We start from the raw sequence: 57400 nt of genomic DNA, 5'->3' as shown, positions 1-57400 counted from the left end.
CTGCAGGAAATGCGTGGTGCCGGTGTCGCTGTAGTTGAACTCCGAATGCTGCACGCCGGTGCCGGCGCTCATGCGCTGCACGTCGCCGGGGACGATGCTGGAGCTGTTGCCCATCGAATCCTTGTGGCCCAGCGCGCCTTCCAGCACGTAGCTGATGATCTCCATGTCGCGATGGCCGTGTTCGCCGAACCCGCGGCCGGCGGCCACGCGGTCTTCGTTGATGACGCGCAGCGGCCCCCAATGGACGTGCTTGTCGTCGAAGTAGTTCGCGAAGGAGAAGCTGTGCCAGGAATCCAGCCAGCCGTGGTTGGCATGGCCGCGCTCGTGGGCAGGACGCAGGGTGATCATGGCGGAACTCCTTCAGTGGTGGACGTGGCGCACAGCATGAGTGACTACATAAATAGAATAAACGAGACAATTTCCAATTGATTGTTCTATTAATGAAATTATCCGCCGGGAAGCGGTACGGAGACGCCCCGCATCACCCTGCCCGTCGGATGCACGTGGCGTCGCGGATCCTGGTGCGCGCCGGGCGATCATCGAGGCCGCGTCATCGCGTCGCAGTGAAGGCGGACAACGACGCCGGAGGGGAAATCTCCCTCACCCCTGCTGGCCGCGTGCATTAAACTTGCGCGGTTTCCGTTCGAGCCCGTGTCTTCATGCCCTTCGTCGTCACCGAAAACTGCATCAAGTGCAAGTACACCGACTGCGTGGAAGTCTGCCCGGTGGACTGCTTCCACGAAGGCCCGAACTTCCTGGTGATCGACCCGGACGAATGCATCGACTGCACCCTGTGCGAGCCGGAGTGCCCGATCAACGCGATCTACCCGGAAGACGACGTGCCCGCCGGCCAGGAAGGGTATGTAGCGCTCAACGCCGAGCTCTCCAGGGCGTGGCCGGTCATCACCACGCGCAAGGACCCGCTGCCCGACGCGAAGGAATGGGAAGGCAAGCCGGACAAGCTGCCGCTGCTGGAGCGCTGAACATCCCCGATGCAATGAAAAAGGGCGCCGATGGCGCCCTTTTTCTTTCCAGCGATGTCCCTGACGGGATCAGCCGCCGAGCTTGACCTTCAGCGCGGCCAGCAACTTGACCGCCGGCGGACTGGTGGCCGGCAGGCCACGCGGATCCACCGCGGACACGTAGGCACCGGCATCCACCGCGCTCACGCGCACCAGGAAGTTGGCGCCTTCATAGCTGACGTCGTACGTGCCGAGCAGCTGCGCGCGGCTGGCGATCGTCGCGCCCTCGATACCGGCCAGCGCTTCGCCGACGCGGGTGAAGGCATCGTCGCGGCTGCCGGCCACGGTGAAGCCACCCGCCGCGTTCGTCGCGGCACCGGCAGACGAAGCGGCCGGACCGACGTTCGGCACCTGCATGGCGCCACTGGTGTTGGGCACGTTGAGATCCGGCGGCACTTCCAGCGGACGGGCTTCCGGCGCCAGCGCGTAGTCGCCCTTCGCGTCCTTCTTGAACCACGAGCAGCCGGCGACGGAGACGACCAGCAGCACCAGGGCAAGCGGACGCACGAGGGAAGACGAAAGACGCATGAAATTCTCCTGGGTTCAGGCCGCGATCGTTTCGCGGGTGGATTGTGCTTCCAGCGACTGGGCCAGCGTGGCCAGTCGGTCGGCAGTGGGGGTGTGGGTATCGGACAGCGACAGCAACGGCAGGCGCAGGCCTTGGCCGATGCCCTGGCGCTGCAGCAGCGCCTTCACCGGAATGGGGTTGGATTCGACGCCGAAGAAGGCGTAGTGCTCCTGCAGTTGCTGGTCCAGCGTGGCAACCGCGTCGGCATGCCCGCCGCGCGCCAGGTCGCAGAGGCGACGGAAGGTGCGCGGCAATGCATTGGAACCGACCGAGATCAGGCCATCGGCGCCCGCCAGCATCGCGCGTCCCGCGGTGGGGTCGTCGCCACTGAGGATGGCGAAGCCTTCGCTGCGCAATGCCAGCAGCGCGGCCATGCGCTCGGGCTCGGCGCGTGCTTCCTTGATGCCGATGATGTTCGGATGATCGACCAGCTGCGCCACGGTTTCCGGCAGCAGGTCGCAGCCGGTGCGGCCCGGCACGTTGTAGAGCACGACCGGCAGCCCGCCCTGATCGGCGACGGCACGGTAGTGCGCCACCAGGCCGGCCTGCGTCGGCCGCACGTACGGCGGCGTGACCACAAGCGCCGCGTGCGCGCCGCCCTCGGCGGCACGACGGGTGGCGGCGATGGTCTTGGCGGTGTTCATCTGGCCGGTACCGGCCAGCACCGGCAGCGTGCCGCCGAGCGTTTCCACGGCGATGCGCAGCAACGTGTCGTATTCCTCGTCGGACAGCGCAGCGGCTTCGCCCGTCGAACCGGCCACCACCACGCCCTGCGTGCCACCGTCCACCTGCTGTTTGAGCAGCGCACGCCAGGCTTGCAGGTCGAGTTCGCCCGACGCCAGGAAGGGCGTAGCCAATGCGGTGATACTGCCGGAAAGGTGCAAAGGAGGTTCTCGGTGGGAGGATCCGGGCGCCCGGCGGCGCAAGTAAGCGCGGTTATCCCGGCACGCCCGCAATGTCCGCCGCATGTTACTTGCGGGCTCAAAGGGCGGGCAAGTATGCTGCCAGCGTCGCCGGGCCCTGGCCCGGCTGCCATTCAGCCAGACCGCAATGCCGGAAGCTCCTTTGACCGATTCCACGCCCCGGCCTTCGCCGACCGAAAACCATCTCCTGATTACCGCCTATACGACGCATCCGGAGTCGCCGCTTCTGTCGGTGACGCGCCGGATCGCCGACAGCGGCTGCAATCTGGTGGACGCGCGCCTGGCGACGGTGGGCCGCGACGTTTCGGTGACGGCGCTGGCCACCGGTTCCTGGGACGCGGTGGCGAAGCTGGAAGCCATGCTGTCGCGCCTGGAGCGCGACGAGGGCCTGAAGCTGGTCTTCTACCGCACCGGCCCGAAGGTGGTGCAATCCAACCTGTTGCCGTACATCGTAGAAGTGGTCGCCGCGGACAAGCCCGGCATCCTGTTCCAGCTGGCCGACTTCTTCGACCGCCAGGGCATCACGATCGAGAACCTGCAGAGCACGCGCTACCGCGCGATGCAGACCGGCGCGGAGATGTTCTCGGCGCAGGTGACGATCGGCGTGCCCGCCAACATGCACATCGCCGCATTGCGCGACGATTTCCTTGAATTCTGCGACCACCTCAACCTGGACGCGATCATGGACCCGATGAAGTTCTGACGATGACGGCGAAAAGCGCGAACGCTCTGCCCAAGTCGACATTGAAACTGCCGCTGGCGTTGTCCGGCGGCGAACATTCCCCGTCTGCCGCGGGCGCTACCACCCTCGCCGACTACGCCGGCCAATGGCTGGTGTTGTACTTCTACCCGAAGGACAGCACGCCCGGCTGCACCACCGAGGGCCTGGACTTCAATGCGCTGCTGCCGAAGTTCAAGAAGCTCGACGCCACCGTACTGGGCGTCTCGCGCGACTCGGTGAAATCGCACGACAACTTCTGCGCCAAGCAGGGCTTCAAGTTCGCCCTGGTCAGCGATGCCGACGAAAAGCTCTGCCAGGCCTTCGACGTCATCCACGAAAAGAACATGTACGGCCGCAAGGTGCTGGGCGTGGTGCGCAGCACCTTCCTGATCTCGCCCGATGGCCGCATCGCGCAGGAATGGCGCGGCGTGAAGGTGCCCGGCCATGCCGAGGCCGTGCTGGAAGCCCTGAAGGCCCACCAAGCCCAGTGACCAAATCCTCTTCCACCCCGACCACCATCCCGCGCCGCGGCGGGTCATGGTGGCGCGCTGCTGTGCGCGTTTCCGCGGCGATCGTTGTTGCGTCATGTGTTCACACATCTTCCTCCATGAGGTTGCCTGAATGACCCGTAGCAAGCGTATCTATGTGTTGGACACCAACGTGCTGATGCACGACCCCACCGCGCTGTTCAAGTTCGAGGAGCACGATGTCTACCTGCCGATGCAGGTGATCGAGGAGCTGGACAACGGCAAGAAAGGCACGTCCGAAGCGAGCCGCAACGCGCGGCAGGTCAGCCGCTTCCTCAATGAACTCGTCGAGGCCTCCGGCCTGGACAATGTGGCTGCCGGCATCCCGCTGGTGCAGCCGAACAGCCTGCAATTGCGGGGCTCGCAGAGCGCAGGCCTGCTGCGGTTCCAGACCAGCCACTTCGAAGCCGGCAAGAGCTTCGGTGCGGTCATCCCGGACAACGCCATCCTGGGCGCCATCCTCGCGCTGAAGGAACAGGAGCCGGAGATCCCGGTGGTGTTCGTCTCCAAGGACATCAACCTGCGCATCAAGGCGGCGATCGCCGGCATCGTGTCGGAGGACTACGAGAACGATCGCGCGCTGGACGATTTCAGCCTGCTGTACACCGGCGCGGATCCGCTGCCCGAGGACTTCTGGCAGCGCTACGGCAAGGACCTGCGCTCGTGGACCGACAAGGGGCGCACCTACTACGAAGTGATGATGGAGAAGGACGCGGGCTGGTATCCCAACCAGTTCCTCTACCTGCCCGGCGACGACGAGTCCGAATTCCGCGTCAGCAAGGTGGAAGGCGACAAGGCGACGCTGCAGATCGTCGACGACTTCCGTCACAGCCAGCACGCGGTGTGGGGCATCAACGCGCGCAACCGCGAGCAGAACTTCGCGCTCAATGCGCTGATGGACCCGGAAGTCGACTTCGTCACCCTGCTCGGCACCGCCGGCACCGGCAAGACGCTGCTCGCACTGGCGGCCGGCCTGGCGCAGACGATGGACCAGCAACGCTACCGGGAAATCATCATGACCCGCGCCACCGTTAGCGTGGGCGAGGACATCGGCTTCCTGCCCGGCACGGAGGAGGAAAAGATGACGCCGTGGATGGGCGCGCTGACCGACAACCTGGAAGTGCTGACGCACAACCAGGAAGGCGGCGCATGGGGGCGTGCGGCGACCAACGACCTGCTGGCCAGCCGCATCAAGATCCGCTCGATGAACTTCATGCGCGGCCGCACGTTCCTGAGCCGCTACCTGATCCTCGATGAAGCGCAGAACCTCACGCCGAAGCAGATGAAGACGCTGATCACCCGCGCCGGCCCGGGCACCAAGATCGTCTGCCTGGGCAACGTGGAGCAGATCGACACGCCCTACCTGACGGAAACGACATCAGGCCTGACCTACGCGGTGGACCGCTTCAAGAACTGGGCGCACAGCGCGCACATCACGCTGCGGCGTGGCGAGCGCTCGCGCCTGGCGGACTACGCGTCGGAAGTGCTGTAGCCGGTCGGCGACGGCATGGGCCTCCACCTTCCCCGCTGGGTCTGGATCGGTGCGGTTGCGCTGGCCTGCGTGGCGGGGATGGTCAACGTCATCGGCTACCTGGGCTTCGAGCACCAGGCGGTCAGCCACCTGACCGGTACCACCAGCCTGCTCGGGGCAGCGCTCGCGCAGGGCAACCTGCGCGCGGTGGCGCACCTGTGGGGCATGCTGATCGCGTTCTGCCTGGGCGCCATGCTCAGCGGACTGATCATCCAGGAGCAGACGCTCAAGCTCGGGCGCCGCTACGGCGCGGCGCTCGCGCTGGAGGCACTGCTGCTATTGGTGGCGATTCCGTTGTTCAAGCAGGAGCAGATCTGGGGCGCATTGCTGGCCGCCGTCGCCTGCGGCCTGCAGAACGCGATGGTCACCACCTACAGCGGTGCGGCGGTGCGTACCACGCACCTCAGCGGGATGTTCACCGATCTCGGCATCGGCCTCGGCCACCTGCTGCGTGGCATGCCGCTGCAGGTGCGGCGGCTGACGCTCAGCGGACTGATCATCAGCGGCTTCCTTGGCGGCGGCGTGCTGGGTGCGCTGCTGTACCGGCAGTTCGGCTACGACGCCCTGCTGGCCCCCGCCCTGCTGACGGGCCTGACCGGCACGGGGTACGTGGCCTATCGGCAATGGCAACAGCGAGGATCGGTCGCCGGCACCTAGGCCAGGCACGGCAATGCGGTGGCACAATCCCCGCATGACGCTTCCCTCCGTGGTCTCCGCCCTCACCATCGCCGGTTCCGATTCCGGCGGCGGCGCCGGCATCCAGGCCGACCTGAAGACCTTCGCCGCGCACCGTGTGCACGGCCTTTCCGCGATCGCCGCACTCACCGCCCAGCACACGCGCGGCGTGACGGCGGTGAACGTGCCGCCGATGGACTTCCTGCGCGCGCAACTGGACGCGTGCTTCGACGACTTCGACATCCGCGCGGCGAAGCTGGGCATGCTCGCCACCGCGGACGTGATCGGGGTCGTCGCCGACGCCTTGCGCGACCATCGCCCCGCGACGATCGTGGTCGATCCCGTGATGGTCGCCACCAGCGGCGCCAAGCTGCTCGAAGACAGCGCGCTGCACGCACTGCGCACGCAACTGCTGCCGCTGGCGCATGTGGTGACACCCAACCTGCCCGAAGCCGAACTGCTGCTCGGCCAACCGATCCCGGACGCCGCGGCCATGCGGTCCGCCGCGCACGCGCTCCTCGCCCTGGGCGCCCATGCCGTGTTCCTGAAGGGTGGCCACCTGCCCGGAGACGGCGACGTGGTGGACCTGTACGTCGATGCCGCGGGCATGACCGAAACATCGCACCCCCGGTTGGCGGTGGAGGCGCATGGCACCGGCTGCACGCTGGCATCGGCCATCGCTGCGCGCTGCGCGCTGGGCATGCCGGTGAAGCAGGCCTGCCTGGCGGCCTCCGACTATGTGCATGCGGCGTTGCGCGGCGGCTATCGCCCCGGCCGCAGCGACATCCTCGTGCTCGACCACTTCGGAGCCGCGCCCGCCGCATGAACACGTTCGCCATCGACATCGCACCGCTGGAGATTCCGCTGCGGTCGCAGGACGGGCACGGCTATACCTTGCTCGCGCGCATTCCCGCCGCCGCCACGTCCGCGCTGCTGTGGATTCCCGCGCTGGGCGTGGCGGCGCGCCACTACCTGCCGTTCGCGGACATGCTGGCGGCACGCGGCATGGCGGTGTTCGTGCACGAATGGCGCGGCAACGGCAGCAGCACGCTGCGCGCGGGCCGCCGGCACGACTGGGGCTACCGCGAACTGCTCGGCACCGATCTGCCGCTGAGCCACGCCGACGTGCAACGGCGCCTGCCCGGCCTGCCGCACCTGATCGGCGGCCACAGCCTCGGTGGGCAACTGGCCGCCTGCCACCTCGGCGCCGAGCCGGCGGCCTTCGACCGGCTCTGGCTGGTCGGCAGCGGCACGCCGTACTGGCGTACGTTCCCCGGACTTCGCGGCCATGCGCTTCCGTTCTTCTACCAGTTCGCGCCGTGGCTGGCGCATGCGTGCGGCGCCCTGCCCGGCCGCCAACTGGGTTTCGGTGGCGACGAGGCGCGCGGGCTGATCCGCGACTGGGCCCGGGTCGGCCTCAGCGGACGTTACCGCGCGGCCGGCTGGCCACAGGATCTGGAGGACGGCATGCGCCAGGTCCGCGTTCCGGTGCACGGTGTGCTGTTCGACGACGACTGGCTGGCGCCGGAAAGCTCGCTGCGCGCCTTGATGGCGAAGATGCCGGAGGCTCCCTCACGCATCGAGGTGCTGCACCACGCCGCCCTCGGTACGCGCGCCGATCACTTCGCCTGGATGAAGCAGCCGCAGGCGGTGGTGGACGCGCTGCTCGCCTGAAGGCGCGCTCAGCAGCCCACGACGATGCAGTCGCGGCCCTGTGCCTTCGCACGATAGAGCGCACCGTCCGCGCTGTTGATCCAGTCCGACACCGATGCGATGCCCGGATGCGGCTCCGACAGGCCGATGCTGACCGTGCAGCGCAGGCCGCGCGCGGAAAAGGAGTACGCCGCCACCTGCCGGCGCAGGCGCTCCGCGGCCACGATCGCTTCTTCCCAGCGCGTGTTCGGCATGACGATGCCGAATTCGTCGCCGCCATACCGCCCCCCCGTGTCGGTATCGCGCAGGCACGCCTTCAGCAACCGCGCGAATTCCTCCACCACTTCGTCGCCGATGGTGTGCCCGTACCCGTCGTTGATGTCCTTGAAGCGGTCGATGTCGATCAGCACCAGCACGGCTGGACGCGTCAGCCGGTGGTAGCGCTGCAGCTCGCTGGTGGCCGCATGCAGCCACTGCTGGCGGTTCATCAGGCCGGTCGCGGCATCGAAGCGCGCCATCTTTTCCAGCAGGTCCTTCTGTTGCCGGGCCTTGCGCGACAACGAGTGGGTGGCCACGCTGATCGCCATCGGATAGATCGCCAGGAAAGGCAGGCACGCCAGCACGACCGGATAGCTGGTGTAGGGATCGAACGCGAATCCCCCTGCGGCGCTGGCCGCCAGGCATGTCAGCGCCATCGCACCCAGCGTGCGCTGGGCGAAGCGGCCCCCGCCGATGATGATCTTGTCCATCGTGAGCATCACCGCCAGCAGCATGCTGGGCAGCGCATCGAACTGCATGGCCGCGATCCAGAAACCGCCCATCGCCGCATCGAAGGTCAGGTTCTGGAATTCGGCCTGCAGCGGCTCGTCCCGGTGGGCATTCACCCGCAGGTAGGCGAAATGCGGCCAGAGGAACGCGTTGGCCGCCAGCAGCACCCACAGGGCCGGCGGGGCACCGTGCTCCCACAGCACGGCCGCAACGCAGAGCCCTCCCAGCCCCAACCCCAGCGCACGCATGCGGTACATGCGCAGGCCGTAGCGTGAGCGGTTCTGTTCCGCCATGTCGCGCGCGGCGTCGATGGGCAAGCGAATCCAAGGGTGACGGGGTGGCCGGATTTTCGGCCAATCACGCCCCCCGCACCAGCCTGCGACGCCAGGTCGCAGGCCGCGTTATGCCAACCCGATCACATCGTCGCGCTCAGGCGGCGGGATAGCCCTGCGGATTCAACGACTGCCAGCGCCACGCGTCCCGGCACATGGCCTCCACGCCCAGCTCGGCGCGCCAGCCCAGCATGCGGTGCGCGAGCGAGGGATCGGCGTACACCTCGGCGACATCGCCAGGGCGACGGGCGACCACCTGGTAGGGGATGTCGCGCGCGGCTGCGTCCGCGAACGCCTTCACGAGTTGCAGCACACTGATGCCGTGGCCGGTGCCCAGGTTGACGGTGAGGTTGCGCCGCTCGCGTGCGACGAAGTCCAGCGCGTCGGCATGCGCGCGGGCCAGGTCCATCACGTGGATGTAGTCGCGCACGCCGGTGCCGTCCAGCGTGGGCCAGTCGCCGCCGAACACGCTCAGGCGCTCGCGCCGGCCCACCGCCACCTGGCAGATGTAGGGCATCAGGTTGTTGGGCACGCCACCGGGGTCTTCGCCGATCAGTCCCGACGCATGCGCGCCCGCCGGATTGAAGTAGCGCAGGTTGACCGCATGGAAATCCGGATCGCTCAGGCAGAGGTCGCCGATGAGCTCCTCCATGACCAGCTTGGTGCGCCCGTACGGGTTGGTGACCTGCAGGCGCGCATCCTCGCGCACCGGCACGCTGGCGGGGTCGCCGTAGACGGTGGCGGAGGAGCTGAACACCAGGCGCCGCACGCCGGTCTGCTGCATACCGTGCAGGAGGTTGAGCGTGCCGCCGATGTTGTTGTGGAAGTAATCGAGGGGCCGCTCGCAGGATTCGCCCACCGACTTCAGCGCAGCGAAGTGCACCACGGCATCGAAGTGCTGGCGGCCGAAGAACCCGCTCACGGCCTCGCGGTCGCGCAGGTCCAGCGGCTGGAACGGCACAGGTTGTCCGGTGATCTGCTGCAGGCGGCCGAGCACGCCCGGCGAGCTGTTGCTGAAGTTGTCGGCCACGATCACCTCGTGGCCGCGCTCGACGAGCACCACGTAGGCATGCGCGCCGATGTAGCCTGCGCCACCGCACAACAGGATCCGCATCTCGACTCCCCCGGTCGTGTCGCCGTCCCTTCCCGTGGACGATCACTGGAGGGTTACGCAAGTGGCGGCGCAATCAGGCCAACGAGCGGCCGCATGTCCTGCGTTCGACGGTTTGGACGTTGATGGGCAAGACACGGGGCACGGACCCGGAACGTCTGCGACGTGCCACCGTATAGACTCTTCGACTAGCGACACCTACAGGGGATCTCCACATCGATGAACGCTCCACTGCCCACCCTGGATCAGACCAGGATCGCCGTGATTGGATTGGGGTATGTCGGCCTGCCGCTGGCAGTGGCCTTCGGCCGCAAGTACCCCACGCTGGGGTTCGACATCAACGGCAAGCGCGTGGAAGAGCTGCGCGGGCACCACGACCATACGCTGGAAGTCTCGGCCGACGAGTTGCGCGACACGCCGCAGCTTGAGTTCAGCGACGATCCGGCGGCCTTGGCCGCGTGCAATGTCTTCATCGTCACCGTGCCCACGCCGATCGACGACTACAAGCGCCCGGACCTGCGCCCGCTGGAGTCCGCGAGCCGCGCCGTAGGCCGCGCCATCGGCAAGGGCGGCGTGGCGATCTTCGAATCGACGGTGTACCCGGGCGCGACCGAAGAAGCCTGCGTGCCGATCATCGAGCGCGAATCCGGCTTTACGTTCAACCAGGACTTCTATGCCGGCTACAGCCCGGAACGGATCAACCCGGGCGACAAGCAGCATCGCCTGGAGACCATCATGAAAGTCACCTCCGGCTCCACGCCGCAGGTCGCCGACTTCGTGGACGCGCTGTACGGCAGCATCATCACCGCCGGCACGCACAAGGCCAGCAGCATCCGCGTGGCGGAAGCGGCGAAGGTCATCGAGAACACCCAGCGCGACGTCAACATCGCGCTCATCAACGAGCTGGCGCTGATCTTCCACCGCCTCGGCATCGATACGCACGAGGTGCTTGAGGCTGCGGGCACCAAGTGGAACTTCCTGCCGTTCCGTCCCGGCCTGGTCGGCGGCCACTGCATCGGCGTGGACCCGTACTACCTGACCCACAAGGCGCAGCAGATCGGCTACCACCCCGACGTGATCCTGGCCGGCCGCCGCATCAATGACGGCATGGGCAGCCACGTGGCGCGCCGGGTGGCCAAGCTGATGGCCCGCCGCAACCTGCCCACGGCCGGCGCGAAGGTGCTGGTGCTGGGCCTGGCGTTCAAGGAGAACTGCCCGGACGTGCGCAACACGCGCGTGGTGGACATCGTGGCCGAACTGCGCAGCTACAACGCGCAGGTCGACGTGCACGACCCGTGGGTCAACGCCGAAGAAGCGAAGCACGAGTACGGGCTCGACCTGGTGGCGGAGCCGCAGGCCGGCCAGTACGATGCGGTGATCCTGGCCGTCGCGCACCGGCAGTTCGGCGAGCGTGGCGCCGAGGGCATCCGCGCATTCGGCAAGCCCGGCGCGGTGGTCTTCGACGTGAAGCGCGCGCTGCCCCGCCACGCGGTCGACGACTGCCTGTAACCCCTTCCTCCCCCAGGAGTACCTGATGCGCGTACTGGTCACCGGCGCCGCCGGCTTCATCGGCTCCCACCTCAGCGAGCGCCTGCTCGCCCGCGGCGATGAAGTGCTGGGCTACGACAACCTCAACGCGTATTACGACCCCACCCTGAAGGAGGCGCGGCTCGCCAAGCTGACGCCGAAGGAGGGCTTCAGCTTCGTGCGCGCCTCGCTGGAGGACCGCGCGGCGCTGGAGGCCGCGTTCGACGACTTCAAGCCGCAGCGCGTCGTCAACCTGGCCGCGCAGGCGGGCGTCCGGTACTCGCTGGAGAATCCGCACGCTTACATCGACAGCAATATCGTCGGCTTCCTGAACATCCTCGAGGCCTGCCGCCACCGCGGCATCGAGCACCTCGTCTACGCCTCGTCCAGCTCGGTCTACGGCGCGAACCGCAAGCTGCCGTTCGCGGTCGAGGACAGCGTCGACCACCCGGTCAGCCTGTACGCCGCCAGCAAGAAGGCGAACGAGCTGATGGCGCATACCTACAGCCACCTGTTCAACCTGCCCACCACCGGCCTGCGCTTCTTCACGGTGTACGGGCCGTGGGGCCGGCCGGACATGGCGCTGTTCCTGTTCACGAAGAAGATCCTCGCGGGCGAGCCGATCGACGTCTTCAACCATGGGCACCACACCCGCGACTTCACCTACATCGACGACATCGTCGAGGGCGTGATCCGCACCCTGGACCGCGTCCCCGGTGCCGACCCCAGCTACGATCCCATGGCGCCGACCCCGGCCAGTTCGCTCGCGCCCTACCGCGTCTACAACATCGGCAACCACCAACCGGTGGCGTTGCTGCGCTACATCGAAGTGCTCGAGGAGTGCCTGGGCCGCAAGGCGGAAAAGCGGCTGCTGCCGCTGCAACCAGGCGACGTTCCCGACACCTACGCGGACGTGGAGGCACTGAGCCGCGATACCGGCTACTCACCCTCCACGCCGATCGAGACGGGCGTACGCCGTTTCGCCGATTGGTACCGCGCGTTCTACCAGGCCTGACGCCCGCGCTCCGGGCGCCCGCAGAGCGCCCTCCATTGGCCGGATTCCCCCGTTGCCCCCGTTGTAGAGGGCATCAGCAGATACAGGGGATCTTCGATGAATCGCTTCTTCACCGGCCTCGGCGCCGTCCTCCTGACCGTGTTCCTGGCGTCCTGTGCGACGTCGTCCGGCAGCGAGACCGCACCGCCCACCGCCAGCACGCTCTCCACCGACGCGTACCTGATCGGCGTGGACGACATCGTCCAGGTCTCGGTGTGGCGCAATCCGGAGCTGGGCATCACGGTGCCGGTGCGGCCTGACGGCAAGATCTCCGTGCCGTTGGTCGGCGACGTCGCGGCGGGTGGGCGCACGCCCGCGGACGTGGCCAAGGACATCCAGGAGCGCCTCGCCACGTATGTGCGCGACCCGCAGGTGGCCGTGATCCTCACGGACCTGCGCAGCCACGAGTACCTGTCGCGCGTGCGCGTCACGGGCGCCGTCCGCCAGCCCGTTTCCCTGCCCTACCGTCCCGGCATGACCGTGCTGGACGCCGTGCTGGCCGCTGGCGGCGTCACCGAGTTCGCTGCCGCCGACCGTTCCGACCTGCACCGCAAGACGCCCGAGGAAACCCGCACCTACGCCGTGCGCCTGGACCGCATCCTCAATCGTGGCGACCTGAGCACCAACTACACCGTGTCGCCCGGCGACGTCATCACGGTCCCCGAGCGTACCTTCTGATGAGCCAGAGCAACCTTCCCGCACGGCGTGGTTATTCCGCGCCGGCTGCGCCGACCACTGCGCTGTCGCCGAACGACCTGGTTCCCATCCTGCTCCGCGAGGCGCGTCGCCACCGGGTGGCCCTGGTCGGCATCTTCGCTGCCGTGGCCCTTCTCACCCTGGTGGTGGGCCTGCTGCTGCTTCCCAAGAACTACACCGCGTCCACCACGATCCTGGCGCAGGAGAGCGACATCATCCAGCCCCTGCTGGAAGGACGCGCCGTGGCCACCGAGGTCGTCGACCGCGCCGGCATCGCCCGCCAGGTGATCTACGGCCGCAAGGTGCTGGAGGATGCCTTGAAGACCGGTGGCTGGCTGGAAGACGAGCCCAGCGCCATCGAGCAGGACCGCCTGATGGAACAGATCAAGGGCCGCATCGCGATCACCAGTCCGCGCCCCAACCTGATCCAGATCACCTACCGCGACAGCGACGCCAAGCGCACCTACGACGTCACCGAACGCCTGGGCGACATGTTCATCAAGGAGAGCCTGGCCACGAAGGAGCGCGAAAGCCGCGAAGCCTACGAGTTCATCGACAAGCAGGTCCAGGACTACCACGCGAAGCTGCTGGAAGCCGAAGAACGGCTGCGCGAATACCGCTCCGCCAACACGGACGCCCAGCCCGGCAGCGCCACGGACGCCAATACCCGCATCAGTTCGTTGCGGACGACGGTCGAGCAGACCCGCATGTCGTTGCTCGAGCAGCGCTCGCGTGAAGGCGCGATCGCCTCTCAACTGTCCGGCGAATCGGCGGTCACGGCCGTACAGACGCGCGAAAGTCTTTACCGCGCGCAGCTTCTCGAGCTGCAGGGCCAACTGGACCGGCTGTTGCTGAACTACACCGAGCAGCACCCGGACGTGGTCCGCGTGCGCCACCAGATGGCCGACCTCCAGCAGGCGATGGCCAACGAACAGAACCGCCGTGCGGCAGCGCCGCAGGGCGCCAGCCCGTTCGACGAGGCGCAGATGAACCCGCTGTACCAGGAACTGCGCAGCCAGCAGGCGCAGACCCGCCGCGAAGTGGCGGCGACCGCGTCGCGCATGGCCATCGCGGAGTCGATGCTGAACGACGAGCTGAATCGCAGCCGCCGTATCGCCGATTCCGAGAGCGCGCTGGCCGAGCTGACCCGCGATTACGAAGTCAACCGCGACATCTACCAGGACCTGTTGCGCCGGCGTGAGAACGCACGCGTCTCGATGCAGCTGGACCGCGAGGAGCGGGGCCTGACCCTGCGCGTGCAGGATCCGGCCACCATGCCGCTGCGGCCTACGGGGTTGCGGTTCATGCACTTCGCCATCGGCGGGTTGCTGGTCGCCGTGGGCATCCCGCTGGGCCTGCTCTTCCTGCGCGCGCGCTTCGACCCGCGCATCCGTTCGGCGCAGCAACTGCAGCGGATCTCCGACCGCCCGCTGCTGACGGTGGTGCCGGCGTACTACTCGCCGCGCGATCGCCGCCAGGAGCTCAGCCGCAATGCCATGAGCGTCGGCATCCTGATGCTGGTCGTACTCGCGTACGGGCTGGCGTTCGGCCTCAAGCAACTTGCCGCCTGAGGCCACCGTCATGACCCAGAACGCCACCATGGAAAAGCCCGTGACCCCCGACAACGAACGACTGCACGGTGTCCCCCACCGCGCCGACACCTCGCGCTCGCTGGCGTTGATGGACGAACCCACCGCGCTGACCCCGCGCGAGCTCGAAGAGCGGCGCGTCATCCATCGCAACGACTCCGTCCGCGAACAGGCCGATGCATTCCGCGATCTGCGGACCCGCTTGCTCGCACTCGGCGGCGAGCGCAACTTCGTCACCCTGGTGGCGCCGATCAGCAACGGGTGCGGCGGCAGTTTCGTCGCCCGCAACCTGGCCGCGGCGTTCGCGTTCGACGATGCCAAGAGCGCGCTGCTCATCGACTGCGACTCATTGCATCCTTCCCAGCACACGGCCCTGCGCGTCGACGCCAGCCACGGCGGACTGATGGACTACCTCGGCGACGGCGATGCCGACCTGGGCCGGATCCTCTACCGCACCGGCGTGCCGCGCCTGCGCCTGATCCCGAGCGGCCGCCAGCGCGAAATGACGGGCGAGGCGTTCAGCTCGTTCCGCATGCGCGCCATGGTGGATTCGCTGCGCAGCCGATATTCCGATCGCTACCTGGTACTGGACAGTCCCTCCGTCCTGGGTTCGCCGGACGCGCGCATCCTGTCGGAACTCGCCGACCTCGTGGTGCTGGTGGCCGGCTATGGAAAGGTCACGCCGGACAAGCTGGAGAAGGCCATCGGCAGTTTCCCGGCCGACAAGGTGGCCGGCGTGGTGTTCAACGAAATCCCGTGAAGCGGCCAAGGAGCACCGGCATGCGAACCACCCGCCTACGCGTCTCCGCCATCACGACCGCCGTGCTGGCCACGCTCTCGGGCCATGCGCTCGCCGCCCGGGTCGACTACACGGTCGACCTTGGCATGGAGCAGAACAGCAACGTGACCATGGCGCCGACCGATCCGATCGACCAGCGCTACCTGCGCGCAGGTGTCGGCTTCAGCGTCACCGAGAACCTCTCCGCGCTGCAACTCAGCCTGGACGGGCGCGCGGAGTACCGCGACTACGAAGACGACATCTTCGCCGACACCGTCGATGGCACGCTTTCCGGCCGCCTGAACTGGGTCGCGATTCCCCAGCGCCTGTTCTTCCTGGTGGAGGACAACCTGACCGTCCAGCCGGTCGACTCCCTGGTCCCCGATGGCCCCGGCAACCGCCAGCAGGTGAACGTCTTCTCGGCGGGCCCGACCCTCCTTTTCAACATGACGTCCTCGCTGCATGGCCAGGCCGAACTGCGGTATGTCCTCAGCGACGCGGAAGTCACCGACGAGTTCAACTCGCAACGCCTGGCCGGTGCGATCCGCACGACCAAGGAACTGTCGCCGACCAGCCGCCTTTCCCTGAACCTGCAGGCGCAGCGCGTCGACTTCGACGACGACATCGTCGCGCGGGACTACAACCGCTACGACCTCTACGGACGCTACGTACGCACCCTGGCGAACTTCGAGCTGGGCGCCGACCTCGGCTACTCGCGCATCGACTATCGCCAGGGCGAATCGCGATCCGAGCCGTTGATGCGTGCCGACGCCGAATGGAACATGTCGCCCCGATCGCAGCTGCGCGTCGCGTTGTCGAGCCAGTTCTCCGATACCGCGACCGATGCGCTGACGGGCATCCAGTCGGAAGCCACCATCCCGGAGAACGTGTTGACCGGCGATGCGGTGGTGAACGCCTCGCCTTACGAGGTCCGGGGTATCGACCTGGGATATCGCTTCACCGCCACCCGGGTGAACCTCTCGGTGACGCCCTACCTGCAGAAGCGCGACTACGTGGATTCGGACGAATTCGACCAGAAGACCCGGGGTTCGCGCTTCGACCTGCACTGGCTCGTGCGGCGCGCGCTCACGATGGGGACCTACGCCACCTGGGAACGGCTGGACTACACGCAGCTGGGCCGGGAAGACAAGACATCGCGCGTGGGCGCAAGCCTGGAGTACCAGTGGGCGCCCCGCTGGACGGCGCGACTGCAGGCCGAGCGCTACAAGCGCGAAAGCACCGAGTTTGGCCAGGATGTCGCGCAGAACCTCATCTACCTGAGCGTCGCCTACTCCAATCGCTGAGGGCTCCCGCATGCGCGCCAAACCTTCCACCCTGCGGACGCACGGCATCCCGAGCGCAGTACTGCTGACCCTGGCCCTGCTCGCCGCGGCCATCGGCCATTGCGGGGCCGCGGATGCACCGGAAGCCACACCCGCGCCGCGATCGGAACAGGCCGCGACGCCCGCGACGCCCGCGCCGACTCCCTCTCCCGCGATGCCGGTGACGGCGGGCGCCGACCTGCTGAAGATCGACCTGACCTTCGTCGACCGCAAGTCGCCTGCCTACGGACGCTTCCGTGGCTGGGTGGATGCCGCCGTCGCCGGCAGCCCCGGCTATGCGTTCAACGCCAGCGATGCCGCCTTGATGTTCCTGCTCAGCGATGGCGCGAAGTATTGCGACCTCGCCACCCGCATGGTCGAGAAAGAGGTGGCGGAGGCCGAAGCGGCGATCGCGACGGGTTCGCGCCCCGCCATCTCCGGCGACTCGTATCTGGAAGTGGGCCCGCGCATCGCCGACCTGGCCATGACGATGCACGCCTGTTCCGCGAGCATCGACGCCGCACAACGGAAACGCTGGTCCGCCTATGCCGAACAGGCGGTCTGGAACGTCTGGAACCATTCGCGCGCCGAATGGGGAGGCCGTACCCACGCATGGACCGGCTGGTCCGTCGACAACCCCGGCAACAACTACTACTACAGCTTCATCGAAGCGACGATGTACTGGGCGCTGGTGAGCGGCAGCCAGACCTGGATGGACGATCTGCGCACACGGCGCCTGCCGCCCCTGAAGGCTTATTACGCCGGGCTCCCGGGCGGAGGCAGCCGCGAGGGCACCGGCTACGGCGCTGCCCAGATGCGTCTGTTCGGCCTGTATCGCCTGTGGAAGGACAGCACCGGCGAGGACCTCGCTGCCGGCAGCACGCATGCGCGCGACAGCATCCCTTACTGGGTCCATGCCACGGTTCCCACGCTGGATCGCTTTGCTCCTATCGGCGACCAGTCACGCAACTCGGTTCCCGAGCTGTTCGACTACCACCGCCGGCTGGTACTGGAAGCCCGCCAGCTGACGAGCGATCGCGAAGCGCAGGCGATGGCGTCGTGGTGGCTGGACCACATCTCGGTACCGCGGATGACGCAGGGCTTCAACAGCCGCTACGACCTGCTTCCCGCGGGTGAGGGCGGCACGCCTCCCTCGGCGCTGGTCTACCTGGCCGAGGGCGCGGGCCACCTGTTCGCACGCAGCGACTGGAGCAAGGACGCGATGTGGATGTCCTTTGTCGCCGGCCCCTACAACGAGAGCCACGCGCACCAGGAACAGGGCGGATTCACCCTGTTCGCGCGCGACTGGCTGGCCGTGACCGAGAACATCTGGAGCCACAGCGGCATCCAGCAGGGCACGCCCGTCCACAACGTGGTGCGCTTCGAGCGTGCGAACCCGGATGCCCTGCAATGCGCCGCCCCGCGGGGCGACGTGGTGGTGCATCAGTGCGAAATGCCGCAGTCGCGCTCCCGTCTGGAGGTCACCGCGCGCGCGGACGGCGGCGTGACCGCCGTCGCCGACATGACTCCGGTCTACCGCGACAACCCTGCCCTGCGGTCCTGGAAGCGACGCATCGACTTCGCTGGCCGCACGTTGCGGGTGCGCGACGACTTCAGCCTGGGCACGGGCACGCGAGCGATCTTTCAGGTCAACGTGCCCGAACGCCCCGTGATCCAGGGCAATGAGGCCATCGCCGGCCGCCTGCGCATCCGCGTGCTGGAACCGGCCAACGCCACGCTGAGCATGCATACCTGGAGCGACGACGACGCCCAGGAGTTCCGTCGAGGATGGCGAGTGGACGTAGCGGGTGGCCAGGAGGGCTATACCGTCGAACTGAGCGAAAAATGACGGCGATCACACTCCAATGCTGATCGCAGCGTGGTGTCGGGCCATCACATAGCGGTGAACTCCCCTGCTGCTGCCTGAACCAGACCGCATTTCTGTGACCCAGGGCGTCCGATTCTTCTGAAGCCTCACGTTATGATCCGCCCGCCGTTGCGCGGATCGCATGTAGCGAGGGGGCGCTGCAGCGGGTAGCCACCAGCCTTTGGGCTGTCGTCTTCCAATTCTTTCGTGCGCGGTTTTCTTGCCAGGAGAACCCCCTTGTCGCGCACGTCCGTTTCCCCCCGTACCGCACGCCGCCTGCCGCTCGCCCTGTTCCTGGGCGCGGCCTCGCTGACCACTCTTACCGCTGCCAGTGCCGCGAGCGGCCTGTTCGGCCTGCGCGCCCAGGCCTTCGCCTCCGACGCCTGGGACCAGGCAGAGGACGATTTCGCCACCCTACGCGACACAGGACGCGACAACATCGTTCGCTTCTGGACGCGAGCCACGTCCACCGCCAAAGTCGCGCGCCGGGCGCGTGAACGAGGGGGCGCCACCTCCTCCGCCGGCGTTGGCGAGGGTTCGCTCCCCACCCAGGGCACCGATCTTCTCGCGGGCGTCGATTCCAGTCCCGTCATGAGCAGCGGCGGCCGGATCAGTTCCAATTCTTCGCGTCCCCGCCGCGTCAACCTGCCCATGCCGGTGCCGCCGGTGGACAAGAGCTCGGCGGCCTACACCCGCTTCAAGGGCTGGGTCGACGCCGCCGTCGCCGGCAGTCGCGGCTACGGTTTCGCCGCATCCGAAGCCGCCCTGATGTACCAGCTGTCGCCTGAGGCCAAGTACTGCACGCTCGCCGTCCAGATGGTCGAAGAGCAGGTCACCGCCGCCGAAGCCGCCATCGCCGCCGGCGGCCGACCCGAAGTGTCGGGCGACTCGTACCTGGAAGTCGGCCCGATGATTTCGGATCTGGCGTACACCATGACGGTCTGCGGCGGCAGCATCACCGCCACCCAGCGCACCCGCTGGTCGGCCTACGCCGAACAGGCCGTGTGGAACGTCTGGAACTACAACAGCGCGACGTGGGGCGGGCGCAGCCATCCGTGGTCGGGCTGGTCGGTCAACAACCCCGGCAACAACTACTACTACAGCTTCGTCGAGGCCACGATGTACTGGGCCCTGGCCAGCGGCAACAGCACCTGGTTCAACTTCCTGCGCGACAACAAGCTGGCGGCCCTGCAGGCTTACTTCGCCCGGCTGCCCGGCGGCGGCAGCAGCGAGGGCACCGGTTACGGCACCGCGCACATGCGTCTGTTCTCGCTGTACCGCATCTGGCGCGACGCCACCGGCGTGGACCTGGCCAATGCCAACAGCCACGCAGCCGACAGCATCCCCTACTGGATCCATGCCACGGTGCCGACGCTGGATCGCTTCGCACCGATCGGCGACCAGTCGCGCAATTCGGTTCCCGAGCTCTACGACTACCATCGCCGCCTGATGCTGGAAGCGCGTTCGCTGGCCACCACGTCGGTGGCGCAGAACCAGGCGACGTGGTGGCTGAACAACATCTCCGTCACCCGCATGAGTTCGGGCTTCAACTATCGCTACGACCTGCTGCCGGCGGGTAGCACGGCCGCTGCGCCCACCGACCTGATCTACCACGCACGCGGCCCGGGTCACCTGTTCGCACGCACCGGCTGGACGCGCGATGCGATGTGGCTGGCCATCGTCGCCGGCCCCTACAACGAAAGCCACGCACACCAGGACCAGGGCTCGTTCACGCTGTTCTCCGGCGACTGGCTGGCGGTCACTGCCAACATCTGGAGCCGCAGCGGCATCAATGGGGGCACCGATGTGCACAACCTGGTGCGCTTCGTCCGCAACGGCACGGTGGCGCGCCAGTGCGAGTCCACCACCCGGGCCTCGACGCTCACGGTCAATCCCGGCAGCGGCGGCTCGTTCACCGCCGATGCGAACCTGACGCCGGCGTTCTGCAACACCGATGCGGTGACGAACTGGCAGCGCAACTTCAACTTCGCCAACCGTCGCCTGACCGTCCGCGACACCTTCAGCATCACCAGCGGCACCACGGCGACCTTCCAGGTGAACGTACCGGTCGCCCCCACCCTGGTGAACAGCCGCGAAGCCACCGCAGGCCGTTTGCGCGTGCGCGTGCTGGAGCCGGCCAACGCGACGATCAACTCGAACTTCAGCACCGGCAAGTACGTGGAAGATGGCGCCCGCTATCGCATCGACGTGCAGGGCGGCACCACCGGTTACGTGGTGGAGCTGAGCGAGATCTGATCCTTCAGAGGCAGTACTGCGTCCGCCGCCCGCGTTTGCGCAGGCGGCGGCGCATGTCCAACAGGCGTGCCGGCACATAGCTGATCGACATCAGTCCGATCCGTTCCAGGGTCGGCCGTTCGAACAGGGCCCGCACCAGCAACCGACGGGCGGGCAGCGGGCGCCGCGCGTGGATCAGGTGGCGCGCGAAATCGGTACGGATGGCGCGCAGTTTCCAGCGCACGTCGCGTTTGGGAAGCTCCAGCAAGCGCCCCAACTGTTTGGCGTTGCGGATTTCGGCCATCGCGCAACGCTCGATCCGGCTGGTGAGGCTCCCTTCCGCCGGCGTGTAATGGCCGACCAGTCCCTGGCAGGCGCGCACGCGCCAACCCGCATGCGCGATGCGCAACCACAGGTTGTAATCCTCGGCACCGATCAGCTCCGGCGACTCGAAGAAGCCGCCCAGCTGCTCGAAGATGTCCCGGCGCACGACGCTCATCGACGTGCAGATCCGGTTGCCTCGCCACAACAGGTCGAAGCCCATGTCGGCGGGCAGCGCCAGGCGGTCTTCGCGGGCGCCTCCGTGCAACAGGCCCGCGCGCGGGTCCGACGCCAGTGCGAGCTGCGCCTGCATCTTGTGCGGCAGCCAGCTGTCGTCCGCATCGAGGAAGGCGATCCACGTCCCGCCGCTGGCACGGACGCCCGCATTGCGGGCCGCGGCCGGCCCGGCATTGTCCTGCTGGAGCAGCGTCACGCGGCCGCCGTAGCCGGCGACGATGCGGGCGATGTCCTCGCGGTCGGGAGACCCGTCGTCCACGACGATCACTTCGCGTGCGGGCGCGGTCTGCGCCATCACGCTGTCGAGCGCATCCGCCAGCGTGGCGGCGGCCCGGTAGGCCGGGATCACCACGGTGTAATCGGCGACCGTCGCGGGGGAAGACGGCGTCATGGTCAGGCGGGCCTCGAAACGGGACTTCGCTTGCGCAACGCATGCGCCATGTAATGCAGCATGCACCACGCCGAACGCGGCAAGGTCAGCCCCTCGATCTGCCGGTAGATGCGCCACTGCCATCCCGCCGCGCGCAGTTTGTTCGCCGACACCGAACCGCCACGCACCAGGTAGTACGCCAGCGGCCGCGGGTCCGGCACACGCTCGGCATGGCCGGCGCGGCGTACGCGGTCGAGCCAGAACACGTAGTCTTCATGGCCCATCCGCTGGAAGGCCACCTCGCCCAGCGAGCGCGTGTAGATTCCGGTCAGGTTGCCGATGTGGTTGCTGTAGAGCATGCCCGCGTAATCCACGCGCGCCGGTGGCACCACCATGGTGAGGGCGCGACCGTCTTCGGCGACACGCTGGTAGGCGGTGTAGCACACGCGCGCGCCGGTGCGCGCCATGTGGGCGAGCTGGAGCGCGAGCTTGTCGGGGTCCCACCAGTCGTCACTGTCGAGGAAGGCGACGTGCGTACCCCGCGCTTCCTGCAGACCGCGGTTGCGTGCCGCCGCGACGCCGCCATTGGCCTGGTGCACGACGACCACGCGCGCGTCGCGCGCGGCATAGGCGTCCATGATCGTGGCGGAACCGTCACGCGACCCATCGTTCACCAGGATCAACTCGACCTGCCGATGGCTTTGCCCCAACACGGATTCGATCGACCGCACCATCGTGGCTTCCGCGTTGTACACGGGCATCACCACGCTGACCAGCGGCGCGTCGGTATCCGGCGTGGGCACGTCGGGGTTCATGCGGCGGCCTTCGCCTGCCGTCCACCGGCCCACGATGCGCGCGGCGGCGGCAGGTGGAAGTCGCGGTACTCGCCGGGATCGCCCTGCATGCCCGCCTCGGCCGCCTTGACGATGTTGTAGGCCTCGCGCGCGCTGACATAGTGCAGCACGTAGCGCAGGCCATCGTTGTAGGCCGATTCGAGGTAGTCGTGCATGGCGTCCACCGGCGGCCCCAGCAGGGTGTTCATGTCGCCCTCCTGCGTGCCATGCGTATGGATCTTCACGAACACCCACTCCGGACGTCCCTGCACATGCACGCCTGCCTGCACCCACGCATCGACGCGCTCGGGCGTCGGCGGCTGCCCTCCGCGCACGTCGGCGTTCTCGATGCGCGGCACCAGCCCCATGCGGCGGTCCTTCCAGTTCAGGCCCAGGGGGCCCTGGATGAGCATCAGGTCGCCGCTCGCCTGTCCGCCCACGCGCACCGGCACGCCGGTGTCGTGCGATTTGGGTGCATGCGCATCATCGGTGGCGTAGTAGATGCTGTTGATGGTGCGCGTCTGCGTGTCGCTGGGTGCCGACGGCAACGTGAAATCGGCGTAGCAGCCGAGCTGCCGCAGCAGGATCAGTTCGTTGTCCAGTCCGCACCAGCGACCATCGGGCCTCGAGTTGTCCAGGCACCAGTTGCCGTGGATGAAGCCGAAACGCAGTTCGCCGGTGTCGGGGTCGCGCGGCAGCGCGCCATGGCGTTCGTGCAGGATGCGACAGAACCGCGCCATACCCTCGTTGAAGTTCGCCTCGGTATCGTTGTCGTGGTGCAGGTGGACTTCGATTTCGCCGTAACCGTCGGAGCAGAGCTCCGACAGCTTGTCGAGATATTCGGGGACGTACTCTTCCTCGGGATAGAAGAAGCTGTGCTGCGGCGGCCGGCCGTCGGCATCGCGATGGCGGCCGGCGAGCGTACGGTAGTCGCGGCACCAGCGGTCCACGCGCTCCCGTTGCGTGGCTTCGTCCGCACCGTGCCACATGGGCTCGAAGTGGTCGACGAAGCAGAACATCACGTGCACGGGGCCCTGGGTCGCCGTCACCCGCGGCCGGCGCAGGTAGCTGCCGATCCAGATTTCCATGTTGCGCGAGCGGAGCAGCTTCCATACGGCAAGCGATGCCGCCGCGAGGACCGCCACTGGAACCGCCAGCCATACCAGAATATCCAAGCGTCCCCCTGCTCAATGCCGGCGTGCGCTCACGCCTCCGTCACCAACGAGAACGCGGCAACGGCGGCATACCGGCCATTCCGAAGCGTTCAGTGCAGGTGCGGCAGCGCGCGGAGCTCGAAGCCTTGCGCCTTCCAGGCAGGAATGAGTTCGCGCAACAGTGCGAGCGCGTGCTCGCTGTCGTCGTGCATCAGGATGATGTCGCCGCCACGCGGCGGATGGCGCTGGATCGTCTCCAACAGTTCCGGCACCGGGCGCCGACTGTAGTCCAGGCTGTCGTAGGACCAGTAGTCGATGCGGTGGCGACGTCGCACCAATCGCGCCAACATCGCCAGCGTCAGCACGCCCCGGGGCGGACGGAACGCATGCCGGTCACGGCCATCGATGCCCTTCAGCAAACGCTCGGTGCGCTCGATCTCCTCCAACTGCTCGCCCAGCGTCAGCGATTCGAAGCGAGGGTGCGAATAGGAGTGGTTGCCCAGCGTATGGCCTTCCGACGCGATCCGGCGCGCAAGCGCATCGTGGCGCTCCACCTCGCGCCCCACGAGGAAGAAGCTCGCCTTGACGCCATGTTCGGCCAGCAGGTCCAGCATCGCGGGCGTGTGCGCCGGGTGCGGGCCATCGTCGAAGGTGATGTAGAGACAGCGGGACGCATCCTTCGGCCCGGACGTGGTCAGCCAGCCGTTCGGCAGGAATCGCAACAATCTCAATCGGCGCGGGCGCGGATTCATGGCGATGCCGTCGGACGTATCTGGAAGTCCATCATACGCGCCCATGCACAGCCATCGCGGCGTGCAGCGGCACGCGCGGCGCCTGATAAAGACCGTGGTAACGCTCGGCCATGGTGCGGAACGATGCCTCGGCCTGGGCCCAGGCGTATCCCGCCTGCCCCATCGCCGACGCCTGATCGGCACTCCGCAGCAGCGCGATCAATGCGGTCGCGATCGCGGCGATGTCGCCCGATGGAACCAACCGTCCATTGATGCCGTGCCGTACGATCTCGCGGTTGCCGCCCACGTCGGTCGCCACGATCGGCAATCCCGACGCGCACGCTTCGAGAAGTGCGATCGAGTAGCCTTCGCTGGACGAAGACAGCGCGAACAGCTCCATGCCGGCCAGGAGCCGCGGCACGTCATGGCGGTCACCGAGGAAGCGCACCGCATCCGCCAACCCCGCCTGCACCGCCTGTGCCTCGAGCGCTCCACGCAACGGGCCGTCGCCGACGATCACGAGAACCGCTTCGGGCACCTGTACGCGGACCTTGGCGAAGGCGCGCAGCAGCAATGCGTGGTCCTTCACCGGCTGCAGGCGCCCGACGGTACCGACGATGCGACTGCCCGCGGGCAACTCGAGCTCGGCGACCAGCGCCCTGCGGGCAGAGGGATCGGCGCGGCTGAAACGCTCCAGGCGTATCCCGTTCGGCACCGACAGCAGGCCATGCCGGGGATGGACGCCGTCTTCGGCGAAGCGCCGTCGCGCTGCATCGCATACCGCGACGGTGTAGTCGGTGAAACGCATGCTCTGCCGGTACAGCCACGCGAGTCGGCCCGGACGCGGGCCGTCGCCCATGCCATGCCGTGTATTGATCATGCACCGTACCGGCAACCCGAGCGAGGCGAGCACGGCATAGTAGTGCGCCATCGCATTGTGGGTATGGACGACGGCATCGGGCGACTGCCGGATCAGCGCGCGCGCACGACGGAGCGCTCGCAGATCCAGCCCGGAGCGCTTGCCGCAGGCATCCACCCGCACGCCGCTGGCGAGCAGTTCTTTCGCCAGCAGCCCGAGCTTGAACAGACAGATCACCCGGCACTGGTGTCCCGCTTCGCGTTGGCTCGCGATGAGGTCCACCACGGTGCGCTCAAGGCCACCGCGATCCAGGTTCTCCACGAAATGCACGATCTCCACGCTTGCCTTACCCCCCCAGTTCGGACACGGTCACACGTTGCTTGCCGGTCGGCGTCAACGGAATCTCGTCCGTCAGCCGGAACTCCAGCGCCACGCTGTCGCCCACCACCTTCAGCAACTCGCCACGCACTCGCTCGATCACGGACGGATCGAAACCTTCGTCCGGCACGACCAGGATCTCGAAGGCATCCAACCGCTTCTGCACCACCTGGTAACGACGGATGCCGGTCGCGTACAGGAACGCATACACCACGTACTCGCCGGGGACGAAGCGACCATCAGGGGTGCGCAGCGCGTCCAGCTTGCGGCCATCCACCCGCGCCAGCCGCGGCAGTCCGCGTCCGCACGCGCACCGGCCGTGGCCAGGCGTGGCCAGGTCGCCATTGACGTAGCGGACCAGCGGCATGCCCAGGTTATGCAGATCGGTGACCACCAGCTCAGCGGGTCCGTCGCCGCCCGCACCCTCGCCGTGGCCGAGATCGACGACCAGATGATCGGTGTTGACGTGGAGGCCATCGCGATGCTCGCACTCCGCGGCGATGAGCATGAATTCGCGGCAGCCGTAGGTGTTGAACGTCGGAGCGCCGAAGGCTTGCTCGATGCGCTGCCGCTGCGCGTCGTGCAGCGCTTCGGCGGCACCCAGGATACGGACCGGCACATGCAGGCGGCGATCGTTGGCGATCAGCCAATCCGCCATTTCCACGATCGGCGCCACGTAAGACACGATGGTTTCGGGCCGGAACCGGTCGATCGCGTCGGCGTATTCGGCCATCCGCGCGCGATCCATCTCGAACGCGTTGAGCATGCGTCGGTTGAACGCCCCGTGGTAGAGGCGCTCCTTGCGCTTCTGCGCGCCGAGCGGCGTCCCCCACAGATACAGCGTGCGCTGCCCCAGGCGAGCCCCGGCCCAGCCATAGCCGCGCCACATGACCGCCACCCGGCGCTCGTAGCTCTCGCGGGTGTAGCCGAACTTCAACGGTTCGCCCGTGGAACCGCCCGTGGTCTTGTAAAGCAGTCCAGGACGATGCGTATCGGCGATCAGGCGTTCGAAGTTCGCCCGGATGGCGGGTTTGTCCAGCACCGGCAGCCGTGCGAAGTGCGCGCGGTCGCGGATGTCCTCCGGCGCGGAAATCCCCAGCGCCGACCAGGTGTCCCGGTAGTACGGCACGTGCTCCCAGCAATGCCGGAGCAACGCCTGCAGCTTCTGCCACTGCAAGGCATCGATCTGCTCGGGATCCCACCATTGCTGGCGCTCATAGTCGCGCAGGTACGCCAGCGTCTTGCGTCGGCGCAAGCCGGACTCGTACGCGGGGAACAGGACATGGCGGAAAAGCGGTTCGTAAAGGCTGACCATCAGGCACCCTCCCCTGCGCGCGCATGCGCCCACGCCAGCAACCGCGCACCGGCGTGCGGCCGACCGGCGGCGAAGCGGCGGTGCAACCATTGCAGGTGCTCGATGTCGTCACGGCTCCAGCAACGCAGCACCAGCGTGAACAAGGCATACGACAACACCAGCACAACGCCGCCGAGCAACACCGCAGCCCACGGCACAAGGTGTCCGCGCAGCGGCCAGGCCAGAGCGGCGGCGAGCGCGCCCGCCAGCATCACCCTGCCCAGGGCACCCCACGCGGGCTGCGCATGGCTGATCCGGCTCGCGAGCGCGACGTAGGACGTCGCATTGACCACCGCCACCGCCAGATAAGCGACCACGGCGCCGATCAGCGCGAAATGGGCGATCAGGATGGCATCCAGCGCCAGCTTCAGCACACCGCACACCACGACCAGCACAAGGATGCTGCGCTGGCGGTCTGCGCTGACCAGCAGGCTCGATGCGCCCTGGGTCATCGTCGTCAGGCACGTCGCGAACAGGCAGGCGGAAAACAGCGGGCCGGCCGCCCAGTACTCGCGCCCGTACAGCAGGTGGATCACATCGTTGCCGAACACCAGCCCGAATGCCATCAGCGGGGTCGCCAGCAGTGCCAGGTAATGGGTGGTGCCGACGAACCGGCGCGCAGCGACTTCCCTGCCCTGGCTCAGGGCGCCGGCCATCATCGGCAGGAGCAGTGCGCCGAACACGCCGGGCACCAGCGCCGCCGCGCCGACGGCCAGCTGGTAGGCCACCTTGAACTGACCCGCGTCATGGCTGTCGGCGTAGAGATTGAGGAACATCACCTCCACCTCGCTCGCCACCAGGAAGCTGACCGATACCGTCAGCGCCGTCCAGCGCATGTGATGGCTCATCCGGGTGCGCAACGCCGGGGGCAGCACCACGCCTGCGCGGCGCGGCGGCAGCAGGGGGCGAATCTGCCGCAGCGAGACCACGTAGAAGACGATGCCCGACAACGAGAACACCGCCAACAGCCACTCCACGGGCGCATCCAGCTGCCACGCGGCGATCACCAGCAGCAGGTTGATGGGGGTGGAGACCAGCGCGACGATCGCGGTGGCGCGGAAGTTCTCGAACCCCTTCGCGACGCCGATGTTGAACATGTAGGAGGAGCGCAGCACCACGCCCACCACCAGGAAGCCGAGCAAGAGCACATGGTTCATGCCCGGCGCGACGTGTTCGCCAGCGAAGATGAACAACGCCGCGCCGCAGGCCAGCACGAACAGCATGAAGACGCGTTGCGCGCGGCGCAGATAGCGCAGTACGTACGGTATCTGCTCCAGGTGGCCCGAACCGCGCAGTTCGGCGATGAACTTGATCGCGGCGCTGGCAGTACCCGAGTTGGTCGTCGCGACACCGATCGCCACCAGCCAGATCACCAGGCTGTAGGTGCCGAAGCCGTCGGGCCCCAGATGGCGGGCGATGATGATGGACGTGAGCATGCCCAACACGTACTCGGTGTACATGCCCACCGAGGAAAAGAAGGTGTTGCTGAGCGTGCGCGAGCGGTCGTTCATGCCATCGCCAACAGGACCTTGACGGTCAGGTACAACCCGATAACGCCGATTACGGCGTAAATGGGCCAGCGAATAAGGTCTTTCTCAAGGGAGAACTTCGGCAGGCTGGGATACGTGGCGCGCATCCGCGTGTAGTGCCCCACGACCAGCGCGACCAGCAGGTAGAGGATGACCACGTAGCTGCGACTGAGGAAGAACGCCGCCGTGAAGAAGCCCGTCAGCGACATCAGCAGGCACAGGCTCAATGCTTTGTCGGTCTTCCAGTCCTGCAGGGCCACCTCGTCGGGGACCTCGAGCGGCACATCGTCGATGATGTCGTCGCTGCGGTTCACGATGGCCAGCATCATGCGGAAGCAGTACCCGACGATCGCCAGCCAAACGGTGAAACCGACGATGCCGGTCTCGGCGAGTACCAGGACGAAGGAGTTGTGCGCCGTCAGTTCGTGCAGGTCCGAATAGCCACCGGCGCCGATGCCGAACACCGGGCTGCCGACGAACATCTGGATGCCTTCGTACCAGGACTCGACGCGCCCCATGGCCGAGGCCTCCGACACTTCCATTTCCTGCAGGCGCGAGGGCAGCATCATCAGCCCGCCCAGCGCGGCGACCCCCATCAGGCTCGCCATCGCCACGCCACGCGTACGCCACACGTACACGCCCAGCATGGCCACCAGTGCCAGCAGGGTGCCGCGCGAGTTCGTCAGGTAGCAGCCCCACACCAGCAGCACCGCGGCCGTCCACCAGAACAGCCGCTTGAGGCCCAGCCATCCCCCCCGGTTGCTCAGGTAGAGCGCCATCGGGAGGCACATCACGAACAGCATGCCCAGATCGTTGGGATCGTTGAAGATGCCGACGTACTGGATGCGCGTCCCCTGCGACAGCTCCACCCCTGTCCAGCCGATGCCCGTGCTGGCCTGTTCGATGCCGTGGACCGCAAGCACCGAGGCGCAGACCACGAACACACCCATGGCCACCTGCATCCGCGCGCGCGTGTCGACCGCGTTGGCCAGCAGGATGTAGGCCAGCAGCACCGGCGCGAACACGAAGAACACGAACAGTGCGCCCCCCATCCAGCCGTTCACCGCCTTGGACACCATGGCGATCAGCAGGAATGCCGGGATCAGCAGGTATTGCGGCTGGTTGAACGACTTGCGCTGGGACAGCAGCCAGAGCCCGGCCGCCAACACCAGCGCGATCGGCTGCAACGGCGGCCCGGGAGATTCCGCAACCGCGGGATAGTCCTGGGGCCGGATCAACACCAGCACCAGGTACATCAACACGAAATAGAACATGGTCCCCTGTGACTCCCCTGCCTCAACCCGTACGCAATCGCGAGGCGTAGGTGAACAATTCCGGCATCGCCATCATCGCCTGGAACCATGGCATGTCCATGTGTCGCTCCACCGGCAGCCGCGGCAGGGAGAACTGCGTGCGCGGCCCCGGATGGCCTACGCCGGCCACATAGCTGCAGGCCAGGTCGAAGCCGGCGGCGCGGACCGCCTCGACGGTGTCGTGGTTGAAGGCGTCGGGCCCGCCCACCGGATACGAAATGACGCGGGCCGGCACACCCAGCTCGCGCTCCAGCGCGCGCTTGGAATCCCGGACCTCATCCACCATGCGCGCCTGCGACAGCTTGGCCAGCATCCGGTGGTCGACCCCGTGGGAGCCGATTTCCATCCCGGCGCGCTGCATTTCGCGCAACTGGTCCCAGGTCATCGGGCGGCAGTCCGGGTGGCCCGCCGCACGCGAAATGCCCCAGTCGTTCTCCAGCCGCGCGACCAACGCCGCCTGGTCGTCGTCGTCCAGCAGCTTCACGCGATAGAGAAGGTCGGCGGCCTGGCGGCGGCGCTCGGGCAGCAGTTCCTCGATTTCCCAGTCGATGTCCAGCGCCGGCACCTGCAGCCGCTCGCCCGTCGGGGCCGAACACAGCATGTGCACCAGCCAGTCGTAGGCATAGGGGCGGCCGGAATCGATATGGCCCGTGGAAACGAAGAACATCGCCGACATGCCCAGATCGCGCAGGATCGGGAAGGCGATGCGGTAGTTGTCGTCGTACCCATCGTCGAAGGTCACGAGGGCGGCCCCCTCGGGCAGCGGTATCCCGCGCTGCAGGTGGTCCAGCACTTCGTCGAAGCGCATCGGCACGAAGTGCGCCTTCAGATGGCGCATCTGCGCCTGGAAGCCTTCCGCCGAGGCGCTGATCAGCTCGGGATCGAAACTGAAGCCCTCCGGATCGGCCGACTCCAGCACGCGGTGGTACGCCAACACGCGCACCTCCCCGCGCGCGCCTGGCCTCACGTGCTTCAGCAACGGCAGCGCACCCAACCGGTGGCACCAACGTGCCAGCAGTTGGCGGCGCCCCACGCGCGCCGCGACACTCATCGATGATCCCCTGGCCATCATCTTCCGCAGTCCGGCAACCTTGCCTGTACGGGTGAATACGCAAAAACAGGGCGCGCGCGGCCAGTGCGTCCGCTGGCCGGATCGCCCCTCCGATCACGTATTGGAGAGAAAGCGGACTACGCGCCGGGCAGGCGCCGACGGCGAAACAGGGGCGCCTCACCAATGTCGGACGACACCGACTTCGTCAGCATGTACGAAGAACTGGGGCTGGACGCCGAATGCGGCATGGCGGCGTTCAAGCAGGCCTATCGCCGACGCGTGGCAGTCCTTCACCCGGACATGCAGGGCGACGCCTCGGATCTGCCCCGCCTGCAACGCCTCAACCGGATGTATGAGGCCACCCTCGACTTCCATCGCATGCATGGCCGCCTGCCGGGTGCATCCGCACGGCTGGGCGATACGCGGTTCCCGCCACCGCCGGGCCCCGACCCCGACGACGCCGGCGGCATCGCCGACACGGAGGCGATGGAGCCTCCGCGTTCGCGCCGGCGCTATGTGCTGGCCGCGGCCCTGCTCGCCGCGCTGCTCTACTGGCTGGGCGCGCATCGCACGTCCATTCCCACCCTGGACCCTGCCGGGCCCGGCGACAGCGCCGCCGCCGCGTGGCAGCCACGCGCCAGCCAGCAGCTGGAACTGGGCATGGATACCGCGCAGGCGCGACGCATCCTTGGCGACCCCACCACCGAGCACGCCGGACGCTGGCAATACGGGCCGTCGTGGGTCGATTTCGAGTGCGGCAAGGTCACCGGCTGGTACAGCGCGCCGACCCGGCCGCTGGAGGTGGGCCGGGATTCCGCGCACCAGGCGACCGAAGGGCCGCATGGCGCGGCGACCTGCGGCTGACACGGACACGACAAGGAACGGGACCATGTGGAGCGATACCGCCAAACTGTTGAGGAAGGCCCAGCGCCGCCTGTGGATGAAGTACGCCTTGCGCGGCGTGGGCGGCAACGACAACCACGCGCGCCTGGAGCTGGCGTACCGCATGCCGGACCCCTGGAACATGGAGTCGCCGATGGAGCGCGCGCGCTTCGAGGCCACCAACCGGGTGATCGAGCAGGCCTTCGGCCGCGTCGGCTCGGTACTGGAGATCGGCTGCGGCGAAGGCCACCAGACGCAGCACCTGGCCAAGCTCAGCGACGAACAGTACGGGCTCGATGTCAGCCCCGCGGCCATCGAACGCGCGCGCCTGCGGCTGCCCCAGGCCCACTTCGCCGCCGCCGACCTGTTCCAGCAACCCTGGGGCGATGAACGCCACCGCTTCGACCTGGTCACCGCGTGCGAAGTGCTCTACTACCTGAGCGATCCCGCCGCGACGATCGCACGCATGCGCCACCTGGGCCGCGCCGGCCTGGTGACGTTCTTCGCGCCGGCCTGTGGCCGCGTGGGCCCCCACCTCGAGGCCATCCCCGGCCTGCAGAAGACCTGGATCCACCATGGCGGCACCGCCTGGCTGATCGGCTGGTGGCGCGATGAGTGATCCCTCGGCCGTCCTGCACGGGCGCGGCGTGGTGTATTTCGGCAACGACTGGAACGCGGAGAACCGTACCAGCAGCCATCACGTCGCCACCCGCCTCGCGCAGCGCATGCCCGTGCTGTACGTGGATTCGCCGGGCATGCGCGCGCCCACCAGTTCGGGGCGCGACCTCAAGCGTGCGTGGCGCAAACTGACGGCCGCGCTCAAGCCCCCCGTGCAGGTACGCGAGGGCCTCTGGCACTGCACCGTGCCGCAACTGCCGTTCCGCCGCATTCCCGGCGTCGATACGTTCAACCGGGTGTTCAGCCGCTGGGCCGTGCGCCGTGCCGTCCGCAAGGCGGGCATCAGCCGGTATCTGTCGTGGTTCGTCGTGCCGCACCCGGGATTCCTCGCCCATCGCCTGGGCGAGGATTTCTGCGTGTACTACTGCATCGACGACTACGCCGCGCATCCGGGCGTGGATGCCGACCTGATCGGCGGCCGCGACGAAACGCTGAGTCGCGAGGCCGACCAGCTGTTCGTCGCGCCCCCCGCGTTGCTGCCCGCCAAGCAAGCGCTCAACCCGACCACCACCTACGCGCCGCACGGCGTCGACCTGGACCTGTTCCTCACCGCGCGCGCGCCGGAGACGCCCGTCGCCGAAGGCGCGCGCGGGCTGGCCGGTCCCGTGATCGGCTACATCGGTTCGCTGCACGAGTGGATCGACGTCGAGCTGATCGCCTGGCTGGCGCAGGCGCGGCCGCAGTGGAGCTTCCTGCTGGTCGGCCATGCGGCCGCCGACGTGTCGACGTTGCGCGCGCTGCCCAACGTGCGCCTCGCCGGCCCGCAGCCCTATGCCACGTTGCCGACGTGGGCGAAGGCCTTCGACGCCGCGATCATCCCGTACCGGATGAACCGCCAGGTCGCCAATGCCAACCCGCTGAAGCTGCGCGAATACCTGGCCACCGGCAAACCGGTGGTGAGCACCTACAACCCCGAGATCGCGAAGTTCGCGCAGTGGGTCCGCATTGCCGAAGACCGCGAGGGCTTCCTCGCCGCGCTCGAACAGGCCCTGGCCGAAGACAGCGCCGCCGCCGCGGACGCCCGCGTGGCCGCCGTCGCCGCGCAGACCTGGGACCGCCGCGTCGACGACGTGCTGGCCACGGTCGCGCGCGCGCTCGCGGGCCGATGACACCCTATTCCATGATGATCCCTTCCCCATGACCCCACCTGCTTCCACCCGCCTGCGCGTCGCCCTCGTCGGCGCCGGCTATGTCGCCACCCACCACCTGGCCGCGCTCAAGCAACTGGATTTCGTCGACGTGATCGGCATCTGCGATCCGCAGCTGCCCGCCGCACAGGCGCTGGCCGATCGTTTCGGCGTGAAGCGCGTGGCCGCCCGCCTGGACGAACTCGCCGACCTGCAGCCGCAAGCCGTCTATGTCCTGACACCGCCGGCCTTCCATGCCGCCATCGCGTTGCAGGCGATGGAGATGGGCTGCCACGTGCTCGTCGAAAAGCCGATGGCCGATACCGTCGCCGATTGCGAGGCCATGATCGCCGCCGCGCACGCACGCAAGGTCCAGTTGGGCGTCAACCATTCCGACCTGTTCGATCCGGTGCTGATGCAGGCCGTGCAGACGGTGCGCGACGGACGCATCGGCGACGTGGTCTCGGTGGAGATCGTGCGCAATTCGGAGTACCCGCCTTACGCCGGCGGCCCGCTGCCGGGGTCGGTCACGCAGGGCTCCTACCCTTTCCGCGACCTTGGCGTGCATGGCCTCTACACGATCGAAGCCTTCCTCGGCCCGGTGCAGGACCTGCGCGTGGACTACCAGGCGCGCGGCACCGATCCGAACCTGCATTTCGACGAGTGGCAGGCGCACGTCCAGGCGCGTGACGGCGTGGGTCGCCTGCTGTTGTCGTGGAACGCGCGCCCGATGGAGAACCGCGTGTTCGTGCGCGGCACGCGCGGCACGATCGAAGTGGACCGCTTCCTGCAGACCTGCCGCATCCATCGCGTGCTGCCGGGGCCGAAGTTCATCGGCATCGTCGCCAACGCGTTCTTCAGCGCGGTGAAAGATGTGTTCCGCGTACCGTGGAATGTCGTGCGCTTCGCCACCGGCATGCTCAAGCCGTCGCCGGGCATCCGCCGCGGCGCCGTCGAATTCGCCCACGCCGCGCGCGACAACGCTCCCCCGCCGTTCACCGGCGACGACGCACTGCGCATCGCACGCCTGCTCGAACCGGCCTGCGCCGCGCCGGATGCCGAGCGCATCGCACTCCTGGAATCGCGCTATGTCGATCTGCCGCCCGCCGATGTGCTGGTGACCGGCGCCGCCGGTTTCCTGGGCAAGCGCGTGGTGGCGCGCCTGCGCGAACAGGGCAAGACCGTGCGCGTGCTGGTGCGCAGGCCGGTGGCCGCGTACACGGCCGACGCCGGCGTCCAGACCGTCGTGGGCGACCTGGGCGATCCGCGCATCGTCCGCCATGCCGTGCACGGCGTGCCGCGGGTCTACCACGTGGGCGCGGCGATGCGCGGCGGTCCGCGCGATTTCGAGGCGGGCACCGTCTGGGGCACGCGCAACATGATCGAGGCGTGCGTGGCGGCATCGACGGCGCGCCTGGTGTACGTCAGCTCGATGAGCGTGTTCGACCACGCCGGCCGCGATCCCGCTGCGGTGATGACCGAATCCTCGCCGCTGGAACCGCATCCCGAGTGGCGCGGCGCCTATACCCAGACCAAGCTCTCGGCAGAGCGCATGGTGCTGGACGCCGTCGCACAGCACGGCCTGCCCGCCGTCATCGTGCGACCGGGCCAGATCTTCGGCCCCGGTGCCGAGAAGGTCACGCCGAACGGCGTGATCGGCCTGGCCGGCCGATGGGTCGCCGTGGGCGATGGCGCGATGGCGCTGCCGCTGGTCTACGTGGACGACGTGGTCGACGCGCTGGTCTGCGCCGCCGAAGCGCCGTTGCCCACGCAGCGCGTGTTCAACGTGGTGGATACCTCGCTGGTGACGCAGCAGGACTACCTGGCACGGTGCCGCCGCAAGCTGGGCGACGAAGTCAAGGTGCTCCGCGTGCCGCGCTGGATGTTCATGCTGCTCGGCTTCGGCGTGGAGCAGCTGGGCAAGATCCTGCGTCGCGACGTACCGCTGACGCGCTATCGCGTGCGCTCGCTGCGCCCGCTCGCCAATTTCGACACCACCGCCGCGCGTACGGACCTGGGCTGGACGCCCCGGACCGGCGTGGAGAAGGGCCTGGATGCAACGTTCGGTTGAGAGCGGCACGCCGGCCGCACGTTATGACGTGCGGGTCGAGCGGCTGCCCGACATGGAGGTGCTGGAAGCACGCTGGCGGTCGCTCGAAGCGCGCAGCCGCGGCAGTTTCTTCCAGAGCTGGACCTGGATCGGCACGTGGTTGCGCACGCTGTGTCCCCGCGCGCGTGCGCGCCTGCTGACCGTCAGCCAGCACGGCGAGCCCATCGCGCTCGGCGTCGTCGTGGAGCAGCGGCGCGGTTTCGCGCTGGGCCTCAAGCACGTGCGCCTGCATGAAGTGGGCGACCGCACCCTGGACAGCATCACCATCGAATTCAACGGCCTGCTCTCCGTGGACGGCCGCGAGCACGATGCGCTTGCCGCCTGCATCACCCATTTCGACCAGCACGAACGCCACTGGCTGACGTTCTACCTGCCGGGCATCGACATGGACGACATCCCGCTGGAGCGGCTTCGTTCCCCGCGCCTGCGCCTGCAGGTGAAACGAAGCCCGTCCCCATACGTGGACCTGGCGGGCTTGCGCCACGATGGCAACGACTACGTCACCGCGGTTCCGGGCAGCCGGACGCGCGCGCACCTGCGCCGCACCGCGCGCAGGCTGATCGAAACCTGCGGGCCGCTGGCCTGCGCCGTCGCCACGGGCACCGAGGAAAGACTGGCCTTCTTCGATGCCCTGGTGCATCTCCACCAGGCCCACTGGGACGAGGACGCCGGCGAACAAGGCGCATTCGGCGATCCGCGGATCGTCGCGTTCCATCGCGCCCTGATACAGGCGTCGTCTCCGGAGGCGGGCGTGCACCTGATGCGCCTGGAAGCCGGCGACATCGTCGTGGGCTATCTCTACCACCTGGTATGGCGCGGCACCGCGTATTTCTACCAGGCCGGCATCGACTACCGGCGCATCGGCCGGACAGGCAGCCCAGGACTGTTGCTGGTCACCACTGCCATCAACGAGTTCCTCGGAAACGGCTTCGACCGTTATGAGCTGATGGCCGGCCAAGCCGAGTACAAGCGCTCGCTGGCGAGTGCGGAAGGCAGCATGGTGTGGCTGAGCGTGGATCGGGTGGGCTGGCGGGCACGCATCGTCGATCTGTACCGGCGCCGGCGCGACCGGGACGCCGCGCCGTGAGCGCGCCGCGCATCCGTCTTCGTTCGTTGGGCGAACTCGATGCGGCGGATTTCACTGCCTGGGAGGGCCTGGCGCGCGCGAGCCCGGCCGGCATCCCCGCGTTGCTGCCGGGCATGGTGCAGGCGGCGGCGCGCTGGCTGACACCTGACGCACCGCCAGCCGTCCTCACGGTGGAAGGTGGCGGCGAGCTGCTCGCACTGACCTGTCTCCAGCGTCGCGCGCCCAACCTGTTCGTCCCGCTGCCGCATTGGCGTGCGTATCGCCATCCGCACGCGTTCCAATCGGGGATCCTGCATCGCGCCGGCGAAGCCGACACGGTCGCCGATGCGATCGCCGGCCTCATGCGCCAGGGCAGCTGGCGTGAGCGCGCGATCTCCTGGCACAGCGTCGCCGCCGACAGCGAAATCTGGGGCGCGCTGCGCACCCGGCCGGGCCTCCACTGGAAGCAGACCGCATTCTCCCGTCGTCCGGTCCTGCGCCAGCATCCGGACGACGTGCCCGCGGCGGCACGGGTCCGGCCGGCGATGGCGAAGGATCTGCGGCGCAGGTTGCGCAGACTGCAGGAACGCGGCGACGTCAGCCTGCGGATCCTGCAGGGGGCGGACGCCGACGTCGCGGCGGCCGCACGCCATCTGACGCTGGAGGACGCCGGCTGGAAGGGGACCCGGCGCAGTTCGATGCAGGCCTCGCCCGCGGAGCGTGGCTTCTTCCTGGAGATGACCGCGCGGCTTGCCGGGGGCGCCCACATGGTGTTCGTCGAAACGCTCTGCGGCACCCGCGTCGTCGCCAGCAGCAGCAACCTGCGTTGCGGTCGCGTGCTGGGTGGTTTCAAGACCGGCTGGGATCCCGAGTTCGCGGCCTGCAGCCCCGGCAAACTCAACGAGTGGCATCTGCTCCAGGCGCTCGACAGCCACTGGCCGGACCTGAGCATGTTCGACAGCCAGGCCCAGGAATCCTCCTACCTGGCCGACATGCTGCCGGAAAGGCAACCCATGGTGTCCGGCATCCTGCATGCAGGCGCGCTCCATCGCGGCGCCATCACCGCTGCCCGCCCCTTACGACCCCTCGCGTACCGGCTCGGCCACGACGACTGACGCGCTCACGCCATCTGCGCGCGATGCCATGCCAGTTCTTCCGGCGTGAGCAGGATGCGCGGCGCGTCCGCCCGGAGCCCGCTGGGCGCCGGCAAACCCGCCGGGGGCGCGCTTCGCCAGAACCACCGACCGCCAAGGCGCAGGCAGCGCACGGTGCCGAAGCGCTCGAAACCGAGTGCGCGGTGGGCACGCAGCGACGGCACGTTGGAAACGCTGACGTCCGAGTAATACACCATCGGTGTCGCTTCGACGTCGATGCCGGCCCCCATCATCGCGATCAGCAACCTGCGCCCGCGTCGCTTCGGCACGACGAACGCATCGCGCAGCCACACCTGCGACGTCGAAAGGGGGATCTGCCATGCGAGTTCGTCGAAATAGCGCGGTACCCCGTGCAGTGCCCAGAACCAGGCGATCAGTTCGCCCCGCTCGTCGATGCCGAAACAGCGCATGCCGTAGTCGAACCGACGTTGCAGCCGTTCCGGCCGGCCCGACATGCCATTCGCGCGATAGGCCGCGACCAGGCGGCCGAGGTCCTCGTTGCGAAGTTCGATGAACTGTTGGCCTTCGTCCATCAGCCGCGTGCGCTCGGTCGCGGCGGGCCTGCGCAGCAGTGCGATTGCATCGAATCCGATCACGCGTCCCCCTTCCGTCGCTCGCGCATCCCTGGCAGGAATCGCGAAAGGCCCAGGGCCTCGGAGGCATCGACGACGAGGTCGCGCGCGCCTGCCCACAAGGCGCCACCATACACAATCGCACCGACGGCGATCTCCGCAGGCAGTCGCAGCGCACCCGGCAGCCGGTCGCCCGCCGCATGCCGCCATGCCAGCACCACCAGCACCATCACAGCGCATGCCAGGGCCATGCAGGCCAGCGCGCGCGCCAACCCGTCCAGGCGCAGGCCATCGCGACGACAGGCGTGCACCGTCAATCCCCACTGCAGCAACGTCGCCACCGCCACGCCGGCCGACGCGGCGACCACCCCTGCGCTCGACAGCGCCCACAGCGCCACCACCAGGGTGGATACGGCGGCGGCCTCGATCGCCATCAGGCGGTGATTGCGTGCATGCGCCGCCAGGAACGACGACAGGATGAAGCTGCCCGCCGCCGGCAGCGACGCGATCGCCAGCACGCTCAACAGCGGCGCCACCTGGCCCCACGTCGGCGGTAGCAAGGTCGCCACCAGGGTGGGTGCGCATACGGCGAGGCCGGTCGCCATCGGAAACAGGAACAGCGCGGCGAACGCCAGCGCCCGGACCATCAGGGCGGACCGGTGCTCCGGCGCCGCCCGTACGACGGCCGGCACCATCACGGCGCCGACATGCCCGCCCACGTACACCGCCGGCAGCTGCGCCAGGTTGAACGCCATGCCATAGCTGCCGGCGTCGTGCGCCCCCAGCAGCCGCAGCATCAACGGCTTGTCCCAGTAACGCGCGCCTTCGCTGAGCACGATCTCGCCGGTGACCGGCGCACCGAATCGCAGCACATCGCGGACACGTGCCGCCGTCACCCGGACCGGGCGCAGCCAGTCGCGCCACGGCACCGCCGTGATCGTCGAGAGAGCCACCACGCAGGACTGCACGATGAAGGCGACGATCATGGCGTGGCCACCCAACCGCGTGGTGCTCACCAGCGACACGGCCACGACGGCGTAGGCGACATCTCCCAGCGCAGTACCCAGCGCGATCCGGCCAAAGCGCAGCTCCCTCGCCAGCAGCTTGCCGGGAATCGCCCCCAGCCTGCGGATGCCGATGCCGAGCAACGCACCCGGCAGGTACTCGGCCACCCGCGGCGCCTGGATCCACAGGGCGAGCGAAGGTGCCGCCCACCACAGCAACGCGATCATCGCGGCGCCCGCCAGCAGGTAGACCAGGGTGGCGGTGAACACCGCTTCACGCCCCTCGCCGCCCCGGACCACGACGTACTGCCCGCATCCCCATGCCGCGATCCAGTTGCCCGTCAGCGCGATCACGGTCGCCACGGTGACTTCCGCCACGATATCCGGCGTCAGGTGGCGCGCGATCAGCAACGTGCCGACCAGGCCCACCGCGCGCCCCAACAGCCCGGCCACGATGCCGTAGGCCGCCGACGACACGATCCTGCCGAATCCTCCCGCAGCCCCCCTGTCGGCCACCGTCATCCCGTGCCGGTCCCGGTGGTTTCGTTCGGTCCATCGGTCCGGATCACCAGCCACTGCTGCCAGGGGAACGCCCATTGCAGCAGGCCCGCGAAAGGCCCCGCAAAACGCAGCGCGCGCCTTCGCTTGACCCGGTAGACCGCCAACGGCACATGCTCCTGCCCTTGCAGCCATCGCGCGATGACCCAGGGCGGGGTCGACCACGGGTGGCCCGGCGTGCGCCGCCAGTCGCCGAGGAACCGGCGCGAATGGTAGTCACGCAGGCGGAACGGACTGGGCGTCGCGAGGAACAGGTAGCCGCCCGGGCGCAGCACGCGCAACAACTCGCGGACGAACTGCTCGCGGGCTGCCGACGAGGTGATGAACTCCAGTACCGAGACGCAGGTGACCAGGTCGAACGACCCCGACGCGAACGGAAGCGGCTGGCCCGCAGGGACATGCTGGAACGACACCTTCTCCGGCTCCAGGTCGTGCCCCAGCGCGCGCACTTCGGCCGCCTCCAGCGTGGAGGCATCCGCGTCCACGCCGATCACCCGCTTGGGCGCCAGCGCGGACAACGCGAGCGCCACCGTGGTACCGCCGGTGCCGCATCCCACGTCCAACACCATCGCGGCCGTCGCGATGTGATCGGCCAGCAGCATGCACAGGCCGGCCGCGTGCATCTGCACGCGGTTCACTTCGCGCATGAGGAACGCCTCCGATGCGGGCGCCGCGGCGGCGTCGGGCGCCTGGGCCGCATCGCCCGCATCGTGGATGTCCCGGCTCGCGGAACCGCGCTGGATCAGCTGCTTGAAGCGGGTGAGATAAGGTTCCTTCATGACCGGGTCCTTTCCGGGATGGCATCGGCGTGGCGGCATCCTGTGCCGTGCAGTGACCGGCACTCGGGGTGCCGGTCGTCGTCGGGTGCGGTATTCATCGATGGGGCAGCGTCTGCATCCGCCGCGCCTTCCAGGCATCGCGTATCCACTGCATGGCCGGGCGTTCGACCACATTGTGCAGCAACGTGGCCAGGACCAACGACGCCAGCGCGGCGATGCCGCACGCCAGCCATGCGGGGATGCCGTGCCGCTCCAGGTGATGGATCACCACGAAGCCGATCGCCTGGTGCACCAGGTAGAGCGCGTAGGAAATCGCGCCCAGGAATGCGAAGAAACGGGAATCGAGGAAGCTCAGCTGCCCCCGCACGAACAGCGCGAAGACGGCGCAACACGCCAGCGCCACCGGGAAGAAGATCGGCCGTTCGCCCACCGCGATGGCCAGCAGCGCGAGCCCGATCATGGCCAGGTTGAGCCGCCGCTCCGCCGGGTACCGGTGCAGGCGGTAGAACAGGATGCCCAGCGCGAAGAACGGGATATACCGGAGGATCATCAGCTCGCGCACCCAGTACGAGAAATGCCAGTGCTGCTTCTCGCACAACCCTTCCACCGTGGCCAGCAGCAGCCAGACCCCGATGATCCAGTGGATGCGCCGCAGTTGGCCGACCATGAACCAGAACAGCATCTGCATGTAGAAGAACAGTTCGATCTGCAGGGTCCAGTAGGAACCATCGAGGTGTTCGACGCCGAGGATCTCCTGCACCATCGTGAAGTTCAACAGCCATTGATCCAGAGGCAACTGCTGGGACGGCAGGCCGACGCTGTAGACGACGGCGCTGGTGATGAGCATCGCCGCCCAGTAACCGGGGAACAGCCGCGAGAACCGCGAGACCACGAAATCCGCGGCGGCACGGGTGCGTTCCAGCGTCATGAAGATCACGAACCCGCTGATCAGGAAGAACAGGTACACGCCGTAGTTGCCGAGCCGCAGGTTCGCCGGCAGCCCCCCGACATGGCCGATCTGTTCCTGATAACGCGTTGTGAAGTGGTAACCCAGCACGGCGACCGCGGCGATACCGCGCAGGGCGTCCAGTTCGACCATCCGCGAGGGCGTAGACGATTCGTGACCCACCCTGTTCCCCTGCATCGGCTTGTTTCGGCTCCTACAACGCCAATCGCGCCGTGCTGCGGACAGCCTCGCCCCCTTCCTCCGTCCAGCCCTCCCGCATGCGCATCCTGATCGTCACCTCCCAGTTCCCGATCGCCGGGGAACCCAACCGCGGGCGCCCGGTGTACCAGACCGTCCGCGAGCTTTCGCGCATGGCGCAGGTGAAGGTCCTCAGCCCCATCGCCACCTACCCGCGCTGGGCGCAACCGCGCAGCTACCTGTACCGCGCGGCCGACCCGGCCCCCGTGGCACCGGGCTGCGACGTGGACTACCTGCCCTACCCCGCGTTGCCGGCGGTGAGCCGCCCGTTCAACGGGCACCTGTGCGCACAGGCGCTGTCCAGGCCGGTACGGGCGTTCGCGCCGGACGTGGTGCTGGCTTACTGGCTCTACCCCGACGGCTATGGGGCGATGCGCGCCGCGCGCGCGGCCGGCGTGCCCTTCGTGGCCGGCGCGCGCGGTTCGGACCTGCGCGTGCGCGACGCGATCAGCCGTCGCCTGACCCAACCGGTGGTCCGCGCCGCGCAGCGCCTGCTGGTGGTCAGCGAAGACCTGGGCCGCGTCGCCGTTACCCAGTACGGCGCGGACCCGGAGCGCATCCGGGCGATTCCCAATGGCTGCGATGCCGCGCAGTTCCATCCGGGCGACCGCCGCGCCGCGCGCGACGCGCTGGGATTGCCGCAGGACGCGGACGTCGTGCTCTACGTGGGTCGCCTGGTGCCGGAGAAGGGCCTGCGCGAACTGCTGCATGCCACGCGCCGCCTCGCCGCCACGCGGCCGCGGGCACGCGTGGTGTTCGTCGGCGACGGCCCCCTGCAGGCAGAACTTGCGGCCGCGCTGGTCGCCGAGCCCGCACTGCCCCTGCACCTGGCGGGCAGCCAGGCCCCGGCCGAGGTCGCGCAGTGGATGGTCGCGTCGGACCTGGTCACGCTGCCGAGCTATTCCGAAGGCCATCCCAACGTGCTGGTCGAAGCGCTGGCCTGCGGCCGGCCCGTCGTCGCCACGCCGGTGGGCGGCATTCCCGAGGTGGTGGACGCGGCCAGCGGCCTGCTGGTGCCGGCCCGCGATGCGGATGCACTGGCCGAGGCGCTGGCCCAGGCACTCGACCGCGACTGGGATGAGGCGGCGCTGGCGCGACGCTTTTCCCGCGACTGGCAGCAGGTGGCGCGGGAAACGCTGCTCGTCTGCGAAGAAGCGGTCGCCGGCACGCGGACAGCGCGCGCGGCATATGCGGCCGATTCGGCCTGACACGGACACGGACAGACAGGGGAAGCGGCACATGTGCGGAATCGCGGGTTTCATGGGTCCGGATGTCGTCTCGACGAGCGCGCGCGATGCGCTGGAGCGGATGATCCATCCGCTCGCGCACCGCGGCCCGGACGGCTTCGGCTTCCATGCGGCGCCCAGCATCGGCCTGGCGCATGCGCGCTTGTCGATCATCGATCTGTCCACCGGCGACCAGCCCATCCACAACCCGCGCCGCACGGTGTGGACCGTTTTCAACGGCGAGATCTTCAACTTCGTCGAACTGCGCCAGATGCTGGAGGCCAAGGGCCACCACTTCTATACGCAGTCGGACACCGAAGTGATCGTGCACCTGTACGACCGGTACGGCGAGGATTTCGTCCAGCACCTCAACGGCCAATTCGCCATCGCGCTGTGGGACGCTGAGCGCCAGCGCCTGGTGCTGGCGCGCGACCGCGCCGGCATCCGGCCGCTGTACTACACGCGCCAACGCGGCCGCCTGTGGTTCGCCTCGGAGGTGAAATCGCTGCTCGCCGTGCTGCCCGAGTGCGCGCACCTGGAAACGCAGGCGCTGATGCAGACGCTGACGTACTGGGCGCCGGTGGATCCGGAAACCCTGTACCAGGGCGTGCAGAGCCTGCCGCCGGGGCACGTGCTGACGGTCGAGCGCGATGGACGCCAGCACATGCGCAGATACTGGGACTGGACGTTCCCGGACGCGCAGGAGACCTCGCCCGCGCGCTACCCGCTGACGCTGGAACAGGCCACGGCCGAGCTGCGCGAACTGCTGGTCGATGCCGTCCGCCTGCAACTGCGCGCGGACGTCCCCGTGGGCGCCTACCTCAGCGGCGGCCTGGATTCCTCCGGCATCGTCGCCCTGATCCGTGGTTTCACCGACACGCCGGTGCGCACCTTTTCGGTGGCCTTCGAGGATGGCGAATTCGACGAGAGCGCCTACCAGCAGGCGATGGTGCGGCACCTCGGCACCGAGCACACCACGCTGACGTGCACGCGCCGCGACATCGGCGAAGCGCTGCCGCGACTGATCCGCCACACCGAGACGCCGGTCCTGCGCACCGGTCCCATCCCGCTGATGCTGCTGGCGGGCAGCGTGCGCCGGCATGGCTACAAGGTGGTGCTGACCGGTGAAGGCGCCGACGAGGTGTTCGGCGGCTACGACCTGTTCAAGGAAGCCAAGATCCGCCGCTTCTGGGCACGCCAGCCGGACTCGCGCATGCGTCCGCGCCTGCTGGAGAAGCTGTACGGTTACCTGCAGAACTCGCCCGTCAGCAACCCGGCGTTCGCGCAGTCGTTCTTCGGCCAGGGCATGGAACACCTGCACCGCCCGATCTTCGCGCACGTGCCGCGCTGGACCACCTCCCAGCGTGCGCTTGCCTTCCTGTCGCCGGAACTGCGCGCCAGCGCCACGCAGTGGGATCCGCTGGGCGCCTACGAGCAGACGCTGCCGCCGGAAGTCGCCCGCTGGAACGATCTTGCCCGCGACCAGTACGTGGAGGCGAAATCGCTGCTGGCCGGGTATCTGCTGTCCTCGCAGGGCGACCGCGTGGCGATGGCCAACTCCATCGAAGGGCGTTTCCCCTACCTGGACCACCGCGTCATCGAATTCGCCAACCGCCTGCCGCCCAGTTTCAAGATACGTGGCATGACCGAGAAGTACCTGCTCCGGCGCGCGCTGGCCGACCTGCTGCCGCCGGACATCGCGCAGCGGACCAAGCAACCCTACCGCGCCCCGGACAGCCAGAGCTTCTTCTTCGACGGCAAGCCGCTGGACTACGTGGCCGACCTGCTGTCGCCGGAGTCGATCCGCGATGCCGGGTATTTCGATGCCGCCGCGGTAGGGCGATTGGTGGAAAAATGCCGGCAGGGTCGGGCAACGGGGTTCGGCGACAACCAGGCCTTCATGGGCGTGCTGTCGACGATGCTCGTGCACCGGCAGACGGTCGAGGCACGCCTCGCACCGGCGGCCCCGGCACAGCCTTCCGGCGCGATCGCGTAATACCGGCCACGCGGCATATCGAGGGGATCAAGGCATGGATTGGCGGGTCAAGGGCATCATCCAGAAGGTTCTCGGCGCGTTGCCCGGCGGGCACACGATGCATTTCCACCTGCAGCGCCGCTTCGGCGGCCTGCGCGATTTCGATGGCGAGCTCGCGACCAAGGTCGACGACTGGGACATCATGATCGGCCACCTGCGCGGTGCGGGCGTGCAATTGCAGGGCCTGCGTTGCTTCGAGATCGGCACCGGCTGGTATCCGACGTTCCCCTTCGCCTGCTACCTGGCAGGCGCGGGTCGCGTGACGACCTACGACCTGAATCCGCACCTGCGGATGGACCTGACCCTGCAGTGCGCGGAGATCCTCGGCCGTTTCCTGCCGCGCATCGCCACCGCCGCCGACGTGCCGTTGGCGGAGGTCGAACAGCGCCACCGCGACCTGCTCGCGCGCCTGCGCGACGGCGCCGACCTGGGCACGGCCACGGGAGGCGTGATCGACTACCGCGCACCCGCCGATGCCACGCGCACGGCCCTGGCCGACGGCGAGGTGGACGTGGTGTTCTCCAACAGCGTGCTGGAGCACGTGCCGCCGGAGGTCATCGATGCGATGTACGCGGAGTCCATGCGCATCCTGGCCCCGCATGGGCTGATGTTCCATTCGGTCAATTGCGGCGATCACTACGCCTACGTGGACCGCAACCTCCACCAGCTGCACTACCTGCGGTACTCCGATCGCGAATGGGCACGCTGGAACAACGCTTTCCTCTACCAGAACCGCCTGCGCGCGCACCGCTTCGTCGATGGCGCGCGCGACCATGGGTTCGCGATCGAGCTCGACACATCGACGACGCGCCCGGAGCGCCTGCGCCAGCTGGCGGCCACGCCGGTGCATCCGCAGTTCGCGCACATCGCCGCCGAGCAGCTGTGCATCACCAGCGTCGATTTCATCGCGCGCAAGCCCGCCGCAACCGCCTGATCAGGGTGAGGTCGGCGCCACGCCCTGCCCGGTCGGCGGCGCGGGCGCCGCAGTGGGCGCGGGCGTGATGCGCAACAGCTTGCCGTCGGGCGCCGGGGCATCGACGAGCACGTAGAGCGCGCCGTCAGGCCCCTGGCGCACATCGCGGATGCGCTGGTTGCGGTCCAGCAGCAAGCGCTCCTCGTGCACCACACGGTCGCCGTCCAGCTCCAGCCGGATCAGCGCCTTCGAGGCCAGCGCCCCGAGGAACAGGTTGCCCCGCCAGCCTGGCAATGCATCCCCGGTATAGAACGCCATGCCGCTGAGACCGGGCGACTTCATCCACACGTGGTGCGGCGGTTCCATGCCGGGCGCGGCATTGCCTTGCGACCCGGGCACCGGACGCCCGCTGTAGTCCACGCCATGGGTCGCTACCGGCCATCCGTAGTTGAGGCCCGCCTTGGGCAGGTTGAGTTCGTCGCCGCCCATGGGCCCGTGCTCCGTGGCCCACAACTGGCGCGTCACCGGATGCAGGGCCGCGCCCTGCACGTTGCGGTGCCCGTACGACCAGATCTCGCCACGCGCACCGGCCTTCGCCACGAACGGGTTGTCCGCAGGCACCGTGCCATCGGGATGGATGCGCACGATCTTGCCGGACAGCTTGTCCAGTTCCTGCGCCGTAGCCGCGCCCACGCGGTTGTCGCCCTGGGTGACGAACAGGTGGCCCTGGTCGTCGAACACCAGCCGTGCGCCCACGTGCGTGCCGTGCGACAGCTTGGGTTCCTGCCGGTAGACCACGGTCGCCTCGACCAGCGCATCGCCCTGCAGCTTCCCGCGCACCACGGCGGTCCCGGCCTTGTTGCCGCGGAAGGTGGGTTCGGCGAAGGCCAGGTAGACCAGGCCGTCGCTGGCGTAGTCGGGCGACAGCGCCACATCGAGCAGGCCCGCCTGGCCATCGACGAAGATCTCCGGCAGACCCGTGATCGGTTCCGACACGTTGCCGTCGGCCGCGATGCGCCGCAGGCGGCCCGCGCGCTCGGTCACCAGCAAGCCGCCATCGGGCAGGAACGCGACCGACCAGGGATGGTCGAGCCCGACCACCTGTTCCGCCACCACGAACGCCTGCTTTTCAGAGGCGTAGGCCTTCGGCGACGGATCCTGCACCGTGCGCGGCGGCGTGGCGGGTGCCGCCACGGGCGCGTTCTGCCGGCAGCCGACCAGCACCATCAGGGCCAGCATCAGGAAGGAAGCACGCATCGTGGACTCCTGTCGGTGACGTCGGGCGGCGATGGTAGCACCGGCAATGTCCGCTCCGCCCCCCGTCCCGCTTGGCCGGTGAACGACCGAACCGCCGTTCATCTGGAGAGCAACGGAACAGGAAATGCCGGGGACCCCATGCCGCAGAAACAACAGATCAAAGAATTCATCCTGCAGAACTTCCTCTTCTCAGACGATCCCTCCGCCGTGGGCGACCAGGACTCGCTGATCCAGGGAGGCATCATCGATTCCACCGGCATCCACGAACTGGTCTTCTTCCTGGAGGACGCGTTCAAGCTGCAGATCGCAGCCGAGGAGATGACGCCGGCCAACTTCGATACGATCCAGACCGTCGACGCCTTCGTCTCGCGCAAGCTCGCTGTCGCCGTCTGAGCACCACCGCCTGACGATGGAGCGCCTGACCGCCCGCCTCGCCCTGAACGCACGCAGCGCCCCTCAGCGCGTCGCGATGATCGATGGCGCGCGGACGATCGACTACGCGGACTTCTGGCGGCAGGCGTGCGGTTTCGCACGCTACCTGCGCCTTGCCGGCCTGCTGCCGCAGGACCGCGTGGCCATCGTGCTGCCGAACCGGATCGAGGCTGCAGCCGCTGTTTACGGCACATGGCTGGCCGGCGGCGTGGTCGCTCCGCTGAACGCACAGGCGCGTTCGCGCGATTTCGGTCCCTGGTTGCGGCACTGCGGTGCGCGTTTCGTCGTGCACGAAGCCGGCCATCGCGACATGGAGCAGACGCTCGCCCAGTGGGAAGGAACTCCGCCGGCACCGCGAGCGATCGAACTCGCTTCCGAAACGGCATTGCCGCAGGTGGAAGGCGACGACGCGGATTTCATGCCTGAAGGCGACGCCGACGCAGCCCTCGCGCAGTTGCTGTACACGTCCGGCACCACGGGCGACCCGAAGGGCGTGATGTTGAGCCATGCCAACGTGGCTTCCAACACGGACGCGGTGATCGCCTATCTCGGATTGACGCCTCAGGACACGGTCGTCAGCGTGCTGCCGTTCTACTACGCCTACGGCGCTTCCGTGCTGCACACCCACCTGGCCAGCGGCGCGTGCATCGTGCTGGGACCGAGCATGGTGTTCCCGATCCAGGTGCTCGATGCGATCCAGCACCACCGGGCGACCGGCTTTTCCGGCGTGCCCTCCACCTACGTGCTGTTGATGGACATGCTGGAGCGTCGCGGCCACGACCTCGCTTCGCTGCGCTACCTGACCCAGGCCGGCGGCGCGATGGCACCGGCGGTCGCCGACCGCGTGCGCGGGCTGTTGCCGCAGGCGCGCCTGTTCCTGATGTATGGCCAGACCGAGGCGACGTCGCGGATCAGCTGGCTGCCGCCGGAGCGCCTGGACGAAAAACGCGGCTCGGTCGGCATCCCGGTGCAGGACACGCAGTGGCGCATCCTGGGCGAGGACGGCGCGAGCTCCGCGGCAGGCGAGGCAGGTGAAGTCTGCGTGCGCGGCCCGGGCATCATGCTCGGCTACTGGAACAATCCCACGGCTACCCAGGCCGTGTTGCGCGACGGTTGGCTGCATACCGGCGACCTCGGCTACGTGGATGCCGATGGCTACCTCTTCCTGCAGGGCCGTCGCAGCGACATGATCAAGACCGGCGCGCACCGCGTGCACCCCACCGACGTGGAGGAAGCCATCGCCGAACTGCCGGGCATCCGCGAGGTCGCGGTGGTCGGTATCGACGACGAAGCCCTGGGCCAGGTCATCAAGGCCTTCGTCGTCGTGGACGAAGTCCTGCCGCGCGCAGAAGACCGCATCAAGGCGCATTGCCGCGCACGCCTGGCCGCCTACAAGATCCCCCGACACATCACCTTCGTCGACGCCCTGCCACGCACCGCATCCGGCAAGGTCCGACGTGTCCAACTGACGGAGCAGACCGCAAACCCATGAGCCAGCTCGACCACCACGTCCTCGACATCGACTACCAGAGCGAAGCCGACCGCATCTGCGCGCGCCTTCGCGAGATCACCGCCCGCCAGTTGCACCGGCGTGGCCTGGTCGTCGCGATCTCCGGCGGCATCGACAGCTCGGTCAGCGCCGCACTCGCGGTCCGCGCACTGGGCCCCGACCGTGTGTTCACGCTGATCCTGCCCGAGCAGGATTCTTCCGACGACAGCGCCGCCCGCGCGCACATCCTGGCCGAACATCTCGGCGTGCGGACGGAAACCGTCGATATCGCGCCCGCGCTGGCCGCGATCGGCTGCTACCGTGCCCGCGACGAGGCGGTGCGCAACACGCTGCCGGAGTACGGCGAAGGCTGGAAGTTCAAGATCGTCATCGACGGCGGCACCGAAGGGCGCATCAACCGCTTCCGGCTGATCGCGCAGTCGCCGGACGGCGCGCTGCATGAGCGCGACCTTGCGCTGGCCGACTACCTGACCATCGTCGCCGCGACCAATTTCAAGCAGCGCATCCGCAAGACGCTGGAATACTTCCACGCCGATCGCCTCAACTACGGCGTGGTCGGTACGCCCAACCGCGTGGAGTACGACCAGGGCTTCTTCGTCAAGAACGGCGACGGCTCGGCCGACGTCAAGCCGATCGCGCATCTGTACAAGTCGCAGGTGTACGGCATGGCGCGCCACCTCGGCCTGCCCGAGCGCGTCTGCGCCGCGATCCCGACCACGGACACGTACAGCCTGAGCCAGGGACAGGACGAGTTCTACTTCGCCCTGCCCTACCAGCAGATGGACCTGGCGATCTGGGCGCTCAACCACGACCGGCCGGCCGGTGAACTGGCCATCGCGCTGGGGCTCACGCCCGAGCACGCGCAAGCCGTGTACGACGACATCCGCAACAAGCGCCGGACCACCAAGTACCTGCATATGGCGCCGGTCCTCGCCGGCGATGTCCCCCAACTGGACTGAGCGATGAACGCCATGCCCACTGCGCCGCAGTACCTCGTGGAGGCCGGCCAGCCGGCGCGCGACCGGGACACGGTGCTGGCGCTGTGGCGCGGCAACCTGGGCCAGGACGCCCGGATGACGGCGAAGTACGAATGGTTCTACCTGCGCTGCCCGCACGGCGAGCCCTTGCTGCAGTTGCTGCTCGACGTGCCGGGCCAGGCCCATGTGGGCACCGCGTCCGCCGGTCGTCGCCGCCTGTCGTGGCACGGCCAGGACCTGCGTGCCGGCGTGCTGGTGGACCTGGCGGTCCTGCCGCAGCACCGCTCGCTGGGACCCGCGCTGATGTTGCAGCAAGGGCTCATCGCCGCCGCGGACGAAGCGCTGGACGTGCTCTACGGTTTCCCGAACCCGAAGGCTGCGCCGGTGTTCAAGCGCATCGGCTATTCGCAACCGACGCACCTGGTCCGCTACGCGCGCGTGCTGCGGCATGCGGGCTACCTGCGCAACCGCATGTCGGCCTGGATGGCAGGGCCCGTCGGCTTGGCAGCCGACATCGCGATCGGCTGCCGCGACGCCTTCGCGCGCCTGCGCGGTCCTTCACTGCGCTCGGCATGGGCCGACCAGGCCGATGCACGCATCGACGCTGTGTGGACCGAATCCCCGAAGGACGATGCCGTCCTGGCGGTCCGCGACGTCGCCCATCTACGCTGGCGTTTCGACGAATCCCCGCTGGCGACCACGCGCTACCTGCTGGTGAAGCGCGCGCAGGACCGCGCCTTGCAGGCGTGGTTCGCCGTGCAACGCATCGAGGGCACCCTGCACGTGCGCGATTTCTGGTCGGTGGACGGCGCTCGTGGCATGGCAGCGACGCACGTCGGCGAACTCTTGCGCGCGGCGCGGAAACTGGGCTGCAGCGCGGTATCGGTGGAAATCTCCGCGCCGGACGCGCAGCGAGCCGGTTGGCAGGCGACCCATTTCGTCGAGCGCAGCCGTCGCCCGGTCTTCATGCGGTGGACATCGCCGGAGGCACCCTACGCGTCGGCACCGATCTTCCTGACCTCGGCGGACGAAGACGAGTAACCGCAGCACGCCGTCGAGCGAGGCAGGCGCTCAGGCCAGGCGGCGTGCCTGCCGCCGGAACAGGTACAGAGCCAACCAGTCCTCGCGGAAGCGACCGCGCGCATCCACCACCGCATCCGTCTCGAAGCCCGTGCGTCCGAGCAACCAACCCACGTCGGGCGCGGTCGGGTTCAGCACGGGCACGCTGGTGAACACGAGTTCGTACCCCGCTTCGCGCGCGCGCTGCGCGATGCCCGCATCGAACGAGCCGTGCGGGAACGACATGGATTCAGCGCTCGCATGCGCCTGGCCCAGTTGCTGCGCCAGCGACACGCGCGCGCCGGAGAGTTCCGCATCCAGGTCCGTCGCGAGTTTCATCGGCGTATGGGTCTTGCCGTGCAAGCCCAGCGCGACGCCACCGGCCTGCAGTCGCTGCAGTTCATCGACCGTGACCATGTGCCGGTGTCCGTCGTCGAGCCTGGTCATGAAAGGCGCCAGTACCTGCGTGCGCACGCTGGCCTCCAGGGCTTCGAGGCGCGCGATGACCGCACGCAGTCCGGCGATGGACTCCTCCTCCGAAGACGCCGCTGACGCCTCGCCCGACGGCAGCGCAACCGCGATCTCGCGCACTGTCACCGCGCCCCGCCGCCATGCGGCGATCAGGCGTTCCTGGAAGAAGGGCTGCCGTGTGCCGACCGCATCGGCCACGACGAACATCAGCGCCGGCAGGCCCGCGCGCTCGAGCGCCGGCAACGCGTAGTCGGCATTGTCGGCCCAGCCATCGTCGAACGTGATCAGCAGCGCGCGCTTGGGCAGCGCCGCGCCGGTACGGCGCGAGGCGAGCACCTGTTCCAGCGACACCACGTTGTAGTGCCGCCGGAAGAACGCCAGCGACTGCTCGAGCCAACCGGTGGCCAACGTGTACTCCGGGTCGCACGTGGCCCAGCGCGGATCGTCCGGACTCAAGGTACGATGGAACATCACGACGGTCAGGCTGCCCGCATTGCGCAGCCGGTGGTAGAGACCGAGCAGCCCACTGGTATAGAGCAGCTTCTTGGAGACGTCCTTCAGCATGGCGGCCCGCATCGAAGTTTCAGTGATTATACCGACGTACAACCGTCGGGACCTGTTGCCGCGCGCACTCGATTCCGTGCTCGCGCAGACACGCTCCGTCGACGAGATCATCGTGATCGACGACGGCTCGACCGACGGTACCGACGAGATGCTGCGCGCGCGCTACGGCGATCGCGTGCGCTACGTGTGGCAGCCGAACGCGGGCGTGTCCGCCGCACGCAACCACGGCCTTCGCCTCGCGCAGGGCCGCTACCTGGCGCTGCTGGACAGCGACGATCTCTGGCTGCCCACGAAGACCGAGCTCCAGGTGGCCTTCCTGGAAGCACGCCCCGACTTCGGCATGGTCGTGTGCGACGTGGAACGCATCGACGGCGACTACCGGCACATCGACGTCCTGCGTCGTCGCGACATTGTCCGAGAGGATGGCTGGGCGCTGCGCTGGATCCTGCACAACCCGGCCCTGGTGCCCGCCTCGGTGCTGCTGCGTCGGGAGGTCGTCGATCAACTCGGCGGCTTCGACGAGCAGCTGCGCACCGCCGAAGACCTCGAATTCCACCTGCGCGTGGCGAGGCACTGGAAGATCGGCGTCGTCGAGGAGGCCCTTGTCCGCGCGATGCGCGGTCATGAGGGCCTGTCGGCGGCCGACAGCACGTACGACGACTACGTGCGCGTGGTCGAGGCCGCCGTGGCCGGCGCCCGCGGCAGTGTCGACGACCACGAACTGGACGCCGCCCTGGCGGGCACTTACGTCAGGAATGCGCGGGGCATGCTGATCCGGGGCCGCTGGAAGGAGGGCATCGCGCTGGCGCGGCGCGCCTGGCACCTGACACAGGACGTGGAACTGCGCCGCCAGATCAAGTCGCTCGTCCCGTTCGGCATCAAACGCCTGCTGCGCAGCCTCGTTCCCGGCTGATGCCCGGGCCCGTCGAGGCCGCGCCCGATCAGCGAGCACCACGGCCGAACAGTACGACTTCCACGGTTTGCAACAGGATCATGAGGTCGAACACCAGCCCGTGGTTCTTGACGTAGAAGAGATCGAACTTCAGTTTCTCTTCCGCATCGCGAACGGAAGCACCGTAGGGGTAGCGCAATTGCGCCCAACCCGTCAGCCCGGGCTTCACGCTGTGGCGCACGCCGTAGTAGCGCACTTCGTCGTTGAGCATGTCGACGAAATGCGGACGTTCCGGGCGCGGCCCGACGAAGCTCATGTCGCCGCGCAGCACCGCGATCAGCTGCGGAAGCTCGTCCAGCCGCGTCTTCCGGATGACCCGCCCAACGCGCGTGCTGCGGTCGTCGTCCTTGCTCGCCCAGACCGCAACGCCGTTCTGCTCGGCATCCACGCGCATGCTGCGGAACTTGGTCAGGGTGAAGTGGCGCCCGCGCTCGCCGACGCGCGTCTGGCTGTAGAACACCGGGCCACCGGATTCCAGCCACACCGCCAGGCCCACGAGGATCATCAGCGGCCAGCTCGCCAGCAACAGCGCGCTGGCGGCGAGGAGATCGAAGAACCGCTTGCTGAGGCGCCGCGGCGTGGAGTAGTCGAAACCGCCAGAGAACACCAGCCAGGACGGATCCACCGCGTTGAGCTGGACCATCCCGGCCTCGCGCTCGAAGAAGCTCGACAGGTCGACGACCGACACGCCCCGCTGCACGCACAGCAGCATCTGCTCCATGGGCAGGCCGCCGCGACGCTCGTCGGGCGCGATCACCAGCTCATCGATCTGCAGGCGCTCCGCGAGGTCGTGCAGGCCTTCCTCCCCACGATGGATCAACAGGTCTTCCCGGACCTGCACCGGCTGTCCCGGCACGGGCATGAAACCCACAACCGTGAACGTGCGGCGGTCCGACCGGCGGCGCATGCAGCTGTTGATGAGGTCGGCATTGCGGCCCGCACCCAGGATCAGCACGCGCTGTTTCAGTACGTCGGAATGGAACAGGCGCACCCAGGCCACGCGTACCAGGACGATCCCCACCAGGCCGATCGCCAGCGAAATCGCCAGCACGCCACGCCCCAGGTAGGCCTGCGGCAGCAGGTAGTAGAGGACGACCAGCGTGATGCCGCCGAATGCGAACGACAACGCCACCCGCAGCACGAAGTCCATGCGGGTGTGCCGTACGTGCGTCTGGTACAGGCCGAACGCCGTCATCGCACCGGTGATGGCCAGCGCCACCAGCAGCGCGCGCCACGGCGTCTGCTCCATGAACTGGACCTGGTATTCCGGCTCGGTATGGAAACGGACCCAGGCGGCCGCCATGACGGCGGCGAACAGTACGACCACTTCCCCCAACCACAGGAACCTGATCACCCGGTCCTTGCGGCTTTTGTGTGTTGCCTTCATCGACATCCCCCTGATGCGGCGCAGATCCCGGCTCCCAAGCCAGATCGCGCTACGTTCGTTCCGACGCCAGTGGCCATGCCCCGTCCAGGGCTTGTGGCCACCGCGTCCCAGTACGCGTACATGTCCGACACCAGTTCCAACGCGACTTGCCGGCTCTGCCGGACAAACGGGCAAAAAAAAAGCCGCCCACGAGGGGCGGCCTTGGACGCAGGGTCGGAAGGTCAGGGCCTGACGATGCCCCGGCGATAGCGGTTCACCGGCGACTGTCTCCAGCGCGGGCGGTCCCTCGCGGGGGTCGTCGTGGTGGCGTCGGACGTCGTCAGGGCCGGCTGGGAAGCCGTCGGCGGTTGCGCCGCCGCACCGGTGGGGCGCGGCGGAATCAGCGGCTGGGAGCCATTCACCCGGATCGGATCGGCCTGCTGATCGATGTCGAACTGCTCGAACGCGCCCACGTCGATCCTGCTTTCCAGCATCAGGCGGGCATGCTCGTCGCCGATGGCGAGCTTCGCCCGCAGCGGCGGATCGAAGGCAGGAAGGAGTTGCGGCGACGGGAACGGGAACGCTGCCGGCGCAGGCGGCGTGTTGTTGCCTGCGTTGAGTAGCGGGCTACCCGCACGCGGACGCAGGTTCCGCTGGGCCAGGTCGACGAACATCGGGTCGGTGCCGCGCAGCGTTCCGGTCCACTCGGCCGGCACCATCGCGGCAGCCGTCTGGACCCAGTTGTTCGAACCCGACACCTTGCGCCCGTCAGACCAGGGCTCGCGACTCTGCGGTCCGCAGTACGGCGTATCGACGTTGCTGGCCGGGTTCTCCCGGACGATGTTGGGCGCGCTGCCTGATGCTGGCTGATACACGACGTTGTTGTGCATCTCCAGCGAACCTTGACCAAGCTGGACCAGCACGGCATTGGCCGAGCCGGAGCGGTCCAGCACGATGGTGTTGTTCACCAATCGCGTGCGGCCCTGGTTGCGGCCGTTGAGGTCGCCGCCGATGCGCAGCGCGTTGCCGGAGCGGCTGGTCGAGCGATGGATGATGACGTTGCCGACCAGTTCCGCATCTTCCCGGCGCAGATCGGCGTTCCAGCCTGACTTCTGTGTTTCGCAATCCGGCCCGATCAGCTCGACTTCGTGCAGGTCGGAACCTTCGATCCAGTTGTAGTGGATCTCGGCACGCTGGTGGCGCACGCGGACCAACACGCCACCCGTGGCGCTGTGCACGTAGTTGTAGCGCATGCGGAACACGGTATCCGGGTACGCGACCTCATCGGACTGCATATAGATGGCGTGCCGGCGATCGCCTTGGCCCGAGCGCGCGATCTCGCTGTATTCCAGGGTAAAGGCGCCGGAGTTCTGGTCGGCGCCAAGGATGCCGTGCGACGGGCAATCGTGCACATAGACATCGCGGACCGTCGCATTGTGCGCTTCGCTGAAGATACAGCTGCTGGTACCGCCCGTGACTTCGAAGCCTTCGAAGACGATGTGGTTGGATTGCTGGAACTTGATCGTATGCGCGCCACCCGAAAGCAACGGGCGCGTGGCGCCCGCGACACGGCGCCAACGGATGGTCACTGGACTGGCTTCGGTGCCGCTATCGTCGTCGCCCACCACGATGTTGCCCGCGTACGTGGCATTGCCATCCACCTCGACGATGTCGCCCGGGGCGAGGTTGACGCTGTTGAAGAACGTGGTGAGCTGCGTGTACTGGCGGCCGGGCCCGACGTTGTACGTCGCCGCTGCCGCGCTCAGCGGCACAGCGACCAGCAGCCCCAGCCCGAGCAGGGGTTTGGAAAAATGCATCAATTCGACTCCCGCGACTTGCGCGTTCTGTATCCCCTGCCCGGCCATTCTCGCGGCCCGGGCGTGAATGCGCTGCTAATCCGGGCCCCGATTCGGCAAACCGGATGAGACGCCTGCCTCAAATCAGGCACTGGATGGCCTTCGAATACGACAAGGGCACGCACGCCCGGCCTCAACACCGCGAAAAATGTGCCTGCAAAGTTATTGACGGGTGAAACTGCTTCGTGCAGAATTCCGCGTCTAACGAAACGCGCCCGTAGCTCAGCTGGATAGAGTACCTGGCTACGAACCAGGCGGTCGGGAGTTCGAATCTCTCCGGGCGCGCCATTTTCGAAACAGGCAGACTTAGGTCTGCCTGTTTTTTTTCGTCCGCGCGATGCCTCCGTGCGGGGAACACGCCTGTCAGCGACGCAAAAAAAGAAGGCCCCGCGATGCGGGGCCCTCTCTTCAAACTGGCGGGCAGTGCCCGACGAAGATGAGCACTATGAAGTCGTCATAAGCATCTGATTACAGATATGAAAGTTTAGTCTGTGCGGCGATCGGCAGCTATAGGTGCCGATCGCGCGCCTTTGGGTAGCCATGGAGGGGTTTCGGCTATCCTTTGATGTTGCGAGGATCATTTCCATGCGAGTCTGACTGTCCGATCCGGCCATCCCGG

The 57400-nt window shown here is 68.0% G+C and carries 51 protein-coding genes and 1 tRNA gene (1 of these 52 cut by a window edge); 30 read left to right on the top strand and 22 right to left on the bottom strand.

All coding sequences use genetic code 11. The annotated features are described in order from the left end of the window. On the bottom strand, window positions 1-348 hold the 5' end (the start) of the coding sequence (locus tag ASD72_RS16980) for a pirin family protein (RefSeq protein WP_056881146.1). Its footprint begins 360 nt before the window's first position; the window shows 348 of its 708 coding nt (coding positions 1-348); the start codon lies at window positions 346-348; its stop codon lies off the left edge, out of view. Window positions 349-659: 311 nt separating this feature from the next. On the opposite strand from ASD72_RS16980, the gene fdxA reads away from it, so the two are divergent. Continuing rightward, window positions 660-983, top strand: a complete 324-nt coding sequence (fdxA, locus tag ASD72_RS16975; RefSeq protein ID WP_056881145.1) for a ferredoxin FdxA — start codon at window positions 660-662, stop codon at window positions 981-983. 69 nt (window positions 984-1052) lie between these two features. On the opposite strand, the gene ASD72_RS16970 is transcribed toward fdxA, so the two are convergent. Both ASD72_RS16970 and dapA read right to left on the bottom strand, forming a co-directional pair. Then, window positions 1053-1550: a hypothetical protein gene (locus tag ASD72_RS16970; RefSeq protein WP_056881144.1), complete on the bottom strand. Its 498-nt coding sequence runs from the start codon at window positions 1548-1550 to the stop codon at window positions 1053-1055. 15 nt (window positions 1551-1565) lie between these two features. After that, window positions 1566-2474 carry a 4-hydroxy-tetrahydrodipicolinate synthase gene (dapA, locus tag ASD72_RS16965; RefSeq protein WP_056881143.1) on the bottom strand — a complete coding sequence of 303 codons (909 nt, stop codon included), beginning with the start codon at window positions 2472-2474 and terminating at the stop codon, window positions 1566-1568. Window positions 2475-2640: 166 nt separating this feature from the next. Here dapA and ASD72_RS16960 point away from each other — a divergent pair, with 166 nt between their 5' ends. The 6 genes from ASD72_RS16960 to ASD72_RS16935 all read left to right on the top strand — a co-directional run bounded on the left by ASD72_RS16960 (window position 2641) and on the right by ASD72_RS16935 (window position 7641). After that, window positions 2641-3216, top strand: a complete 576-nt coding sequence (locus ASD72_RS16960) for a glycine cleavage system protein R (RefSeq protein WP_200948924.1) — start codon at window positions 2641-2643, stop codon at window positions 3214-3216. A 2-nt stretch (window positions 3217-3218) separates the two neighbouring features. Then, the gene (locus ASD72_RS16955; RefSeq protein WP_056881141.1) at window positions 3219-3725 is read left to right on the top strand and encodes a peroxiredoxin; all 507 of its coding nucleotides are present in this window, start codon (window positions 3219-3221) and stop codon (window positions 3723-3725) included. A gap of 130 nt (window positions 3726-3855) precedes the next feature. Continuing rightward, the gene (locus tag ASD72_RS16950; RefSeq protein WP_056881140.1) at window positions 3856-5253 is read left to right on the top strand and encodes a PhoH family protein; all 1398 of its coding nucleotides are present in this window, start codon (window positions 3856-3858) and stop codon (window positions 5251-5253) included. A 15-nt stretch (window positions 5254-5268) separates the two neighbouring features. Next, window positions 5269-5949, top strand: a complete 681-nt coding sequence (locus ASD72_RS16945) for a YoaK family protein (protein ID WP_056881139.1) — start codon at window positions 5269-5271, stop codon at window positions 5947-5949. A 34-nt stretch (window positions 5950-5983) separates the two neighbouring features. Continuing rightward, window positions 5984-6793, top strand: coding sequence for a bifunctional hydroxymethylpyrimidine kinase/phosphomethylpyrimidine kinase (gene thiD, locus ASD72_RS16940; RefSeq protein WP_056881138.1), 810 nt, complete (start codon window positions 5984-5986; stop codon window positions 6791-6793). Then, complete coding sequence (locus ASD72_RS16935) at window positions 6790-7641, top strand: alpha/beta hydrolase (protein WP_056881137.1); 852 nt, start codon at window positions 6790-6792, stop codon at window positions 7639-7641. Before thiD ends, ASD72_RS16935 begins: the two co-directional genes overlap by 4 nt. 8 nt (window positions 7642-7649) lie before the next feature. Here ASD72_RS16935 and ASD72_RS16930 read toward each other — a convergent pair whose 3' ends face one another. Continuing rightward, entirely contained in the window at window positions 7650-8705 is a 1056-nt protein-coding gene (locus tag ASD72_RS16930) for a diguanylate cyclase (RefSeq protein WP_081420432.1), read from the bottom strand. Window positions 8706-8817: 112 nt separating this feature from the next. Then, window positions 8818-9834, bottom strand: coding sequence for a UDP-glucose 4-epimerase GalE (gene galE / locus ASD72_RS16925; RefSeq protein ID WP_056881136.1), 1017 nt, complete (start codon window positions 9832-9834; stop codon window positions 8818-8820). Between the two features lie 216 nt (window positions 9835-10050). Between galE and tviB the strand changes: the two genes are divergently transcribed. The 8 genes from tviB (at window position 10051) to ASD72_RS16885 (ending at window position 20920) form a co-directional block, all read left to right on the top strand. Beyond that, window positions 10051-11340 carry a Vi polysaccharide biosynthesis UDP-N-acetylglucosamine C-6 dehydrogenase TviB gene (gene tviB / locus ASD72_RS16920; RefSeq protein WP_056881135.1) on the top strand — a complete coding sequence of 430 codons (1290 nt, stop codon included), beginning with the start codon at window positions 10051-10053 and terminating at the stop codon, window positions 11338-11340. Between the two features lie 25 nt (window positions 11341-11365). Next, window positions 11366-12373: an NAD-dependent epimerase gene (locus ASD72_RS16915; protein WP_056881134.1), complete on the top strand. Its 1008-nt coding sequence runs from the start codon at window positions 11366-11368 to the stop codon at window positions 12371-12373. A 96-nt stretch (window positions 12374-12469) separates the two neighbouring features. Continuing rightward, window positions 12470-13090 carry an XrtA/PEP-CTERM system exopolysaccharide export protein gene (locus tag ASD72_RS16910; RefSeq protein WP_081420431.1) on the top strand — a complete coding sequence of 207 codons (621 nt, stop codon included), beginning with the start codon at window positions 12470-12472 and terminating at the stop codon, window positions 13088-13090. After that, window positions 13090-14679: an XrtA system polysaccharide chain length determinant gene (locus tag ASD72_RS16905; RefSeq protein ID WP_081420430.1), complete on the top strand. Its 1590-nt coding sequence runs from the start codon at window positions 13090-13092 to the stop codon at window positions 14677-14679. The genes ASD72_RS16910 and ASD72_RS16905 overlap by 1 nt, the downstream gene beginning before the upstream one ends. A 10-nt stretch (window positions 14680-14689) precedes the next feature. Further along, complete coding sequence (locus tag ASD72_RS16900; RefSeq protein WP_081420429.1) at window positions 14690-15457, top strand: CpsD/CapB family tyrosine-protein kinase; 768 nt, start codon at window positions 14690-14692, stop codon at window positions 15455-15457. Between the two features lie 20 nt (window positions 15458-15477). Continuing rightward, a complete protein-coding gene (locus ASD72_RS16895) occupies window positions 15478-16779 on the top strand; it encodes a hypothetical protein (RefSeq protein ID WP_056881133.1) in 1302 nt (433 codons plus the stop codon). Window positions 16780-16789: 10 nt separating this feature from the next. Further along, window positions 16790-18646 (top strand): hypothetical protein, encoded by a 1857-nt coding sequence (locus tag ASD72_RS16890; protein ID WP_056881132.1) that lies wholly within the window; start codon window positions 16790-16792, stop codon window positions 18644-18646. Between the two features lie 255 nt (window positions 18647-18901). After that, a complete protein-coding gene (locus tag ASD72_RS16885; protein WP_056881131.1) occupies window positions 18902-20920 on the top strand; it encodes a heparinase II/III family protein in 2019 nt (672 codons plus the stop codon). A gap of 4 nt (window positions 20921-20924) precedes the next feature. On the opposite strand, the gene ASD72_RS16880 is transcribed toward ASD72_RS16885, so the two are convergent. From ASD72_RS16880 to ASD72_RS16840, 9 genes are all read right to left on the bottom strand, one after another. After that, a complete protein-coding gene (locus ASD72_RS16880; RefSeq protein WP_056881130.1) occupies window positions 20925-21848 on the bottom strand; it encodes a glycosyltransferase family A protein in 924 nt (307 codons plus the stop codon). Window positions 21849-21850: 2 nt separating this feature from the next. Continuing rightward, entirely contained in the window at window positions 21851-22642 is a 792-nt protein-coding gene (locus ASD72_RS16875; RefSeq protein ID WP_081420444.1) for a glycosyltransferase family 2 protein, read from the bottom strand. Continuing rightward, window positions 22639-23835: a hypothetical protein gene (locus tag ASD72_RS16870; RefSeq protein ID WP_235578047.1), complete on the bottom strand. Its 1197-nt coding sequence runs from the start codon at window positions 23833-23835 to the stop codon at window positions 22639-22641. The genes ASD72_RS16875 and ASD72_RS16870 overlap by 4 nt, the downstream gene beginning before the upstream one ends. An 89-nt stretch (window positions 23836-23924) precedes the next feature. Then, a complete protein-coding gene (locus ASD72_RS16865) occupies window positions 23925-24566 on the bottom strand; it encodes a polysaccharide deacetylase family protein (RefSeq protein WP_056881129.1) in 642 nt (213 codons plus the stop codon). Between the two features lie 31 nt (window positions 24567-24597). After that, window positions 24598-25743: a glycosyltransferase gene (locus ASD72_RS16860; RefSeq protein WP_056881128.1), complete on the bottom strand. Its 1146-nt coding sequence runs from the start codon at window positions 25741-25743 to the stop codon at window positions 24598-24600. 7 nt (window positions 25744-25750) lie between these two features. Then, entirely contained in the window at window positions 25751-27097 is a 1347-nt protein-coding gene (locus ASD72_RS16855; protein ID WP_056881127.1) for a phenylacetate--CoA ligase family protein, read from the bottom strand. Then, window positions 27097-28647, bottom strand: coding sequence for an oligosaccharide flippase family protein (locus ASD72_RS16850; protein WP_056881126.1), 1551 nt, complete (start codon window positions 28645-28647; stop codon window positions 27097-27099). The genes ASD72_RS16855 and ASD72_RS16850 overlap by 1 nt, the downstream gene beginning before the upstream one ends. After that, complete coding sequence (locus tag ASD72_RS16845; protein WP_056881125.1) at window positions 28644-29939, bottom strand: O-antigen ligase family protein; 1296 nt, start codon at window positions 29937-29939, stop codon at window positions 28644-28646. Before ASD72_RS16845 ends, ASD72_RS16850 begins: the two co-directional genes overlap by 4 nt. 22 nt (window positions 29940-29961) lie before the next feature. Continuing rightward, the gene (locus ASD72_RS16840) at window positions 29962-31029 is read right to left on the bottom strand and encodes a polysaccharide deacetylase family protein (RefSeq protein ID WP_081420426.1); all 1068 of its coding nucleotides are present in this window, start codon (window positions 31027-31029) and stop codon (window positions 29962-29964) included. Between the two features lie 183 nt (window positions 31030-31212). On the opposite strand from ASD72_RS16840, the gene ASD72_RS21230 reads away from it, so the two are divergent. Genes ASD72_RS21230 through ASD72_RS16810 form a run of 6 tightly spaced genes read left to right on the top strand, consistent with a single transcriptional unit; the run spans window position 31213 to window position 38007 of the window. Then, the gene (locus ASD72_RS21230; protein WP_056881124.1) at window positions 31213-31893 is read left to right on the top strand and encodes a J domain-containing protein; all 681 of its coding nucleotides are present in this window, start codon (window positions 31213-31215) and stop codon (window positions 31891-31893) included. A 25-nt stretch (window positions 31894-31918) separates the two neighbouring features. Further along, on the top strand, window positions 31919-32530 hold the full coding sequence (locus ASD72_RS21225; protein ID WP_056881123.1) for a class I SAM-dependent methyltransferase: 612 nt from the start codon (window positions 31919-31921) through the stop codon (window positions 32528-32530). Further along, window positions 32523-33698 carry a glycosyltransferase gene (locus ASD72_RS16825; protein WP_056881122.1) on the top strand — a complete coding sequence of 392 codons (1176 nt, stop codon included), beginning with the start codon at window positions 32523-32525 and terminating at the stop codon, window positions 33696-33698. The genes ASD72_RS21225 and ASD72_RS16825 overlap by 8 nt, the downstream gene beginning before the upstream one ends. A gap of 28 nt (window positions 33699-33726) precedes the next feature. Beyond that, entirely contained in the window at window positions 33727-35787 is a 2061-nt protein-coding gene (locus tag ASD72_RS16820) for an NAD-dependent epimerase/dehydratase family protein (protein WP_056881121.1), read from the top strand. Next, entirely contained in the window at window positions 35771-36913 is a 1143-nt protein-coding gene (locus ASD72_RS16815; RefSeq protein WP_081420424.1) for a GNAT family N-acetyltransferase, read from the top strand. Before ASD72_RS16820 ends, ASD72_RS16815 begins: the two co-directional genes overlap by 17 nt. Then, on the top strand, window positions 36910-38007 hold the full coding sequence (locus ASD72_RS16810) for a GNAT family N-acetyltransferase (RefSeq protein ID WP_155944717.1): 1098 nt from the start codon (window positions 36910-36912) through the stop codon (window positions 38005-38007). The genes ASD72_RS16815 and ASD72_RS16810 overlap by 4 nt, the downstream gene beginning before the upstream one ends. Window positions 38008-38012: 5 nt before the next feature. Here ASD72_RS16810 and ASD72_RS16805 read toward each other — a convergent pair whose 3' ends face one another. The 4 genes from ASD72_RS16805 to ASD72_RS16790 all read right to left on the bottom strand — a co-directional run bounded on the left by ASD72_RS16805 (window position 38013) and on the right by ASD72_RS16790 (window position 42058). Then, window positions 38013-38642: a hypothetical protein gene (locus ASD72_RS16805; protein ID WP_056881118.1), complete on the bottom strand. Its 630-nt coding sequence runs from the start codon at window positions 38640-38642 to the stop codon at window positions 38013-38015. Beyond that, a complete protein-coding gene (locus ASD72_RS16800) occupies window positions 38639-40099 on the bottom strand; it encodes an oligosaccharide flippase family protein (protein WP_056881117.1) in 1461 nt (486 codons plus the stop codon). Before ASD72_RS16800 ends, ASD72_RS16805 begins: the two co-directional genes overlap by 4 nt. Before the next feature lie 41 nt (window positions 40100-40140). After that, window positions 40141-40959, bottom strand: a complete 819-nt coding sequence (locus tag ASD72_RS16795) for a class I SAM-dependent methyltransferase (protein ID WP_056881116.1) — start codon at window positions 40957-40959, stop codon at window positions 40141-40143. A gap of 94 nt (window positions 40960-41053) precedes the next feature. Continuing rightward, window positions 41054-42058 carry an acyltransferase gene (locus ASD72_RS16790; protein ID WP_056881115.1) on the bottom strand — a complete coding sequence of 335 codons (1005 nt, stop codon included), beginning with the start codon at window positions 42056-42058 and terminating at the stop codon, window positions 41054-41056. A gap of 125 nt (window positions 42059-42183) precedes the next feature. Here ASD72_RS16790 and ASD72_RS16785 point away from each other — a divergent pair, with 125 nt between their 5' ends. From ASD72_RS16785 to ASD72_RS16775, 3 genes are read left to right on the top strand one after another with little or no spacing between them, the layout of a single operon-like run. Beyond that, window positions 42184-43371 (top strand): glycosyltransferase, encoded by a 1188-nt coding sequence (locus ASD72_RS16785; protein WP_056881114.1) that lies wholly within the window; start codon window positions 42184-42186, stop codon window positions 43369-43371. A gap of 31 nt (window positions 43372-43402) precedes the next feature. Beyond that, the gene (asnB, locus tag ASD72_RS16780; RefSeq protein ID WP_056881113.1) at window positions 43403-45385 is read left to right on the top strand and encodes an asparagine synthase (glutamine-hydrolyzing); all 1983 of its coding nucleotides are present in this window, start codon (window positions 43403-43405) and stop codon (window positions 45383-45385) included. Between the two features lie 34 nt (window positions 45386-45419). After that, window positions 45420-46358, top strand: a complete 939-nt coding sequence (locus ASD72_RS16775; RefSeq protein ID WP_056881112.1) for a class I SAM-dependent methyltransferase — start codon at window positions 45420-45422, stop codon at window positions 46356-46358. Here the strand turns inward: ASD72_RS16775 and ASD72_RS16770 are convergent, their stop codons facing one another. Beyond that, a complete protein-coding gene (locus ASD72_RS16770; protein ID WP_056881111.1) occupies window positions 46359-47594 on the bottom strand; it encodes a PQQ-dependent sugar dehydrogenase in 1236 nt (411 codons plus the stop codon). A gap of 138 nt (window positions 47595-47732) precedes the next feature. On the opposite strand from ASD72_RS16770, the gene ASD72_RS16765 reads away from it, so the two are divergent. The 4 genes from ASD72_RS16765 to ASD72_RS16750 are packed head-to-tail and all read left to right on the top strand — an operon-like array spanning window position 47733 to window position 51554. Further along, the gene (locus ASD72_RS16765) at window positions 47733-47987 is read left to right on the top strand and encodes an acyl carrier protein (protein WP_056881110.1); all 255 of its coding nucleotides are present in this window, start codon (window positions 47733-47735) and stop codon (window positions 47985-47987) included. Window positions 47988-48003: 16 nt separating this feature from the next. Further along, window positions 48004-49518, top strand: a complete 1515-nt coding sequence (locus ASD72_RS16760) for an AMP-binding protein (RefSeq protein WP_056881109.1) — start codon at window positions 48004-48006, stop codon at window positions 49516-49518. Further along, window positions 49515-50495, top strand: a complete 981-nt coding sequence (gene nadE, locus ASD72_RS16755) for an NAD(+) synthase (RefSeq protein WP_056881108.1) — start codon at window positions 49515-49517, stop codon at window positions 50493-50495. Before ASD72_RS16760 ends, nadE begins: the two co-directional genes overlap by 4 nt. A gap of 3 nt (window positions 50496-50498) precedes the next feature. After that, window positions 50499-51554 carry a hypothetical protein gene (locus ASD72_RS16750; protein WP_056881107.1) on the top strand — a complete coding sequence of 352 codons (1056 nt, stop codon included), beginning with the start codon at window positions 50499-50501 and terminating at the stop codon, window positions 51552-51554. Window positions 51555-51584: 30 nt separating this feature from the next. Here ASD72_RS16750 and ASD72_RS16745 read toward each other — a convergent pair whose 3' ends face one another. After that, window positions 51585-52619 (bottom strand): polysaccharide deacetylase family protein, encoded by a 1035-nt coding sequence (locus ASD72_RS16745; protein WP_056881106.1) that lies wholly within the window; start codon window positions 52617-52619, stop codon window positions 51585-51587. Between ASD72_RS16745 and ASD72_RS16740 the strand changes: the two genes are divergently transcribed. Further along, window positions 52606-53520, top strand: coding sequence for a glycosyltransferase (locus ASD72_RS16740; RefSeq protein ID WP_056881105.1), 915 nt, complete (start codon window positions 52606-52608; stop codon window positions 53518-53520). The two genes, ASD72_RS16745 and ASD72_RS16740, sit on opposite strands and share 14 nt — an antisense overlap. Before the next feature lie 28 nt (window positions 53521-53548). Here ASD72_RS16740 and ASD72_RS16735 read toward each other — a convergent pair whose 3' ends face one another. Beyond that, a complete protein-coding gene (locus ASD72_RS16735; protein WP_056881276.1) occupies window positions 53549-54946 on the bottom strand; it encodes a TIGR03013 family XrtA/PEP-CTERM system glycosyltransferase in 1398 nt (465 codons plus the stop codon). 221 nt (window positions 54947-55167) lie between these two features. Then, entirely contained in the window at window positions 55168-56742 is a 1575-nt protein-coding gene (locus ASD72_RS16730) for a right-handed parallel beta-helix repeat-containing protein (RefSeq protein WP_056881104.1), read from the bottom strand. Between the two features lie 250 nt (window positions 56743-56992). Here ASD72_RS16730 and ASD72_RS16725 point away from each other — a divergent pair. Beyond that, window positions 56993-57069: transfer RNA gene (locus ASD72_RS16725), tRNA-Arg, on the top strand. The last annotated feature ends 331 nt before the right edge of the window (window positions 57070-57400 follow it).

Source organism: Pseudoxanthomonas sp. Root630 (genome assembly GCF_001427585.1).
Classification (GTDB): domain Bacteria; phylum Pseudomonadota; class Gammaproteobacteria; order Xanthomonadales; family Xanthomonadaceae; genus Pseudoxanthomonas_A.
The sequence above is the reverse complement of the archived record's forward strand: the minus strand, read 5'-3'. Positions and strand labels throughout refer to the sequence as shown.

Excerpts from the sequence above, each read along its gene's own strand:
- fdxA (WP_056881145.1), top strand. The coding sequence starts at position 660 with ATGCCCTTCGTCGTCACCGAAAACTGCATCAAGTGCAAGTACACCGAC.
- ASD72_RS16970 (WP_056881144.1), bottom strand. The coding sequence starts at position 1,550 with ATGCGTCTTTCGTCTTCCCTCGTGCGTCCGCTTGCCCTGGTGCTGCTG.
- ASD72_RS16960 (WP_200948924.1), top strand. The coding sequence starts at position 2,641 with ATGCCGGAAGCTCCTTTGACCGATTCCACGCCCCGGCCTTCGCCGACC.
- ASD72_RS16955 (WP_056881141.1), top strand. The coding sequence starts at position 3,219 with ATGACGGCGAAAAGCGCGAACGCTCTGCCCAAGTCGACATTGAAACTG.
- ASD72_RS16950 (WP_056881140.1), top strand. The coding sequence starts at position 3,856 with ATGACCCGTAGCAAGCGTATCTATGTGTTGGACACCAACGTGCTGATG.
- ASD72_RS16945 (WP_056881139.1), top strand. The coding sequence starts at position 5,269 with ATGGGCCTCCACCTTCCCCGCTGGGTCTGGATCGGTGCGGTTGCGCTG.
- thiD (WP_056881138.1), top strand. The coding sequence starts at position 5,984 with ATGACGCTTCCCTCCGTGGTCTCCGCCCTCACCATCGCCGGTTCCGAT.
- ASD72_RS16935 (WP_056881137.1), top strand. The coding sequence starts at position 6,790 with ATGAACACGTTCGCCATCGACATCGCACCGCTGGAGATTCCGCTGCGG.
- galE (WP_056881136.1), bottom strand. The coding sequence starts at position 9,834 with ATGCGGATCCTGTTGTGCGGTGGCGCAGGCTACATCGGCGCGCATGCC.
- tviB (WP_056881135.1), top strand. The coding sequence starts at position 10,051 with ATGAACGCTCCACTGCCCACCCTGGATCAGACCAGGATCGCCGTGATT.
- ASD72_RS16915 (WP_056881134.1), top strand. The coding sequence starts at position 11,366 with ATGCGCGTACTGGTCACCGGCGCCGCCGGCTTCATCGGCTCCCACCTC.
- ASD72_RS16910 (WP_081420431.1), top strand. The coding sequence starts at position 12,470 with ATGAATCGCTTCTTCACCGGCCTCGGCGCCGTCCTCCTGACCGTGTTC.
- ASD72_RS16905 (WP_081420430.1), top strand. The coding sequence starts at position 13,090 with ATGAGCCAGAGCAACCTTCCCGCACGGCGTGGTTATTCCGCGCCGGCT.
- ASD72_RS16900 (WP_081420429.1), top strand. The coding sequence starts at position 14,690 with ATGACCCAGAACGCCACCATGGAAAAGCCCGTGACCCCCGACAACGAA.
- ASD72_RS16895 (WP_056881133.1), top strand. The coding sequence starts at position 15,478 with ATGCGAACCACCCGCCTACGCGTCTCCGCCATCACGACCGCCGTGCTG.
- ASD72_RS16890 (WP_056881132.1), top strand. The coding sequence starts at position 16,790 with ATGCGCGCCAAACCTTCCACCCTGCGGACGCACGGCATCCCGAGCGCA.
- ASD72_RS16880 (WP_056881130.1), bottom strand. The coding sequence starts at position 21,848 with ATGACGCCGTCTTCCCCCGCGACGGTCGCCGATTACACCGTGGTGATC.
- ASD72_RS16875 (WP_081420444.1), bottom strand. The coding sequence starts at position 22,642 with ATGAACCCCGACGTGCCCACGCCGGATACCGACGCGCCGCTGGTCAGC.
- ASD72_RS16865 (WP_056881129.1), bottom strand. The coding sequence starts at position 24,566 with ATGAATCCGCGCCCGCGCCGATTGAGATTGTTGCGATTCCTGCCGAAC.
- ASD72_RS16855 (WP_056881127.1), bottom strand. The coding sequence starts at position 27,097 with ATGGTCAGCCTTTACGAACCGCTTTTCCGCCATGTCCTGTTCCCCGCG.
- ASD72_RS16850 (WP_056881126.1), bottom strand. The coding sequence starts at position 28,647 with ATGAACGACCGCTCGCGCACGCTCAGCAACACCTTCTTTTCCTCGGTG.
- ASD72_RS16845 (WP_056881125.1), bottom strand. The coding sequence starts at position 29,939 with ATGTTCTATTTCGTGTTGATGTACCTGGTGCTGGTGTTGATCCGGCCC.
- ASD72_RS16840 (WP_081420426.1), bottom strand. The coding sequence starts at position 31,029 with ATGAGTGTCGCGGCGCGCGTGGGGCGCCGCCAACTGCTGGCACGTTGG.
- ASD72_RS21230 (WP_056881124.1), top strand. The coding sequence starts at position 31,213 with ATGTCGGACGACACCGACTTCGTCAGCATGTACGAAGAACTGGGGCTG.
- ASD72_RS21225 (WP_056881123.1), top strand. The coding sequence starts at position 31,919 with ATGTGGAGCGATACCGCCAAACTGTTGAGGAAGGCCCAGCGCCGCCTG.
- ASD72_RS16825 (WP_056881122.1), top strand. The coding sequence starts at position 32,523 with ATGAGTGATCCCTCGGCCGTCCTGCACGGGCGCGGCGTGGTGTATTTC.
- ASD72_RS16820 (WP_056881121.1), top strand. The coding sequence starts at position 33,727 with ATGACCCCACCTGCTTCCACCCGCCTGCGCGTCGCCCTCGTCGGCGCC.
- ASD72_RS16815 (WP_081420424.1), top strand. The coding sequence starts at position 35,771 with ATGCAACGTTCGGTTGAGAGCGGCACGCCGGCCGCACGTTATGACGTG.
- ASD72_RS16795 (WP_056881116.1), bottom strand. The coding sequence starts at position 40,959 with ATGAAGGAACCTTATCTCACCCGCTTCAAGCAGCTGATCCAGCGCGGT.
- ASD72_RS16790 (WP_056881115.1), bottom strand. The coding sequence starts at position 42,058 with ATGGTCGAACTGGACGCCCTGCGCGGTATCGCCGCGGTCGCCGTGCTG.
- ASD72_RS16785 (WP_056881114.1), top strand. The coding sequence starts at position 42,184 with ATGCGCATCCTGATCGTCACCTCCCAGTTCCCGATCGCCGGGGAACCC.
- asnB (WP_056881113.1), top strand. The coding sequence starts at position 43,403 with ATGTGCGGAATCGCGGGTTTCATGGGTCCGGATGTCGTCTCGACGAGC.
- ASD72_RS16775 (WP_056881112.1), top strand. The coding sequence starts at position 45,420 with ATGGATTGGCGGGTCAAGGGCATCATCCAGAAGGTTCTCGGCGCGTTG.
- ASD72_RS16770 (WP_056881111.1), bottom strand. The coding sequence starts at position 47,594 with ATGCGTGCTTCCTTCCTGATGCTGGCCCTGATGGTGCTGGTCGGCTGC.
- ASD72_RS16765 (WP_056881110.1), top strand. The coding sequence starts at position 47,733 with ATGCCGCAGAAACAACAGATCAAAGAATTCATCCTGCAGAACTTCCTC.
- ASD72_RS16760 (WP_056881109.1), top strand. The coding sequence starts at position 48,004 with ATGGAGCGCCTGACCGCCCGCCTCGCCCTGAACGCACGCAGCGCCCCT.
- nadE (WP_056881108.1), top strand. The coding sequence starts at position 49,515 with ATGAGCCAGCTCGACCACCACGTCCTCGACATCGACTACCAGAGCGAA.
- ASD72_RS16750 (WP_056881107.1), top strand. The coding sequence starts at position 50,499 with ATGAACGCCATGCCCACTGCGCCGCAGTACCTCGTGGAGGCCGGCCAG.
- ASD72_RS16740 (WP_056881105.1), top strand. The coding sequence starts at position 52,606 with ATGGCGGCCCGCATCGAAGTTTCAGTGATTATACCGACGTACAACCGT.
- ASD72_RS16745 (WP_056881106.1), bottom strand. The coding sequence starts at position 52,619 with ATGCGGGCCGCCATGCTGAAGGACGTCTCCAAGAAGCTGCTCTATACC.
- ASD72_RS16735 (WP_056881276.1), bottom strand. The coding sequence starts at position 54,946 with ATGAAGGCAACACACAAAAGCCGCAAGGACCGGGTGATCAGGTTCCTG.
- ASD72_RS16730 (WP_056881104.1), bottom strand. The coding sequence starts at position 56,742 with ATGCATTTTTCCAAACCCCTGCTCGGGCTGGGGCTGCTGGTCGCTGTG.